General features: G+C 35.8%; 74 protein-coding genes (2 of these 74 only partly in view). 9 read left to right on the forward strand and 65 right to left on the reverse strand.

Annotated elements, in window-relative coordinates; genetic code table 11:
• The 40 genes from FOT98_RS33255 to FOT98_RS02995 form a co-directional block, all read right to left on the reverse strand.
• Positions 1–420, reverse strand: partial view of a phage tail spike protein gene (locus FOT98_RS33255; protein WP_144290937.1) — the 5' end (the start) only. It extends 1506 nt beyond the left edge of the window; only the first 420 of its 1926 coding nucleotides appear in the window; it begins with the start codon at positions 418–420; the stop codon falls past the left edge of the window.
• Positions 417–1910, reverse strand: coding sequence for a distal tail protein Dit (locus FOT98_RS02825; RefSeq protein ID WP_186292090.1), 1494 nt, complete (start codon positions 1908–1910; stop codon positions 417–419). The genes FOT98_RS33255 and FOT98_RS02825 overlap by 4 nt, the downstream gene beginning before the upstream one ends.
• A gap of 37 nt (positions 1911–1947) precedes the next feature.
• Positions 1948–6930 carry a phage tail tape measure protein gene (locus tag FOT98_RS02830; protein WP_144290939.1) on the reverse strand — a complete coding sequence of 1661 codons (4983 nt, stop codon included), beginning with the start codon at positions 6928–6930 and terminating at the stop codon, positions 1948–1950.
• A 162-nt stretch (positions 6931–7092) separates the two neighbouring features.
• Complete coding sequence (gene gpG, locus FOT98_RS02835) at positions 7093–7467, reverse strand: phage tail assembly chaperone G (protein ID WP_144290940.1); 375 nt, start codon at positions 7465–7467, stop codon at positions 7093–7095.
• A 60-nt stretch (positions 7468–7527) separates the two neighbouring features.
• Positions 7528–8097 carry a major tail protein gene (locus tag FOT98_RS02840; protein WP_001251820.1) on the reverse strand — a complete coding sequence of 190 codons (570 nt, stop codon included), beginning with the start codon at positions 8095–8097 and terminating at the stop codon, positions 7528–7530.
• Positions 8098–8112: 15 nt separating this feature from the next.
• Positions 8113–8475, reverse strand: coding sequence for a tail completion protein gp17 (gene gp17, locus FOT98_RS02845; protein WP_144290941.1), 363 nt, complete (start codon positions 8473–8475; stop codon positions 8113–8115).
• Complete coding sequence (locus FOT98_RS02850; RefSeq protein ID WP_144290942.1) at positions 8472–8909, reverse strand: HK97-gp10 family putative phage morphogenesis protein; 438 nt, start codon at positions 8907–8909, stop codon at positions 8472–8474. Before FOT98_RS02850 ends, gp17 begins: the two co-directional genes overlap by 4 nt.
• Positions 8897–9271 carry a phage head closure protein gene (locus FOT98_RS02855; protein ID WP_144290943.1) on the reverse strand — a complete coding sequence of 125 codons (375 nt, stop codon included), beginning with the start codon at positions 9269–9271 and terminating at the stop codon, positions 8897–8899. The genes FOT98_RS02850 and FOT98_RS02855 overlap by 13 nt, the downstream gene beginning before the upstream one ends.
• Position 9272: 1 nt before the next feature.
• Positions 9273–9569, reverse strand: coding sequence for a hypothetical protein (locus FOT98_RS02860; RefSeq protein ID WP_144290944.1), 297 nt, complete (start codon positions 9567–9569; stop codon positions 9273–9275).
• Positions 9570–9574: 5 nt separating this feature from the next.
• Positions 9575–9757: a hypothetical protein gene (locus FOT98_RS02865; protein ID WP_000122841.1), complete on the reverse strand. Its 183-nt coding sequence runs from the start codon at positions 9755–9757 to the stop codon at positions 9575–9577.
• 19 nt (positions 9758–9776) lie between these two features.
• A complete protein-coding gene (locus tag FOT98_RS02870; RefSeq protein ID WP_000234861.1) occupies positions 9777–10934 on the reverse strand; it encodes a phage major capsid protein in 1158 nt (385 codons plus the stop codon).
• Between the two features lie 19 nt (positions 10935–10953).
• Entirely contained in the window at positions 10954–11709 is a 756-nt protein-coding gene (locus tag FOT98_RS02875) for a head maturation protease, ClpP-related (protein ID WP_000812149.1), read from the reverse strand.
• The gene (locus FOT98_RS02880; protein ID WP_144290945.1) at positions 11690–12856 is read right to left on the reverse strand and encodes a phage portal protein; all 1167 of its coding nucleotides are present in this window, start codon (positions 12854–12856) and stop codon (positions 11690–11692) included. The genes FOT98_RS02875 and FOT98_RS02880 overlap by 20 nt, the downstream gene beginning before the upstream one ends.
• A gap of 8 nt (positions 12857–12864) precedes the next feature.
• Positions 12865–14523 carry a terminase TerL endonuclease subunit gene (locus FOT98_RS02885; protein ID WP_144290946.1) on the reverse strand — a complete coding sequence of 553 codons (1659 nt, stop codon included), beginning with the start codon at positions 14521–14523 and terminating at the stop codon, positions 12865–12867.
• Positions 14520–14855, reverse strand: coding sequence for a P27 family phage terminase small subunit (locus tag FOT98_RS02890; RefSeq protein WP_144290947.1), 336 nt, complete (start codon positions 14853–14855; stop codon positions 14520–14522). The genes FOT98_RS02885 and FOT98_RS02890 overlap by 4 nt, the downstream gene beginning before the upstream one ends.
• Positions 14856–15005: 150 nt before the next feature.
• Positions 15006–15341: an HNH endonuclease gene (locus tag FOT98_RS02895; protein ID WP_144290948.1), complete on the reverse strand. Its 336-nt coding sequence runs from the start codon at positions 15339–15341 to the stop codon at positions 15006–15008.
• Positions 15338–15598: a hypothetical protein gene (locus tag FOT98_RS02900; protein WP_260850904.1), complete on the reverse strand. Its 261-nt coding sequence runs from the start codon at positions 15596–15598 to the stop codon at positions 15338–15340. The genes FOT98_RS02895 and FOT98_RS02900 overlap by 4 nt, the downstream gene beginning before the upstream one ends.
• A 1-nt stretch (position 15599) precedes the next feature.
• Positions 15600–15767 (reverse strand): hypothetical protein, encoded by a 168-nt coding sequence (locus tag FOT98_RS32205; RefSeq protein ID WP_186292091.1) that lies wholly within the window; start codon positions 15765–15767, stop codon positions 15600–15602.
• Positions 15768–16179: 412 nt separating this feature from the next.
• Positions 16180–16473 carry a hypothetical protein gene (locus tag FOT98_RS02905; RefSeq protein ID WP_144290949.1) on the reverse strand — a complete coding sequence of 98 codons (294 nt, stop codon included), beginning with the start codon at positions 16471–16473 and terminating at the stop codon, positions 16180–16182.
• A 200-nt stretch (positions 16474–16673) separates the two neighbouring features.
• Complete coding sequence (locus tag FOT98_RS02910) at positions 16674–17216, reverse strand: site-specific integrase (protein WP_144290950.1); 543 nt, start codon at positions 17214–17216, stop codon at positions 16674–16676.
• A 2-nt stretch (positions 17217–17218) separates the two neighbouring features.
• Positions 17219–17698, reverse strand: a complete 480-nt coding sequence (locus tag FOT98_RS02915; RefSeq protein WP_144290951.1) for an ArpU family phage packaging/lysis transcriptional regulator — start codon at positions 17696–17698, stop codon at positions 17219–17221.
• A 27-nt stretch (positions 17699–17725) separates the two neighbouring features.
• Positions 17726–17896, reverse strand: coding sequence for a hypothetical protein (locus FOT98_RS32210; RefSeq protein ID WP_097952076.1), 171 nt, complete (start codon positions 17894–17896; stop codon positions 17726–17728).
• A 108-nt stretch (positions 17897–18004) separates the two neighbouring features.
• Positions 18005–18202 carry a hypothetical protein gene (locus tag FOT98_RS02920; protein WP_260850906.1) on the reverse strand — a complete coding sequence of 66 codons (198 nt, stop codon included), beginning with the start codon at positions 18200–18202 and terminating at the stop codon, positions 18005–18007.
• A gap of 20 nt (positions 18203–18222) precedes the next feature.
• Positions 18223–18345: a DUF3983 domain-containing protein gene (locus FOT98_RS02925; protein ID WP_144290952.1), complete on the reverse strand. Its 123-nt coding sequence runs from the start codon at positions 18343–18345 to the stop codon at positions 18223–18225.
• 24 nt (positions 18346–18369) lie between these two features.
• Complete coding sequence (locus FOT98_RS02930) at positions 18370–18735, reverse strand: YopX family protein (RefSeq protein WP_260850907.1); 366 nt, start codon at positions 18733–18735, stop codon at positions 18370–18372.
• A 139-nt stretch (positions 18736–18874) separates the two neighbouring features.
• Positions 18875–19087, reverse strand: coding sequence for a hypothetical protein (locus FOT98_RS02935; RefSeq protein WP_144290953.1), 213 nt, complete (start codon positions 19085–19087; stop codon positions 18875–18877).
• A 36-nt stretch (positions 19088–19123) separates the two neighbouring features.
• Entirely contained in the window at positions 19124–19324 is a 201-nt protein-coding gene (locus tag FOT98_RS02940; RefSeq protein WP_260850908.1) for a cupin domain-containing protein, read from the reverse strand.
• Positions 19325–19351: 27 nt separating this feature from the next.
• Positions 19352–20023, reverse strand: a complete 672-nt coding sequence (locus tag FOT98_RS02945; RefSeq protein ID WP_144290955.1) for a ferredoxin — start codon at positions 20021–20023, stop codon at positions 19352–19354.
• Positions 20024–20453: 430 nt separating this feature from the next.
• Positions 20454–20861, reverse strand: coding sequence for a hypothetical protein (locus FOT98_RS02950; protein ID WP_144290956.1), 408 nt, complete (start codon positions 20859–20861; stop codon positions 20454–20456).
• Between the two features lie 39 nt (positions 20862–20900).
• The gene (locus FOT98_RS02955; RefSeq protein WP_144290957.1) at positions 20901–21383 is read right to left on the reverse strand and encodes a nucleoside triphosphate pyrophosphohydrolase family protein; all 483 of its coding nucleotides are present in this window, start codon (positions 21381–21383) and stop codon (positions 20901–20903) included.
• Positions 21384–21398: 15 nt separating this feature from the next.
• The gene (locus FOT98_RS02960) at positions 21399–21818 is read right to left on the reverse strand and encodes a hypothetical protein (protein ID WP_144290958.1); all 420 of its coding nucleotides are present in this window, start codon (positions 21816–21818) and stop codon (positions 21399–21401) included.
• A gap of 11 nt (positions 21819–21829) precedes the next feature.
• Entirely contained in the window at positions 21830–22084 is a 255-nt protein-coding gene (locus FOT98_RS02965; protein WP_144290959.1) for a hypothetical protein, read from the reverse strand.
• A gap of 14 nt (positions 22085–22098) precedes the next feature.
• The gene (locus FOT98_RS02970) at positions 22099–22272 is read right to left on the reverse strand and encodes a DUF3954 domain-containing protein (protein WP_000805172.1); all 174 of its coding nucleotides are present in this window, start codon (positions 22270–22272) and stop codon (positions 22099–22101) included.
• Between the two features lie 24 nt (positions 22273–22296).
• Positions 22297–22491 carry a hypothetical protein gene (locus FOT98_RS02975; RefSeq protein WP_144290960.1) on the reverse strand — a complete coding sequence of 65 codons (195 nt, stop codon included), beginning with the start codon at positions 22489–22491 and terminating at the stop codon, positions 22297–22299.
• 12 nt (positions 22492–22503) lie between these two features.
• Positions 22504–23418, reverse strand: coding sequence for a P-loop NTPase family protein (locus FOT98_RS02980; RefSeq protein ID WP_144290961.1), 915 nt, complete (start codon positions 23416–23418; stop codon positions 22504–22506).
• Between the two features lie 14 nt (positions 23419–23432).
• Positions 23433–24299 (reverse strand): phage replisome organizer N-terminal domain-containing protein, encoded by an 867-nt coding sequence (locus tag FOT98_RS02985; RefSeq protein ID WP_144290962.1) that lies wholly within the window; start codon positions 24297–24299, stop codon positions 23433–23435.
• A gap of 5 nt (positions 24300–24304) precedes the next feature.
• Positions 24305–24481, reverse strand: a complete 177-nt coding sequence (locus FOT98_RS32215) for a hypothetical protein (protein ID WP_103102561.1) — start codon at positions 24479–24481, stop codon at positions 24305–24307.
• A 29-nt stretch (positions 24482–24510) separates the two neighbouring features.
• Positions 24511–24675, reverse strand: coding sequence for a hypothetical protein (locus FOT98_RS32220; protein ID WP_163258083.1), 165 nt, complete (start codon positions 24673–24675; stop codon positions 24511–24513).
• 56 nt (positions 24676–24731) lie between these two features.
• Positions 24732–24932: a helix-turn-helix domain-containing protein gene (locus FOT98_RS02990; RefSeq protein ID WP_098498842.1), complete on the reverse strand. Its 201-nt coding sequence runs from the start codon at positions 24930–24932 to the stop codon at positions 24732–24734.
• Positions 24933–25042: 110 nt separating this feature from the next.
• Positions 25043–25237, reverse strand: coding sequence for a helix-turn-helix domain-containing protein (locus tag FOT98_RS02995; RefSeq protein ID WP_000935434.1), 195 nt, complete (start codon positions 25235–25237; stop codon positions 25043–25045).
• A gap of 168 nt (positions 25238–25405) precedes the next feature.
• Here FOT98_RS02995 and FOT98_RS03000 point away from each other — a divergent pair, with 168 nt between their 5' ends.
• Positions 25406–25762, forward strand: a complete 357-nt coding sequence (locus tag FOT98_RS03000; RefSeq protein ID WP_144290963.1) for a helix-turn-helix domain-containing protein — start codon at positions 25406–25408, stop codon at positions 25760–25762.
• Here the strand turns inward: FOT98_RS03000 and FOT98_RS03005 are convergent.
• From FOT98_RS03005 to FOT98_RS03015, 3 genes are all read right to left on the reverse strand, one after another.
• A complete protein-coding gene (locus FOT98_RS03005) occupies positions 25759–25941 on the reverse strand; it encodes a hypothetical protein (RefSeq protein WP_000908626.1) in 183 nt (60 codons plus the stop codon). The two genes, FOT98_RS03000 and FOT98_RS03005, sit on opposite strands and share 4 nt — an antisense overlap.
• Before the next feature lie 148 nt (positions 25942–26089).
• Positions 26090–26224 carry an ABC transporter ATP-binding protein gene (locus FOT98_RS03010; RefSeq protein ID WP_144290964.1) on the reverse strand — a complete coding sequence of 45 codons (135 nt, stop codon included), beginning with the start codon at positions 26222–26224 and terminating at the stop codon, positions 26090–26092.
• A 1-nt stretch (position 26225) separates the two neighbouring features.
• A complete protein-coding gene (locus tag FOT98_RS03015; RefSeq protein WP_144290965.1) occupies positions 26226–27371 on the reverse strand; it encodes an AimR family lysis-lysogeny pheromone receptor in 1146 nt (381 codons plus the stop codon).
• 427 nt (positions 27372–27798) lie between these two features.
• Between FOT98_RS03015 and FOT98_RS03020 the strand changes: the two genes are divergently transcribed.
• Positions 27799–28143, forward strand: coding sequence for a helix-turn-helix domain-containing protein (locus FOT98_RS03020; RefSeq protein WP_144290966.1), 345 nt, complete (start codon positions 27799–27801; stop codon positions 28141–28143).
• Between the two features lie 90 nt (positions 28144–28233).
• Here the strand turns inward: FOT98_RS03020 and FOT98_RS03025 are convergent, their stop codons facing one another.
• Both FOT98_RS03025 and FOT98_RS32225 read right to left on the reverse strand, forming a co-directional pair.
• A complete protein-coding gene (locus FOT98_RS03025; RefSeq protein ID WP_144290967.1) occupies positions 28234–28413 on the reverse strand; it encodes a hypothetical protein in 180 nt (59 codons plus the stop codon).
• Between the two features lie 21 nt (positions 28414–28434).
• On the reverse strand, positions 28435–28584 hold the full coding sequence (locus FOT98_RS32225) for a hypothetical protein (RefSeq protein ID WP_163258082.1): 150 nt from the start codon (positions 28582–28584) through the stop codon (positions 28435–28437).
• A gap of 161 nt (positions 28585–28745) precedes the next feature.
• Between FOT98_RS32225 and FOT98_RS03030 the strand changes: the two genes are divergently transcribed.
• On the forward strand, positions 28746–29876 hold the full coding sequence (locus tag FOT98_RS03030) for a site-specific integrase (RefSeq protein WP_098946785.1): 1131 nt from the start codon (positions 28746–28748) through the stop codon (positions 29874–29876).
• Positions 29877–30010: 134 nt separating this feature from the next.
• Complete coding sequence (locus FOT98_RS03035; protein ID WP_169833822.1) at positions 30011–31252, forward strand: nucleotidyltransferase; 1242 nt, start codon at positions 30011–30013, stop codon at positions 31250–31252.
• Positions 31253–31277: 25 nt separating this feature from the next.
• Here FOT98_RS03035 and FOT98_RS03040 read toward each other — a convergent pair whose 3' ends face one another.
• Both FOT98_RS03040 and FOT98_RS03045 read right to left on the reverse strand, forming a co-directional pair.
• Positions 31278–32303: a SepM family pheromone-processing serine protease gene (locus tag FOT98_RS03040; protein ID WP_061678257.1), complete on the reverse strand. Its 1026-nt coding sequence runs from the start codon at positions 32301–32303 to the stop codon at positions 31278–31280.
• Positions 32296–33087 carry a patatin-like phospholipase family protein gene (locus FOT98_RS03045; protein WP_061678258.1) on the reverse strand — a complete coding sequence of 264 codons (792 nt, stop codon included), beginning with the start codon at positions 33085–33087 and terminating at the stop codon, positions 32296–32298. Before FOT98_RS03045 ends, FOT98_RS03040 begins: the two co-directional genes overlap by 8 nt.
• A gap of 113 nt (positions 33088–33200) precedes the next feature.
• On the opposite strand from FOT98_RS03045, the gene ylbJ reads away from it, so the two are divergent.
• The gene (gene ylbJ, locus FOT98_RS03050; RefSeq protein ID WP_063260455.1) at positions 33201–34430 is read left to right on the forward strand and encodes a sporulation integral membrane protein YlbJ; all 1230 of its coding nucleotides are present in this window, start codon (positions 33201–33203) and stop codon (positions 34428–34430) included.
• Here the strand turns inward: ylbJ and coaD are convergent.
• Together coaD and rsmD are read right to left on the reverse strand one after the other, a co-directional pair.
• Positions 34422–34913 (reverse strand): pantetheine-phosphate adenylyltransferase, encoded by a 492-nt coding sequence (gene coaD / locus FOT98_RS03055; RefSeq protein ID WP_000200598.1) that lies wholly within the window; start codon positions 34911–34913, stop codon positions 34422–34424. The genes ylbJ and coaD overlap by 9 nt on opposite strands.
• On the reverse strand, positions 34910–35476 hold the full coding sequence (gene rsmD / locus FOT98_RS03060) for a 16S rRNA (guanine(966)-N(2))-methyltransferase RsmD (RefSeq protein WP_001266982.1): 567 nt from the start codon (positions 35474–35476) through the stop codon (positions 34910–34912). The genes coaD and rsmD overlap by 4 nt, the downstream gene beginning before the upstream one ends.
• Before the next feature lie 507 nt (positions 35477–35983).
• Between rsmD and FOT98_RS03065 the strand changes: the two genes are divergently transcribed.
• Positions 35984–36373, forward strand: a complete 390-nt coding sequence (locus tag FOT98_RS03065) for a DUF7147 family protein (protein WP_000616014.1) — start codon at positions 35984–35986, stop codon at positions 36371–36373.
• Positions 36374–36426: 53 nt separating this feature from the next.
• On the opposite strand, the gene FOT98_RS03070 is transcribed toward FOT98_RS03065, so the two are convergent.
• From FOT98_RS03070 to FOT98_RS03095, 6 genes are all read right to left on the reverse strand, one after another.
• Complete coding sequence (locus FOT98_RS03070; protein ID WP_061678315.1) at positions 36427–36693, reverse strand: YlbG family protein; 267 nt, start codon at positions 36691–36693, stop codon at positions 36427–36429.
• A gap of 126 nt (positions 36694–36819) precedes the next feature.
• Positions 36820–37269, reverse strand: coding sequence for a YlbF/YmcA family competence regulator (locus FOT98_RS03075; protein WP_061678260.1), 450 nt, complete (start codon positions 37267–37269; stop codon positions 36820–36822).
• Between the two features lie 116 nt (positions 37270–37385).
• Positions 37386–37958 (reverse strand): histidine phosphatase family protein, encoded by a 573-nt coding sequence (locus tag FOT98_RS03080; protein ID WP_063260489.1) that lies wholly within the window; start codon positions 37956–37958, stop codon positions 37386–37388.
• Between the two features lie 82 nt (positions 37959–38040).
• Positions 38041–38286 carry a YlbE-like family protein gene (locus FOT98_RS03085; RefSeq protein WP_001200991.1) on the reverse strand — a complete coding sequence of 82 codons (246 nt, stop codon included), beginning with the start codon at positions 38284–38286 and terminating at the stop codon, positions 38041–38043.
• Between the two features lie 11 nt (positions 38287–38297).
• Positions 38298–38741 carry a YlbD family protein gene (ylbD, locus tag FOT98_RS03090; RefSeq protein ID WP_063260456.1) on the reverse strand — a complete coding sequence of 148 codons (444 nt, stop codon included), beginning with the start codon at positions 38739–38741 and terminating at the stop codon, positions 38298–38300.
• A 186-nt stretch (positions 38742–38927) separates the two neighbouring features.
• Complete coding sequence (locus FOT98_RS03095; protein WP_061678262.1) at positions 38928–39962, reverse strand: CAP domain-containing protein; 1035 nt, start codon at positions 39960–39962, stop codon at positions 38928–38930.
• A 206-nt stretch (positions 39963–40168) separates the two neighbouring features.
• Here FOT98_RS03095 and FOT98_RS03100 point away from each other — a divergent pair, with 206 nt between their 5' ends.
• Positions 40169–40534 (forward strand): YugN family protein, encoded by a 366-nt coding sequence (locus FOT98_RS03100; protein ID WP_061678263.1) that lies wholly within the window; start codon positions 40169–40171, stop codon positions 40532–40534.
• A 36-nt stretch (positions 40535–40570) separates the two neighbouring features.
• Here FOT98_RS03100 and ctaG read toward each other — a convergent pair whose 3' ends face one another.
• The 6 genes from ctaG to ctaB all read right to left on the reverse strand — a co-directional run bounded on the left by ctaG (position 40571) and on the right by ctaB (position 46483).
• The gene (gene ctaG / locus FOT98_RS03105) at positions 40571–41476 is read right to left on the reverse strand and encodes a cytochrome c oxidase assembly factor CtaG (protein ID WP_061678264.1); all 906 of its coding nucleotides are present in this window, start codon (positions 41474–41476) and stop codon (positions 40571–40573) included.
• A gap of 85 nt (positions 41477–41561) precedes the next feature.
• On the reverse strand, positions 41562–41894 hold the full coding sequence (ctaF, locus tag FOT98_RS03110) for a cytochrome c oxidase subunit IVB (protein ID WP_061678265.1): 333 nt from the start codon (positions 41892–41894) through the stop codon (positions 41562–41564).
• A 3-nt stretch (positions 41895–41897) separates the two neighbouring features.
• Complete coding sequence (gene ctaE, locus FOT98_RS03115) at positions 41898–42521, reverse strand: cytochrome c oxidase subunit III (RefSeq protein ID WP_000557861.1); 624 nt, start codon at positions 42519–42521, stop codon at positions 41898–41900.
• Entirely contained in the window at positions 42521–44356 is a 1836-nt protein-coding gene (ctaD, locus tag FOT98_RS03120; RefSeq protein WP_170955056.1) for a cytochrome c oxidase subunit I, read from the reverse strand. The genes ctaE and ctaD overlap by 1 nt, the downstream gene beginning before the upstream one ends.
• Before the next feature lie 60 nt (positions 44357–44416).
• Complete coding sequence (gene coxB / locus FOT98_RS03125; protein ID WP_000745278.1) at positions 44417–45466, reverse strand: cytochrome c oxidase subunit II; 1050 nt, start codon at positions 45464–45466, stop codon at positions 44417–44419.
• Between the two features lie 93 nt (positions 45467–45559).
• The gene (ctaB, locus tag FOT98_RS03130) at positions 45560–46483 is read right to left on the reverse strand and encodes a protoheme IX farnesyltransferase (protein WP_001015058.1); all 924 of its coding nucleotides are present in this window, start codon (positions 46481–46483) and stop codon (positions 45560–45562) included.
• Positions 46484–46980: 497 nt separating this feature from the next.
• Between ctaB and ctaA the strand changes: the two genes are divergently transcribed.
• Positions 46981–47916, forward strand: a complete 936-nt coding sequence (ctaA, locus tag FOT98_RS03135; protein ID WP_061678266.1) for a heme A synthase — start codon at positions 46981–46983, stop codon at positions 47914–47916.
• Positions 47917–48028: 112 nt separating this feature from the next.
• On the opposite strand, the gene pyc is transcribed toward ctaA, so the two are convergent.
• The 3 genes from pyc to FOT98_RS03155 form a co-directional block, all read right to left on the reverse strand.
• A complete protein-coding gene (pyc, locus tag FOT98_RS03140; protein WP_063260457.1) occupies positions 48029–51475 on the reverse strand; it encodes a pyruvate carboxylase in 3447 nt (1148 codons plus the stop codon).
• 332 nt (positions 51476–51807) lie between these two features.
• Positions 51808–52989: a putative lipid II flippase FtsW gene (gene ftsW, locus FOT98_RS03150; protein ID WP_061678268.1), complete on the reverse strand. Its 1182-nt coding sequence runs from the start codon at positions 52987–52989 to the stop codon at positions 51808–51810.
• A gap of 125 nt (positions 52990–53114) precedes the next feature.
• The gene (locus FOT98_RS03155; protein ID WP_000135698.1) at positions 53115–53402 is read right to left on the reverse strand and encodes an Fpa/YlaN family protein; all 288 of its coding nucleotides are present in this window, start codon (positions 53400–53402) and stop codon (positions 53115–53117) included.
• A gap of 150 nt (positions 53403–53552) precedes the next feature.
• Here FOT98_RS03155 and FOT98_RS03160 point away from each other — a divergent pair, with 150 nt between their 5' ends.
• Complete coding sequence (locus tag FOT98_RS03160; RefSeq protein WP_061678269.1) at positions 53553–54050, forward strand: molybdopterin-binding protein; 498 nt, start codon at positions 53553–53555, stop codon at positions 54048–54050.
• A gap of 45 nt (positions 54051–54095) precedes the next feature.
• Here the strand turns inward: FOT98_RS03160 and FOT98_RS03165 are convergent, their stop codons facing one another.
• Positions 54096–55252, reverse strand: the 3' portion of a protein-coding gene (locus FOT98_RS03165; RefSeq protein WP_000358079.1) for a PhoH family protein. The gene runs 172 nt beyond the window's last position; 1157 of the gene's 1329 nt are visible here — the last part of the coding sequence; its start codon lies off the right edge, out of view; it ends in the stop codon at positions 54096–54098.

Below are 55252 nucleotides of genomic sequence, written 5' to 3' on the forward strand. Positions count from 1 at the left end.
ACGAAAACTCGAATATACCGTTTTCCCCCGTTTCCATTTCGTACCTGCAAGAGCTATGTCTACCATTTCAATTACTGTCTTGACTTCTATTTTTTGTGGAGGAATATATGCCGCTTTTGCAAGTTGAATCCATTCACCGGATGCATAAGCTGTAAGTGATCTACCTTCAGAATCCTTTTCTACTTCTGTGATTACATATGGAACAATACGCCCATCACGAACCTCTTTTAACACTAGGTTTTGTTGCATAAGCGAGATTGCATTTTTTGTCTTATCAAATACTTTAAATTCTAAAGTATCAATATTATCTTTGATTTCCCAATGTCGTTTGTCATCCCAATAGTCTTTTGGTTGAATGGCTGCGATAATCTGATTGGTTTTAAAATCAACAACATGAAGTGTCCCGCTTGGTCCTCTCATCGATATCTCTCCCTGAAACTAATCGTTGCTGTAACATCTGGTGGCATAATATCGATTCGATTATATCCTCTGATAATAGTGGGGAATTCACTAAATATATCTTTAATATTAATAGCGTTTTTCCCGTTAATCGTAACAAGGCTTCTTTCTGTATCAATTACAACTTTGTCGCCAGTATCTACCAAGTATGGCTTACTTCCATCAGTTACCTTATTAATTTTCCAAATCTTTAAATCATCAATTCTCATTAAGTTAGTAGGGTCACTAGTAGACCATCGCTGAATACCAATAGCTATTTGGGCGACCCTTCTACCTGTTACTGTCATTGGATTTGTTTCATCGTCTGTAAAGAATTCAACCGCTTTATAGTCGTCTATCTCTGTTCCGTCTCGGAATCTAGCAAAGTAAACAGACCATTTTTTCCCACGGCGAGCGATTGCCATCCGACCATAGAAATCATTAAATGCTGTATTACCACTACCTCCAGAGTCAAACATCTTTCTTGTATTGTTTGGTTGTGAAACATCTCCGATGCGCGCAAAAGCGTGTGTTTGTTTGGCCGTCCAATACAGATCATTCATGTTAACATCGGCTACTATACCGCCTTGTTCATCCAATAAGAACATACTGACTCGACCCATTTCCCAATAATTTTTAGCTATCAAAGTAACGCATATTTCAGCTTTAAAATCAGTAAGGGGTCCACCAGGTATCGAGCGTTTCCATATAGGTCCTGTGAATTCTAAGTTTTTTTGATCCCCCCATTCCCCAACTTCAAATGCGAATCTACCATCATTAACCTTAAATCTACCAGTACTTTTCATACTTCCGATTTGACTAGCGTCAGTCCAACCGACAATATTATTCATTTCATCCCATAACAAACGCTCTTCTTCTTGTACAGGTTTATCATCGATAGATATAGGTAATCCAATGCGGAAATATTCACGAGCGTTAGGATATTCACCGAACCACACATCTAAAACAGTGCTTGGTTTCTTTACTGTCATTTCAATTATTGGCGGCGCTTCTACACTGCCTTGATTATTTAAGTATGCTGTTGTTTCAGTAGACCAATTTTGAACAAATTCAGCCGTTTTAGTTTCGCCTAACTTGTATGGCATCGGGCATATGAATTTAATAGCACCTATTCCTAAGGTGACAAACTCATCTAAATCAAAACTATCATCCACAATAGCTAAGTATGTTCTATTTGGCATTGCATCAAAAATAAGTTCAACTGGTTGTTCAGTAATGAGCCAGTTCGCTATTTCTTCCTTTAATGTTTCTAAATTCTGTCCATCTGGAACAATAATCCCTACAGGTACAAGTAGCGGCCGAAGGTCAGTATCTGTACTTAATATCCTTGCACCTGGATACCCAGGAACTCTTAACAAATTTCGCCTCAAAGGTGACCATGTTGGCGGACTCCATCCTTTTTCTATTTGAATATAATTCTTTCGTTCGCCATTGAATGTAAATGAACGCATTTTCATCTTCACCTCTCATTAATAAAAAACCCTAACCTTAAAAGGCAGAGTTTCTTATTTTTTCTCTATTTTGAAATTCGGTTACATACTGATGACTCACGCGAGCTACTTCTCGTCCCTCTATCATCACAGGAATTTCAATATAAATCGGTTCGACCTTTTCGCGTGATGTTCTAGCTGTATTATCATTACTAGCCCTATACTGAATAGTATTTGGATTATCAGACAATACCTTTTGCCACCTGGAGAGATTCCCAACATCAGTTACTGAAAGACCTTCAAAACGTTCCATTTGACGACCAATTTCCATCACCGTATTGCGCATATCCTTTGGAATATGTGTTATCCAATCATTTTGCCAGTCCCCATCTTCAAAGATCGCATTAAAATACTTTGTTAATGGATCATCACCTTTAAAACTAAATATTTCTTCTGGTTTAATAGAACGAATACCATCCATAGCGACTGATACTGTATCTTGTAATGCATCACGAACCACGGAATATTGACTCTTAATACCTGCAGCGATTCCTTTTGCCATACGAACTCCTGCAAACGTATGTTTATTTTTATCCAGTTCATTCACTAAAGAATCATTTGCTTGCAATGCCAGTGCGCGACTTTCCTTTTCAGCCATAGGAGCTGATTTTTGAATACCTAATGCAAAGCCTTCACCGAATGGTTTACCACCTTGATCTCTTGTAAGCTTCGATGGTGAGTTTACATCAAGTGTGGCTTTCAATGCTGCAAAAGCCCCTTGCGCAAGACCAGACGCAACTTTTGATACCATGGAACCTTTACTTGACATTCCATCTATAAACCCTTGCGCAAAACTTGTACCTACACTGTTGGAACTTACACTTCCTAAACCAGATTTACCCTTTTCTGCAACATTTGAACCACTGGAACGTGCACTATCACCTTGTGAAGAAATCCCTTTAGAAAACTCAGCGCCACCTTTTTGACCAGCCGGGGTCCCGTTTATTGTATTAAATCCGGATTGAGCCGCTCCTGCATTACCTTGAGCGTTCCCTTGAGCGTTCCCACGTTGAGATCCAATTCCTTGAGCGAATTGATTGCCACCCTTCTGTCCCATCGGTGTACCATTTACCGTATTAAATCCGGATTGAGCCGCTCCTGCATTACCTTGCGCATTACCTTGAGCGTTCCCGCGTTGAGATCCAATTCCTTGTGCAAACTCAACTCCACCTCGTTGACCAGCCGGGGTCCCATTTATCGTATTAAATCCGCTATGAGCATTAAATACGGCTTCAAGAGCACTTCCCCTAATGTAACCATTTTGATTAACGATACCTTGACCTAGTTGGTTACCACTCTTACTACCACCGCCACCATCGGTTGTACTGCCTAAAATCCCTTCCACAGATTGTTTCTTTTCTGTCGCTGCATTCTCAGGAGCTGTATTACTAATGATTCCGTTTGCGGTTGTTTGTGAGATATTTGATCCTTGTTGAGTTGTATCAACATTTGTCTTTTGTACAACCATTTGCCTAATAACTTCAAGCGCTGTATCTATGTTAATTTCTCCGTTTTGCAACCCTTGTGCAAGAGAACTAGCTGTAAACTGTCCATTGGGACCTAAATCATATTTCGTTTGATCGTCAAGTGTTATCCCTAACTTGTTAAATACATCTTGTACACCGATAAATCCCATTTCCATGCCTGTTTTTAAAGTAGCCATGATTTTTGTTCCATCTTGAGATAAATCAGTTGCTGTTAATTTAGATAAATTCTGTTGAAAAAAAATAAACACAGCGTCAATACCAACTGTGCCTTCTTTCAAACCATTTACAAATTGTGTGGATGTCATTTTACCAAGCGGACCCAAATCAATTTCTAAATTCTTTTTAAGATCAAGATTTAACTTTGTGGCAATATCAGTAACGTTCATTTGCTTTAATCCATCGGCAAATGTCGTCATTACTTTAATACCCTCTTGCGTTAAAGGTTCGTTTCCCATTTCTAAACGCATTGTATTTATTAAAGCAATTGCTACATCGTTTACCTTGTATTTTCCAGATTTAATTCCTTCAACAAATTCTTCTACTGCAACTCGACCCTGATCTCCTAAATCGATTGCTTTACTTCCATCTTCAAAGGTAACTGCAATATCATTCGCAACTTCTACTGCCTTTTCACGTGTTGATTGGAAAAGACTATCATAAACCGCATTAGAATTAGCAATTAGCGATTCGCCGTATCTTTTTACTTCTTCAGCACTTTTCGCACGTAAATCAGATTCCTTCGCCGCTCTATCTTTAAGCCGTTTAAATAAATTTTCATTCGTACTCTCGATTATTTCTGAATTCTTTACGTATTCGCCAAACCCTCGACCTTGAATTTTAATTTTTTCTGTTTCGGCTTTCGTGATACCGGTTGTTAAATCCATCTCGACGCCTTTGGATTTCAACACTTCTTGCGCTTGTTGGATTTGCTGTTTATACCCTTCCGTTAGAAGAATGGATTGTTCCGAGTATTTTTTATTTATTTGAGCAATGGCGATCTTTTGTCCTTCTGTATCAGCTATCTTAGTTTTTGCAAACTCAATTTCCTTATTTCTTGCTTTATCTAAGTCGTTACTTAAGTTTGTATATTCTTTTCCTAATTCTTTAACTTTAGTTTGAATTGTTTCAACAGAAGTATTTTTGTTGAAGTTATCCATCGCTTTCCCAATTTTTTGGATCTCATCTACACTTTTAGCTGCAGATTTTCCCACTTCAGCATCAATAGATTTTATAGCTGCCAGGAATACAGATTTATCTGCTGCAGTCATCTTGTGAATCTGCCCATTATACTGAGTTAGTAAGCTTTGGATTTTTTCATTCGCTTTAATTACAGCTTCTTCTTGCGCTCGAAATACTTCCATTTGATCATTAACTATTTTATCTTTCGCTCTTAATACAGCTGAATCTGTTTCTCCAGCAAACCAACTATCTAAATGAGCCTGGAACTTACCTTTATCTTTATTGATCGCTTGAATTGCTTCATCTGCTAACTTACCAAATTCATCATGTGCTCGTTGTACTGCTTCCTTTGCCTTTTCGCCCGTCATAATTGGTATTTCATCTAAGGTTTTAAAAGCTTTCTCTTTTAAATCTACATAACCTTCAAGAGCTTTTTTCGTCCCTTCGCTTACACCATCCCCGAATCTGCGACTATCTTCTTCTGCTTTTTGTGCTTTTTTACCAGCATCAACAAAAGCGAAACCTAGTGCACCAAGCCCAATTACAACTCCACCAATTGTCGCAACAATTGGATTAGCTATGATTGCACCCACAGCAAAAGAAAGAAAGCCGAGCGCACCAACTACGCCCATAATTGCTGGAGCAAGGAGTAATGACGTCCCATAAACCTTTTGGGAACTTTCATCCAACCCATTAAACCAATCCGCTACCCCCTTAATAGATTCTTTAAGTTCTGGTATAGCTTGCTTGGCAATATCTAAAATAACCTTACCAAGTGGCTCTAATGCAATTTGTAGTTCCCTAGTTACAGATTTCCATTGCTTTGCACTTGTATCATAACCGTCAACCATTTTATTCATTGCACCACTATAGTTTCCTAAACCAGTTTCCATGTTGTTCAGAGATAACATAGTAGTAGCTTCAAGATCTTCCCATTTCACGCCAAAAAGGGCTACACCCAATTGGTTTACTTTGATTTGGTCATCAGTTGTTCGTAACTCATTTAAAACTGCATTGAAAACATCTTTTGAAGTTGCTTTCCCTTCTAACATCGCTTTCCAAACTTTTTGCGTTTCTTTACTCATTTGTCCCATTGCTTCTGTTGTGGACTTACTACCGTCTTTTACACGAATTCCAAATTCTTTTACAACGTCATTCACATAATCCAAGTTATATGCGCCATTTTTCGAACCATTAATGAGAATTGTAAACATTTCATCAGCACTGAATCCCATCTCATGGAACAAAGGACCGTATTCACTTAAATTATCAAATAACTCATTAGAATAATTTAACCCTTTGGCAGAACCTTGTGCTAACAAATCAAAGGCTTGTTGACCAGATAAACCGAACCGACCCATTAATTGAGCCGCACCACGAGTTACCTCGTTTACATCAGACTCCATTGTTTCCGCTAAAATCTCACTATCACGAGTTACTTGTTTTAGTGTATCGTCATCGTTAATATCTTTGATATTACGCTTTACTTTAACTAAAGAATCGCTGACACTAGCTAAATCTTCACCATACCCTTCACGCCACACTTCTTTTGCTACAGCACTAACTTTTAAACTTTCTTCTCTCGTTAACCCTAATCCAGCTTGTACTTTTTTATTTGCTTCTTCAAATTGACCTGCATTAACTACTAAAGCCCCGACCCCTGCTGCTACACCAACCGCTGCTGCTCCGAATCCTTGACTAATTCTTGAACCAGTATCTTGCATTGTGTTTCCAACTTCGTTCATGCGTTCTCGTAATCTTCCAGAAACGTTGCCTAACTGCTCCATTCTTTCTTCTGTATCACCTAATTCATTACGATAACGATGTAGTGCTGCTGAAGCATTATTAAAGGCTGTATCATTCCGCGAAACTTGTGCTGTCAATCGCCCTAAAGCCTGTGTACCTTGCTTGTATTCTTGTTGCAATTGATTATATTGAGCTTGTAAAGCTTTTGTTTCTTGAGCATTCTTTCCGTACGCTTGGGTGCTTTGCTGTATCTCTTGTTCCAGCTGTTGCATAGATGTAGCTAATTGCTCACATTTTTGGCGCATTTCTTGCTGTTTTTGCTGCGAATTTCTCAAAGCTTGCTCATAATGCTTCATTTTTTGCGTTTGCGCATCGATCTTTTGGTTTAAATGATTCGCCTTATTCTCCAATTGATCCATCTCAGAGCCAACGCCACGTAGTTGTTCTGAAGTGTTTCGGAATTCCGCATCGATTCTTTTTAAACTTCGATTAATACCTGCAATTCCGTTTTCGAATTGATCAGTGTCCAAACGGACGCGACCACCAATCGTATTATCTCCTAGTGCCATTCAATTCTCACCTACCTTATAACCATGCCGGCGCTTGGTTTGCTGTTGTCACTCGATTTGCTTTTTCCTTTTTCGCTAAACAGGTAAAGTAAAACGCAATATCCATTTCATTGATTTGATTTTGTGTCATTCCTGCATCCATAAGTAAGTTATAAATGTTGATTACGATGTCTTGATACTTGACCGTTTTTCCTTCTGATTCATTTCTAGTTGTTTCATTAACTTTTTTTTAGCATCATCAATCGTTTCCATTACTTTAATTGCATCATTTAAACGTCCCATAATTGTTAAACAAATAGAATGAATCGTAAGACTTAAAAACCATACATGAGTGCCGTCCACAAACTCTTGCGCTGTAAACTGATTCCCATATACACGAGATACGAAATGAGCCGCTCTTTCAATTGTTTCTTTCGGTACAAGATCCGCTTGTAATTCATCCGCTAACGTAGATGCTTCAAAAGTAGTTGAGCCAGGAATGAATTGTGGTAAGAAATAATCTTTTTGACCTTCTGCATTCTGTAAAGTGATTTTCATTCGTTTTTCCTCCTAAATTAAAATGGGGATGGCATCAACCACCCCATTATTCTTATTTTATTAAGGTGTTACTACAGGTGGTGTTGGCACTGCTTTAAACCAGTTTGCCGCAACTGCTGCATCAAATCCAACTTCTTCTTCATCCAAACGGTGCCTCCAGTTTCCATCAGCACGTTGGATTGCTTTACCTTTAATTTTTGCACTTTGGAATGTCGGTTTGTCTTCTGCCGTTTTATGCTCATCACTTGGAAGTTCAAACTTCATTTTGTAATAACATACATATAGGTTTTTTCCGTTGTCGTATGGTAAACGATATAATAATGCCACATAAGGAGCTACATCTTTTGTATTGTCAACCACTTGACCTTTTACAACCTTTTTACCTAGCAACTCCGCATAAATAGATAAAGGTAATGTATCAACTTCTAATTCAATTTCTGTTCCGCCAAATGCACTAGCTGTTGCTGCTGGCCCACCTTCAGCATAAAAAGTTACTGATTCTGCTTTAGGTGCAGCTTTACCACTAACTGTTTTCCCGATTCGTTTCGGTGTAGTGTAATTAAATTTACCATCTGGTGTTTCTGTTAAAACTGCATAATGCAAATCTCTAAAATCGATTGTCATTGCCATATTTCATTTTCCTCCTCAGTTCATAATTTCCGTTACAAAACGAAAACCATATCTATAAATTTTTGTATCCATTTCATAATCTGGAAATGTGCTAACACGCTGAAAAGACAGCTTTTTCATAGCTGCCTGAACTGCGTTTTTTAGTTGTGTTTTGATTGGTGACATTGACCATATATCTACTTGATATATAACATTTGTGGTTTTCTCTTCATTCTCCGCATACACTCCGGGAGAACTATTTAATTCAGAAAATGTAATCCATATATCCGTTTTGCCATTACCTTTGACAAATTGATATATAAATTCTCCACCCAATTCAGAAAGAATAACTATGTCTGTACGTAAAACGTCAAATACTTCTTTATTTAAATTTCTCATCGCCCTGTAATCCAACGCATAAATTCTCGCTCCATCTCTTGCAATGCTTCTTTTTCACTTTGAATTAATGTTTTTTCTGCGAATCCTTTATGTGGTGGGTTTGGATTTTTACTTGTTCCCCAGTTTTGGAATTTCATATAAAAATGTGGAGAATTGTCAGCTTTATCCCACCCAACCTCAATAGAATATGAATTCCCTTTTTTTACAACTTTCCCTAATTTAATAGCATATTTTGCATGTTTTCCATCTCGCCACGGTTGCTTTTGTGTTGGTTTTTGAACCTCTGGACCAACAGGGGCATTTCTCTCAAGATTCTTTTCAAACACCTTTGCACCAGCTTGTAAAGATTTCCTTGTAATCTTTGGCACATCTTGTCCTAACTGTTCCAAGTCACGAATCCATTCTTCTATACCGAAAACTTCTAATTCTGCCAATTCGATCGCTCCTCACAAATAAGGCACATTTCCTTATGTTGTTCGTCGATATCAATAACTGACTTAATCTCGTATAACTTCCCATCATACCTTACACGCATCGCTGAATTAACGCCTTCTTGATATCGAATTGTAAAGTTTATTAGTTTAATAACAAACTCTGCATTCCCTTGAAATATCTCTGATTTAAAGCCGGAACCAAATGGTGTTTTAGGGTCTGCCCATACTGCAGCAAACTCTTTCCATTCAGCCGGGAGTGTATTACCTTCTCCATCCTTAGTTTCGGATGTTTTATACTCAAGAATGATACGTTTGTTCAACCTTGCTGCGTTTAATGGTCGCTTGTATCTGAAAGGTTGCATATTACTCACCACTCAATACAATTTCTTCTAATGCTTTTTCGATACTAAGACTATTAATTTGACTTAAAAAGTTCTCATTAAAATACTCAAGTGCATCGTTATAGACATAACGAGAGCGCTCAAAAACTAATTCTTTGAACGCTTCATCATTATTTATGTCATATGATCCACATATTCTTGTTAATTCTTGATTAGATGCAGAAAGGATACGTTTTAGGTTCTCATCTTCATCGTCCCCTAAGCGCATCCTTTCCTTAAATTGAATTAAAATTTCAGGTGAAATAGTTGTGATGCTCATTTACATCACTCCTCTTTTTCTTTCTCTTCTTGAATAAAAACACATTTGTGTGTTTGATGTTCTTTCGACAATTCATTTAATCTTTTTTTAGGTGGTTTATAATCACTTTTGGGATATTTTTCGCCTATTTGATATAGTAGATCATTATCCTCTTTATCTCTAAATGCATTAATTACTACATAGGACATAGTTTATTCACCTTCCTAATTAAACTGTTGGAGCTTTAGGGACGAAAGAAATATTTAAATCATAAACAAGTGCCGCTTTATTATCCTTTGGCTTACCATTAGCAAATTGTTTAATTGTGTAAAGTGTAGCATCTTCAATCGCTAGAGTTTGATCAAACTTTTTAAGTTTGTATCCACCAGCAATTGCTGCAAGATATTGACCTTTCACAAAGAATAATGCTTTACCAACTGGTACTTCCTCAGATTCCGCAGTTTGAATGTTATAAGGTAATGCCATCACCCATTGACCATTAGCAGTTTGGATTGTATTACGCGCTTGCACACCGATAGCATCCACAGGATTGACAACCATTACAATATTATTTAATACTTTTCGTGACTTCCCTTTTGCATCAGTGGATAAAGATTTTACTACTCCATAAAGCTCTCCAGCCACCACTTCGCCAAATTCAGAAGGAGCAAATGTTAATGTGCCAGATGATGTTTTATTAGTAACCGCGCCTGTAGATGGATTTACATCTTTCATTAAACCAACAGGTTGATGCGCAACAGCACCACCACCATTTACAAAACCAAACTCTAAGCCGACAGAATAAGATTCTACTAATAAAGTTCGAACATAACGTTCAACCCATTCTGGACCAAGCTCTAACATGTCGTTTGGAATAGCTGCAAATGCAGTTAATTTAAGTTGGCCAATTTGTTCTGATCTAAATGCCGCATTAATTTGTCCTTTGATCTCGCCAAATAATTCGCCCCATGCATACGCTTTTGTTGCATCAGAGTAGATGAACTTCGTTACCGCGCCTAAATCTTGTAGACCTAAAGCATCAAGTAATGGATGTTCTTTAACTAAATCTTCAAATACACGTTCTTGTGTAGTTACTGGAAGAATAGAACCGTCTTTGAATCCACCGTCTTGTACAACTGCATTAAAGAATTTCGTTTCTGCTGCCGTTAATACATTTTGACCGCGTTGTTGAAGAATAGAACGATCTAGCATTTCATCATTTACTTGATTACGAACTGTATTAATTACGTCCGTTTGCATTGCATCAAAGAAATTTTCAAAAGCAGTTGATTGTTCCTGTTCTGTACTTTCAGCGTTTGTTAAAGCATCCGTTAATTTTGCTTTGGCCGTATTAAATGCTTCAGATTTATTAAATTTAATAACCATTCTGTATTTCCCCCAATTTTTATAATTTTAAAAAGAGCCCTTTAATCCCACTGTTTTTTACAGGTGTAGGACTAGGCTCTTTTGGTTGATTCTTATACTGATTTAATTCATTTTGCATTGATTGCATTTGAGCTTTTAATTGTGCAAGCTCCTCATTTGTGTTATCTTCCACAGTTGTCGCGGTAGAAGTAGCAAAACCGATTTCTACTGATTCGTTTGCACTAAACCATGTCTCTTCATTTACCATATTACGAATTTCTTCTCGCTCAACATTTGCACGAGTCATGTAAATGTCAATGATTCCATCTTCTAATTTCTCAAGCATATCAGCTTCTTTTCGCATAAGTGTTTTACTGCCCCACACAATCGTCGAAGCCTCATGAATCATCATCATTGAACCTGCTCCCATGATTAACTCATCTGCTGCCATAGCAATAATAGAAGCCGCAGAACAAGCCCATCCATCTACATGAATTGTAACCTTTCCTTTGTGTGACTTTAGACGATTATAGATAGCAATTCCGTCAAAGGCACTACCTCCTGGAGAGTTAAGATGAATAATTACATTATTATTTCCAGCTTCTTTTAAAGCACTGTCGACATCTGTTGCCGAAGTAGAATCCCACCACCATGATTCACCAATGTCGCCATAAATGGTTAATTCACTTATTCCACTTTCATCATCGTGAACAACAGCAAAATTATGTGGGATGTTCGCTAACTGCTCATTATACTTTTGATTTTTAAATCCGAATTTACGTTTCATCTGCTTCATTTTTATTCTCACCTCCTTCAGTTCCATCTAATTTTGTATAGTTTTTCGTAATATGATGTGTATTTAAGTTAGGATCATCCGAAACTTCATATCCTACTTCTAATCGAACCTCATTCCCTGTAAATGCACTTGAAGAAATGAGTTTATCAATACTTGTCGCAAGATCAAATATACTTTGATACGAAACAGCTTTAACTTCAACTTTTTTTCCTTCAAGGTACTCATTCATTTCAAAGAATTTAACGTTTGTTTCATCTGAAATCTTTTTTAATAAAGGTTTCACTGTGAAAAGCATGTAATTCTTCGTTTGCTTCTCTACATCAGCCATTTCTCCATACAACAAAGCTGTAGGGATTCCGATTGCCATTGCGACTTGATTTAGAAAACCATTCGTTACTTTATTGATTTCATCCACACTTTGACCAGAGTTTCCACCGCCCGATGTTTCGGCATATTTGAATCCTGGTTGTTGTGGAATGATAGCAATGTCTTTTTCTCCAATCGCTTTATACATGTTATCAATGAATTCTTGCAATTTTGATTGGTGTTCTTTACTCTTTGCAGCAAGCATGTCCATATCAACTGTTCCGCGAATTTGATTTTTACGCTTTTGAGAACTTAATATCCTTCCGAATAAGTCGCCATAATCAGCAAAAAGACCATCGATAAGTGGTGATAATTTATCATTCCGATATCTTAAATGAATGACCTCACTTTGTTTAAAGATTCTCTTAAACTGATAATCTTTTACTGTGACATTTGTAAAAGTATCTTCAAACACAGCGTATTCATTATGTTCAAAGTCATCCGCAATAAGTAGATCACCATCATCAGCTTGTATAATTAAAGCTTCATTATCATAAATGAGCTTGTAAATATACTTTTCCCAAAAGGTACTTGCTGTCATATTCTTATTCGGCCTAACGTTTAATCGGTAATAAAGCTCGTCCTTTTCAAATGTTCCACCGTTTTTCACTCTAAATTCTGATTGGCTAATTGTTCTTCCTAAAAAGGATATACACGTATCAATCACTAGCCGTTTCATGTGAACTCTATTTGCTTTTTCAATAAACGTTTCTACATCAAACATAAATCCTAGTTCACTATTTCTTTTAAAAACTGCATCTAACCATCCAATGGTTATCACCCCCTTTATTAAAACTTAATGCTATCTAGCATAAAGTCGAATTCATCCACAAGAATGTTATCCGCTTGCCATAATGCATGTATGAAAGCTTGAAATCCATCCGTTTTTCTTTTGAATTCATCTTTTTTCAAATACTCCTTGTTGCCGTCTTTCTTGATGTGGACGTAAACGTTATTGGTGTACCAACGCATTAATGGATTATTACCATAGATAATGTGACTGTTTGCAAATAAAGTTTCAACTCGTGGAGCTAATAAAGAATGAATGGCTTTTGGATTACGAATATATAGCAAAGTGAATCCTTCAGCTTCAAGAGCTGTTTTAACCAGATCCAGACGGAATGTATCAGCTACTATTGTATTAACCCCGTATAACTCACGCATTCTTACAAACCAATTTACAATATGAGAAATATTAATAACCGGTTCATCTAAAATAGTTAGCAACCCTTGTTCTTCCCATTCTTTAATAGGTACTTTTAATGTCACTTTATCTAAAAATCCTTTCCGTACAAAGGAATGCGATTTCCAAATATAATCATCACCATGTTTAAACAGTAGACCGACCGATGCAAAATCTTTGATACTAGCGAAGTCGAGTCCGCCCACAGCTGTTTTATGTCTTAAATCTGGAATTTCTCTAATTGTTACTCCATCTTCTTCAAAACCAGTACGCATAATTTCTTCCCATGGAGCAACAGACTTTGTTAGATCTGTTTCAGGATAATTCATACGTTTTGTCATGAATTCTTCTCGGTTTGATGGATTATTCGCCAACTGTTTATATTGAGTTAATACCTTTTTAAATAACCCTTTAGCATATGGGCTTCTTGGCTCGCTAAACATTGGATTGGCTTTTTCCCACATATCAGGATTATTTACTTCTTCTGGATCATCAATCTTGCAAATGAACGGAAATAAAGGATCGTCTAATTCTTCACCTTTCAGAATGTTCATTGCTCGTTCTTTCATCTTGTCCAAGAATCCATCACGTACAAATCCATCTGTTCCAATAAAAAATTCTCTAGCATTCGGTACTTTTCCAAGTCCACTAGAGAATACATTTACAACATCAAAATTTTCATATTGATGTATTTCATCATAAATAACACAACCGTCGCGAAGTCCATCTTTTGAACTAGCGTTAGATGTATGATATTGCATAATGCTTTTCGTATCATTACCTGCTATTTCAACTTTAGTGCGGTAAAACATATCTTCTAATATTTCATCACTTTCAATAGCATCATAGACTTCACGGAATGATACTTTTGCTTGCTTTTCATTATTGGCTACAATCGAAACATTATATCGATTTATTCCATGTAATGGGCTAATAAAGAAATGGCACAACGATGAAATTAGACCGTTTTTACCACCACCACGAGACATCATATATAGAAATTGTTCATAAAAAATCGAATCATCTGCTTTATAAAACAGAAATACAAATGCGGTAGCAAACTTCTGAAAAAGTTGTAATTTAAAATAAAATTTCTCTGTGAATTTTATATAATCTTCGTGCATTTCAGTATCAAAATATAAATCATCACGAGTTAATATATATTTCTCCAGGTACTCAATTAGCATTATGCGCTCTTTATTTAGCTTAATTTTCCCTGTACGATACATTTCAATATATTCACTGACATATTTATTTTGAATCATGTCAAGTCTTTCGCAGAGCGCTTAGGTTTTGAAGATGTTTTCTGTTCTTCAGCCGATGCTTCCAAGCCAAGTGCATCTAAAACCTTTATCATTCGGTCATTAGTTTTATGTAAATCAGTAATAGAAGGATTGGATTTTGGACCATGCATGCCAGATACTTTTATTCCTATTTCTTCAATGTCATCAAAAAGAACACACTTTAAATCCCACAATGATAAATAGTCTTGAATCAAGTCTACATAATGATTACCTACAATCTTTTTTTCTTTTAATTGATTTATTAAATCCTTTTCAATTCTTTTTCTCATTGTTTCACGCTTAACTTTAGCCACAACATCCCCTCCCTTCTGATTTACTCTATTTTCCAATTTAATATAACGCGCGAATTTGCTTATGAATTTAGAAAATCGACCCCCTCCCCGGTGCTGAGTTCCCCAGATTTCTTTAAAATATTTTAAGGGGGGGTATTATTTCAAATTGTTTTACCACTTTTCATCGTTTTCCCATTTATTCGGTTTCTTTTCAAAGAATCTTCCGTGTTCTTTGTTGTGGCAATCCACACAGACTGTTTCTAAGTTATCTTTTTCTAATGCAAGTTTTGGATGATGTTCGAGTTCTTTTATATGATGGACTACGAGTTGAATCTTCTTACGTTTTGCCTTCTCACTGTACTCATCGGTATCTGTTTGCACTCGGCCATTGCGCTTACACTCTTGACATTCATAGTTGTCACGCTTCTTTACTTGCTCGCGTATACTCTTCCACTCACCACTATCATAGAACTTACGCTTTTGTTGTTTGGTTTTATATTCTTTCATAGCCGATGAAGTTCTTCCCGTTCTTCCACAATAGGATGATTATGCTGAATGACCTTGGTGTTACCACGCACTTCGTCTGGCTCTACATGTTCGATATGAATGTATGTCATATCTGTACGCTTATCTGTGTTCGTAGCCCAATCAACACTCACACGAATCTTATTGTCTATCGGCTTACCCTTGTACTGAACTACTGGAACTGAATCTATATCTGACAATGTAATGGCTAATAATGGTTTCTCCTTCTCCATCCTCATCTCACTCCTTGTTTTCTCTAATTGCTTTCAGCTGTTCCATTTCTTTTAATACTAACTTATCTATGTCACTCGCCTCGTGGACTTCCTTAGCTTCCATACAAGCTTTCATGATACATAAAGCAATCATCATTCCCGTACTGTATCCAATAAAGAAGCTTAACCAAGTCATCCTTCATCCTCCTCTAAAATAAAAAGCACCCGAATGGATGCTTTACTATGGATTGCTTATTTGTTTTTTCATTACGGTATGTGAAGTTTTATCTTTCTTTCAGCTAACAACCACGACAGACACTATTGGCAAACTTATCAGGTTTCCCTCATTCCATCTACCTAGGATGTTGTTAGCTCAAAGAAGAGCAAAAACTCTCCTCTTTATTAACGGTACATTCAATCTTTGCCATCTGCTGGTTTCGGATTTTATTATGCCGCTAATACGGATCGTTTAGAAATTTAGAAATTCGGAAACAACATAGTGAGTTGTGTTTTCCGCCACTTCTCACAATACAAATATATCACGTTAACTCCAAAACAACCGGCACATTTCCTGCCAAAAAGCGGTCACGACTCTGCCACTATTTTTATTAATTATTAAATCCTTCTAATTTACCTGATCCCTTTAATTCAACTGAATCATTCACTACCCTTTTAACCATTACACTACCTGATAGCCCATTCATATACTCAGCAGAAAAAGAAATGTTCAAATGCTCTTTGTTTCTGATTGCTCGAACGAATACATTAATTTGTTCTACCTCATCTACTTCTAAGCTCCAACTTACAGATCCACCACTATGTACATATAAGTAAGCTCTATCAAAATGAATCTCTTCATCTAATCCTTGAACTAATATTTTTTTTACAATATAGGTTGTCATCTTTTCACCTCCTTATTAATTAATTCTAACAAATCATACTATTAGATTAATAGTATGACTTACCCATATCTTATATTGTGTGTAACTGACCCCTTCGCCAAATCCCTTGCTATCATTGACTTTATAACACTTTCCCTTTTGAGTTACACAGTACGAAATTTATGAGTAACTGTATGTCTGTAAAAAGAAAAAAGCAATGATTAGATTTTAAACCTAGTCATTGCTTTATCCATTGCATCTTGATTTACCCCTATATAACGTAATGTGACCTTCTCTGACGAGTGATTGAATATCTCCATGAGTAATGCTATGTTTTTAGTTTGCATGTACATATGATACCCGTACGTCTTTCTAAGCGTATGTGTGCCTATTTCATCTAATCCAAACTCTTCCGCTGCACCACTTAATATCTTATATGCCATGCTACGACCAATAGGACGATTCCTACCTTGTCTACTTTGTAATAGGTACTCATTATCTTCTCTTTCTTCAATAAACCATTTAAGTTCTCTTTTCAGTGCTGCAGTAATTTGTATTCGTTTCTGTTTCCCTGTTTTCTTTTCCCTCATAGATATATGACTGCCCTTGACATCCACTACTTTCAATTTTAAAATATCCGAGATTCTCAGGCCTGTATTGATTCCCATAATAAAGAGAATGTAATTACGTAAGCTCTTTTCCTTAAAATAGTCTTTCAACTGCTGTATTTCTTCTGGATTACGTATAGGTTGAACAAAATTCATTATTAATTCCCTCCAGTTTCTTCAGTTTCATAAACTTCTAATCTAAGAGCAAAAGCCAGTTTATAAAATACTCTAGCTTTAACACGTCGATACGTACGCTCACTCATGCCAATTTCGTTATATACCATATAGTCACATACATCTTCATCTTCTAAATAACGCTTAATGATGATGTTTCTTTGATCCTTTCCTGCACGTCCATTACCCAAACGACTAAGAAACTGGTCAATACGAAATGAATTTTGCTTAATCAACTCTTCTCGTTCACTTTGCTGTATATTAGCCATCGCTACATCTTCTAATGGATTTCCTACATCATTTGTAGGTCCGTGATATCTAATTTCATAAGAAGGAGTGACTTTCATTTCTTCACGCATCATTCCAAACTGTCTATATAAACGTACACTTTCAAGAACACCTTCTAATTTTTTCTGCGTTGCTGCTCTATCGATTTTTGGTAAAAATGATAATTGTTCAGTCATGTAAGACCACTCCTTTTTATTTTTAGATTACTTTTGTCTTAGTGCTCCACGCCTACGTTCATAACGTGGTCCATGAATCCCCATTAAACCTTCAATGTCACGAGTACTTAACTTCTCTTTTCGTTTTTTCTTAGTTTTCTTTTTTGCTTGATTCGATTGCTTTTTCCACTCACGTAACTGATCCTTTAGCCCCTTCATTTCCCCATCTCCCTTTTCAAAATAAAAAAGGACACCTATTCCTAAAACAGCTTTAATTGCCGCTTTAATGAATTGGTGTCCTCTAGTTTTCTAGCCGGACGATATCTTTTATTTCTTGGATTCCTCAATCATCTTTATAATCTGTTCATTTCTTTCGAATTCCCATTCTGCTAAACCTTCATGTACAAATCCACATGCATCGCAAACTTCGCGTCTTCCGAAAGTTATATCATCAATTTCAATCTTAACTGACTCATCCTCACCACAAATATCACAATTATAAGGTTCTAAATCAATCACAGTCATAATCCCCTTTATTTAAGTTTTTATTTTAAAATACCAGCTTGTACAAAGATGTTTCTCCAAGCCTTTGCAACTTGATATTTATCAACATCCTTTGCACGTCGAGCAATGGCTTTTCTAATTTTTCTTTTCTTCAAAGCTTTCATTCTGCTAACCTCGCTTTAAAAGGATTATTTTGTTGAGTTTTCATCTTCGTAAATGTTCCCGATTATTTCAAGGCTACGACTCATATTTTGATACCACTCTGAACCATCTTCAATCGTTGTAACTGCAATGAATTGGCATCTTTTTCCGTCCCAAATGACTTTATATTCTTCTCCAAAGGCATTCTTTACAATGTCTCCCTCATAAATTTCATTTGCCCTAGAATCTAGTACACCTGTATATTGACCTACAGATTCAGGAATTACTTCTTCTTCACAATAGAAACACTCTCTGTCTTCGTAAATAATCCTATGCATATCATTTGTAAAAACATAATATCCATAATGCCATTGTCCTTCTTCATCTTTTCCTCGACACTTAATTTCTCTCATTTCACTTACCCCCTGAATAAAACTCAATATTCCGTCAATAATATAGATAGGCGATAGCCAAAACCCATTTAATGAAGTCCCTAGTCTTTCTCCTAGTTCCCCCTTGGAGAACCGAGCAGTTAGCTTTTGCTGGCTGCTCTTATTTATTGTTTGGTTTAAACCATCCTTTTTCTTTTGCTTCATCCATTAACTTTCCTATCGTGATATCTGTTTTCCCTAATATATTTTCTATAGTTTTATTAACTGTCCATATCTGTGATTCGCTTAATCCACGTAATGGCGCATCGATCATAGACATTGATAAACTCAAAATATTCTTTTTAAGTTGTTCAAGCTGCTCTCTTTCTTCCATATCCATTCCTCTTTTCTACAAAATGAAATTTTTGTATTAATCTTCATCATCCAAAAGAATTAATCTGAGGCAGTTTACGCTGTTCAAACGCTTTTTATCGTAAGAAGGTGTAAGCATATATCTAAGCCAAGCTAAGCTTTTATTCGTCCCTTTACTGATTTCTAAAATAGTTCCATCTACCAAAAACTGTTCCCCTTTATAAAGAGCATATATACGTTCATTCCACGGAATTTTCATATCCATCCCCCTATGTTTTTTCAGTTTTTACGCATCATCTAAGCTCTTATCACGTTGCATATTCATTTTTAATAACTCTTTGTACTCTATCCGTTCTTTCCTTGCATACTCTCTCATATCGTAATATTCCGGACTAAAACCACACTCTTCACAAATACAATCTACAATACTTTCAAACTCTTCTTCCGCATCACAAAAGTTACCCTCACTCATATTAAGAAGAATATCTACTCTATTTTTCTTCTCTAAATTTAAAGGTGATGATAACCATTCATCTGCACCGCAGCAAGGACAAGTAACAACATATTTCTTTTCTATAACCTCATTTTCTAAAAGGAACTGTTCAAGCTTGTCTACTTCTTTGGTATATCGTCCTAAATAAGGTAAATAGTTACCTACTCTAAAACGAACTAGCTCTTTGTCGAGTTCAATCTTCTTTTCTTCTGTCATAAAATCAATATTCTTCAATATAGGAAAACGGTGTACCCCTAACAGTTGTGGAAATTCTTCTACTTTCATTTCTTCTGTCAACTTTCCGATTTCATAAGCTACGCTACGTAATTCCACATCATACAAATCACTTTTAAATTCATTTAGTTCATGACGGTTAAACTGTTTTCGCAGATCATCTAATGAAATGCTATTTAGAAATTCATTAAACTCCTTGTATTTCGCTAATACCTGTTCTCTTATATCCATCTATAACTCTCCCTTTCTCCCAAATAGCGTTTTTGTTAAACATTTTTTCACTCTTTATGAAAAAATACATATACTATTTGAGTGCACATGTATTCAGCTTACAAATTAGGCCTTGTGAGCTGACACCTATTTAAAGGGCGCATTTATATATGTGCTCTTTTACTTAAATTTGTTTTCACATTTAAACCGGACAAGCATATATTATTGTATGGAAATCCTCCAGGCATAGAGATCTACCTTTCAAGGAGCATACTTATTAGTGTGCTCTTTTCATTTGCTACTAAATAACTATTTTGTTTTAAAACAAAACTGCTCCGCCCCATAATCCTAAAATAAAGAACAAAACTGCTACGGTAGCTATTAATCCACAAATGGTGTTAAATGTTTTCAAATCCAATCTTTTTCCTCGCTTTCCGCCAAAATAACGCTTTTAATAAAAACCAGTTGAAACAACAACTGTCGGTTCTACAGCTACTTTTATTATCTTTCTATAATATCTTTCTCCGTCGATCTCAATCGATGTTCTTCTTGCTCCCTTATATAGTGTATTTAAACGTTTAAAATCACTTTCAGAAATTAATTTCCATACAAGTACGTCCTCCATCGAATCTTCAAGATTCCTAGTATCATGACGCTCCCATTGCCAAAACATTTCCGATAGCCATTCATCTAAATCAGAATGTGTTGTAAAAATGTACGCTTCATCACCGCATGTATCTTTTGTAAAAACAAAATAATAATCGATTAATGATGAACTACCCTTTCCTTCACGTTTGACGAATTCTTTAAAGGCTTCCCAATTACTTTTTAGTCCGCCCGTATCTAAATTTCTCACCATTCTATTCCCCTCCGTTTTATACAAAATTCAAATTCGGTCTTACTTCACATCGACACGTGCTTGACTTGCTTCTCGACTAAACCCATCCGGATATCTTTTAGCTAATTTTGCAATATTCATTTCAGCAATATCTTGTAACGTATATCCCAGTTCGTGCGCCATAATTGATACATAATACATAATGTCCCCTAGCTCTAAAGCTAATTTATGAGTATTTCCATCCTCTTCTCCTGGGCCATGCGATGGTTGAAATCCATGACCATGATAAATTGCTTTTTTTACAATATCGGCAACTTCACCAGCTTCTCCTGTAAGCCCTAAAGCTGCATTTGAAACGCGTCCTCCAAAATCAGTTTTGTTATTCCAAGTACGTAATGTTGCTTCCTGATAATCATTTAATTCACCGATCGACAAGATACTTGCAATCTGCAAAACTGTAGCTTCTTTTATAACCTGCTCACCTTTTCTTGCTTCACTAATTAATTTTGTTGCTTCCAATACACCGTTTTCCATAACTTTCATTTTCATCTACTCCTCTTAACTAATATTTTTATTTTTAGACTTAGCTGGTGTTGTAGCTGCTTTCATCGGGTCCCATCCATAACTCAATCTAGATCTGAAAGTACTTACACTTATGCCATTAGATTCAGCAATCTTAACAAGTTCCTTCCTGTCAATTTGTTCACGCGTCGGAATACTTGCTGCATCTTTAGGGTCCCAACCATTATTTACCCTGCTATAAAAAGTACTTGAATTAACTCCATTTTCTTCAGCTAATTTTAGCCATTTATTGTGTTTTCCCTCGCCCATATGCCAATATGTTCTTGGTGGTGTAGTTAATGCTTCTTGTAATTCCCAACCGTATCTGTACATCCTCATGTAAAGGACTCTTCTACTAATACCGTTTAATTCAGCTTGCTGATATTCCTCATCAGTTAACCAACGATTGAAATCCATCACTTTTCCTCCTAATCCAGTGCCAGAAATTCAGCTCTGGTACGATTCGAATGAATTACCCTAATCTTCTGAATACCTTTTCCATGCTCTTCTATTGTTGCGTTCCAAGCTTCGGTTTCAGTCTTAGCATCAAAGCAATCCATCTTTTGCCGTTCCTCTTTATCATAGAAATGTACTTCATAGCTTGGATTCAAAAACTTTTCACTGGTACTTATCGCATTGTAGTCGAAACTACCTACAACATCATCAATAGTTAATTGTTTCATAATCGCATCCCCAGTTATTTAATTTTTTCAGTGATTGTAGTTGATACACGATCAACTTTCCCGCCTTGCCAAGTAATTATTTGTTCTCCAAATCCAGTTGCTGGAGGATTCAGCGGAGTAACCTCACCATTTTTAACCACATAAATTTTATTATCCGTAACATCGATTTCAACTTTCGTAGGCTTCATACGACTGAAATCCTCCTTTTCTTGTTAACTAGCTTTTTGTTGTTTGCTTCTTTCTAACTCTTGTTTCATTGATTCAAATTTGATTAACCATGCTTGCCAACGCTTATCGTTGTCTTCTTGCTGCTGTATTGCCACTTCACAATTACAACCTTTTGTTTCAATCACACCTGGATAAGTTTCTTTACGAATAATTCCTGTATCATGACATAATACACACATGCTTATTCCTCCTTAGAAACCAATATCTAAATTTAAAATTCTTTTATCTGTTGTTGTTTTAAACACGATTGTTTCATCTTTTGATACTCCATTTAACAACCTACTCGCTAATTTCGGATCATACTTTTGAAATAGCTGTTTGCTTGATAAATTTGATGTAGTAATTGTTGTTTTGTTTGCTCCTTGCCGCCCATTAGCAACACCGTAAAGTATTTTATGAACAAAATCGCTCGCTTCTCCGTTTCTATTCATAGAGCCACTTTCAGCTCCTAAATCATCAATAACCAGAAAATCTGCATCGACCATCAAACTAATACAATAATCCATCGTGTATTTTGATTCCTTATTTCGAAATGAGTCTTGTATTAAACGAATTAGTTTCTCTATCTCTACAAACAAGCAACTTTTCATTTCCTTAAATGCGTATTCATCGTTAAGTGCTTCCCCATCAGAGATTGTCCAATAGTGTCTTACTAATTCGTATAGCATCGCATAAGCTAAATGGCTTTTCCCTACACCTTGAATCCCTGCAATATAAACATTTAAGGTTTCACCTTTTTTGATACGCTCTAAAATCGCTAGAGCTTTTTTCTTATTTGCTTTAGTTTCCAGGCAATCTGTTTCGTATGATTCTAGCCTTGATTCTGTAATTGATTGATTTTCAATAACACTATGTTTAAAAAGAAGATTCTTCTGCCGTTCTCTATTTATCTTCTTATAGTAATTGTTAGCTTGTTGAAATAAGATTGAATCTTGTTGCTCCACTTTGCATCTCGGGCAATAAATTGAACCATCATTTTTATCAATCATCTTTCTTACTGGCTTTACAGTTACTTGTCCACCTTTACTAAATGTATGGCTTTCGCAATATTCATCTGCAAATTCTAATACCGCTATCTTTTCAAATGATTTCTGCATTTTTTGCATTTCCGTTCACCTCGTTAAAATGGCATGTTTCCTTTAAACCCTGGAATATCTATGTGATTACCGTATTGTTGTTGATTTGATTGAGATTTGCTAACTGTTTCATTCAAATAATTATCAAAATGTTTTTGAGCGAATAATGTACTTGGTCTCAAATACCGATCAAGTGGTTTATTATCTCTATCAAACTTCCCAAGCCATTGTGATACTTTGTTATTAATAACGGTTTTAAAATTATCAACTGTATATCCTTCATTCCATCTGGCTCTGATTAGTTTTCTATGTGCTTCTGCTTTATGGTTAAAGTTCTTTTCTGCTTTTTCATTCAAGTATTCTAAGATTTCTTGATAAGGAATTGGAACTTTTGTATCTGATTCGTCAGAAGAAGATGTATTAATTATTTCTAATTCTTTTTCTTTATCTAATTCTTTATCTTCTTCTATATCTGTTGCGTGACCTCGCGTGATTGTCTCGTGACCGTCACGTGACATCTCTAATTTAAGTTTTTCTCTCTGTTTTTGTTTGCGTAATCGATTTTGTTCACGGATTTTTTCTAATCCATCAACGTTTTGGTGTTTTTCCCAATTTGAAATACAAATGTACTGGTCCTCTGTTATCTCAATCATTCCGAATTGCTGAAATGTTTGAAGTGCTAACCTTACTGTCGCAATCGGTCTATTGAATAGAGTTGCGAGCATTTCATCCGAATAAGGAATGTTTTTACTAAGAAAAATGTACCCACTTGCATTTGTTTTCCCAGCCTGTGCCAATAATCTAATCCATATAATTAATAAGGTGTCAGCTTCAGGCATGCTCTCAATTAAACGTATTTTTTCATCCTCAAACATACTTGTTGAAAGTTTTATCCATTTAACTTCTGCCATTATATTTACCTCCTCGTACAAACTGCCACATATGCTTGTCCACTTTTGGTAATTCGTTGAATTTCATAATACGGATACCCAACCTTGAAATACTGTTCAATCATTTGATTTAAATCTTCTTTGCTTTTTGCTAAATCCCAAAACTTATTAGGTAATAGCACTTGATATTCAATTAAATCCATGTACTATTTCCCTACTTTCCGTGATATACTTATAACAGCTTATTTTTTTCAAAGGACCCACTGCCATGGGTCTTTTTATTTTGTTTTACGTCACTCCAAGCCCATCGCTTTATTGGTTCGTAAGTAATGTAAAGTAGCAATATACTAAATGCGATAAAAATTGCGAATGCTACTAACGATTTTGTATCTTCCACTAAATCACCTCCTTATTTATCAAACGGTAATTTTATCGAAAATCCGAAATTAAATTTTAACTAGCATTTGCCCCCACCTTTTGTGCTTCCACCCATTTAAGAAAATCTTCCGCTTTAACACGTTTGCTTTTTCCGATTACGATTGTGGGAAAATCTTTTCTCTTCATAAGTGCATATGCAGCTGATCGAGAAATGTTTAAGAATTCTTGTACATCCTCCGCTTTCATCGAGAATGGTAGTTGCTTGATTTGGTACATGCTTTTCACTCTAATCATTTTTTAAAAATATAAATATGGATACACTATCATGTAGTGTCGCCCTTAACTTGTAGTCTCCAGGGCGACTTTAATTGTAAAAAAAAACTCAATCACTTTATTAAATCACTAATTGGTACACCATAAAGCTCTGAAAGTTTTTTTAATTTCTCTACTGATAAACCTGATTCGCCTTTTTCTACATTATGATATGAACGTTTAAATTTTAGACCTAAAGCTTTTGAAACATAGTCTAAAGAGTGTCCATTTTCTTGTCGTAAAGATTTAATTCTTTGTGTATTTAGCATTTTAAGTCACCACCTTCAACTTCTAAACTTAGTATAACCAAAAGTAGCCCTTAAGGCAACATTTTATTTTTAAAAATTTATTTTTTATTTTTGCGTTGCCAATAGGGCTACTGATTGATACATTTAAACTAGATACTTTTTTACAAGTAGCGGGAAAGGATGTTATAGATGAATATCATAGGGGAGAGAATATTTGAGTTAAGAAAAGAAAAGAAGCTAACTCAAGAAAAAATTGGCGAAAACATTGGTGTTAGCAAGCAAACTGTTTCTAAATATGAAAAAGGGACGAAAATCCCTTCACGTGAGAACATTGAAAAATTAGCTGATTTCTTCAATGTACCCACTGACTTTTTGTTAGGGAAAAGTGATAGCACCATTAAAAGCAGCAATAATATAAAAGAAATATTTGGAAGTGACGAATTACATTGGGATGGAAGAAAACTGTCTCCTGACGAGATCGAAAGTGTCAAAGCACTTTTAGAAGTAGCTATCCAAAGAATGTTAAAACAAGAAAAAAAGGATTAGCATGAGGCTAGTCCTTTTTTTGGTTCCATTAACTGTATGACTTCACTTAATTCATTATCAGTAATGAATCCTTGTTTATGTATTTCTTCTAAAGCATGAAGAGTATCATTTTCTGAGACTTTATCCCCCAATAAATATTTAATCATGGATTTTATTTTATCTTCGCCACTTATTAACAATACGAACTCCTCCATCCCAATAACTATGTGATTCTTTTAACAAACTGTGCATTTTTGTAACATATTTCAAAAATGCATATCCCCTAAAAAGCACTCAAGACGCTACTTTTTAGTAGCGTCTTGAAAAATATTTTTTAATTTTTATTTTCTAATGAGTTCCTGGATCAACCATGAAATATGTTGTTTCTGCATTACTTGAATGCACTTGTGAAGTATCTTTATTTTGTTCAACTGCTCCTAGTAACCCTAAAACACATACCATTGTAAGAATAATTTTTTTCAACCTACTTCACTCCCTCTTTAATTAAAACACGTGTAATTAAATTTGAATAGAATACATTTCCATTATTCGCAAATTTTTCTAAGGCCTCTTTAAGAATCATTATATCATTTCTATCTACAAAAAATAAATAATATAATTTAAATGCCGACAAAGTTTTTCCTTGTTTTTTTAAATCTTCAAAATAAGCTCTAGCTTTAACACCGGACCCAAATTTAGCATCAAAGAAAGCTTTTTCTGCTTCACCTACAAAATCCCAATCTATATCATCTAAATTTATTCCGTATTCGATTCGTAAAAAAGCTAATGTGCCATGTACTGCACGATACAATTTACTATAAGCAGTAATTCCTAATCTTTTTATTAACTTTAAACTTTCCAAAAAGTACATTTCCGCCTGCAAAGGGTTTTCAAATATAAAAGACTCACCTAAGCAACTCAACGCTTTGGCCTTTATAACTGAATCTTCCGGAGCCGATTTTATAATGCTATTACAAATGTCCCTGCATTCTTTTATTTTATTGCTAAACAAATTAATATGAGCTTTTCGATCATCATGTTGCAAATCCAAATGTTTTTTTATAAATGCATTTTCTACTAGAGGTAAGTTTTGATCAATTTTTTTAGAATACGGGACCATAGCCATGAAATTACTACTGTCATATAGAGCAAATCCATGTAACATGTCTACTATTATTTGATAGTCAACATTTTTAGAGTAGGATAATTCATCTAATTTTCGTTGCAATCCTTCTCCTTCTAACTTACTTAAATTTCTTTGATTGTATAAATCATACAAATGTAGATGTTTGTTTATTTTTCCTTTTTTATCACTGTTAATATGTTTTTTTATTAACTTTTTCATTAATTGATACTCACCGACTGTTTGACAATAGGACAGTGCCTTTTTTATGTTTAAATCACTCTCACAAACCAATATAAATTCTCTAATTTTCTTTCTACGTTCTGTCCAGTTTGGGTACAAGTCGGGAGCAATTAATAAGAATGACTCTAACTTCATTTCTTTAATTTTCCCATTTAATATCCTATTAAGATTAGTTCTATCAATTTCTGCTTTTTTAGCTAATGTACCAACGTCCAACTTAAGATAATTGATATGTTCTTGTAAGTTCATGATAAAGCTCTTCATTCTAAAATTCCCTCCTATATCAGAACCCAAAACACATCCCTTATTTCTCAATAGGAAAATGAACCACAATTCTCTTTACGCTTACGAAGTATGATATACTATGTACTGACTCATGGAAACTTTTCCCTATCTAGGCTAGGGTGAAATGTTATAGATGTGTGGCCTCACATCTATAACACCGTGGGTCTTTTTTTATTAAATTTAGTTTATCATAAGATTTAGAATGTTCGTTCTGATTATGGTCAAATCATGTTGAGAAAGTTTTTTAAAAAAAGTCTATTTTTTCATTAAGAATATTTTACCACCGAAAGAACATTTGTTCTATATGTTTTTAAGTTAGTTGTCAATTTATGTGATATTTATTATTATACGGTCAAATTTCATGACATGTATAGTCTAAAAATTCTCATGTATTTATACTAAAACTATGAATACATTTGGAGAAAATTTAAAAAAGTTTAGAGCAAGTCGTTCCCTTACTCAATCCGAGTTCGGTGAAAAAGTGCAATTAAGTCGTAGTCAGGTTGGCAATTTAGAAATTAACTATAATCAGCCTGATCTCGACACTTTGGATCGTATTGCATCATATCTAGGTGTATCTGTTGATGCTTTAATGGGTAGAACAACTACACCAAACGAGAAAAATATAGCAAATGCCCTCGATGAAATTCAAACGGTTTTCGCAGGCCTGGATGAATCTCAACGAGAGCAATTCTGTAAACAACTCGTTTTATATGCAAAGTTCCTTAAAACTCATAACGAGCTGTTATGAGTCGATTGTAGTAGAAAACATTTCCAATCGCAACGGTAAAAATTAACAAATTTTTATCAGCAAAAAAAGAGAGCGCTTAGCTCTCTTTTTTTATATTCCTGTGCCTGGATCTTTTGTGTATCCTCCACCTGCTCCAGGATCATACATACCCATTCCGCCACCTGGATCAGTTGTATACCCGCCACCAGGTCCTGGGTCGAAAATCCCCATTCCTGTACCTGGATCGGTAAGCACCTTTGAACCACCAGGGTCTTTTATGTAGCATTTCATAATCTCATTCTCCCCTTTCTTTTATATCCCTGTCCCCGGACCAGAAATCAGTTTCCATCCTGTCCCAGGATCTTCATTGCATTTCCAGCCACCACCGCCTGGTTCATTGTGCCAACCTACACCAGGGTCAGTAACTTTATGCCCACCAGGTTCTTTTGTGAATTCTCCCATTTTTATCCCCCTTTCTTTTTGTATATAAATATTGTAGCTCACTTGTTCTATATCTGTAAATTTCCTTTTACAGAAATTAGGCTTACATGCTATCATTTCTTATACCACTACCACATATCACAGCTTGTATCTAGAAAACGATTATGACGAGGTGAAAAATCATGGCATACTTTCGTAAACGTGGTGAGAAGTGGTCTTTTACCATGGATGTCGGCAAAGACCCTATCACAGGTAAACGGAAACAAATCACTAAAGGTGGTTTTAAAACAAAGAAAGCTGCTCAAGAAGAAGTGGCTAGAGTCACAAATGATTTAGCAAATGGAGAATATGAGAATAGTGATATTCGCTTTTCTCAGCTTGTAGAAATCTGGATGCAAGAGAAAGAATCATCATGTAGACCATCAACATTGTATCAATACAAACGCATTCTACGCTCACGTGTTATGCCTGAATTTAGTGAGAAGAGGTTATCGGATATAAAACCTCTAACTGTTCATAATTTTCATCAGAAGCTACTTAAAGAGGGTCTAACTACGAAATACATTTCATCCGTTGATGTTATGTTAAAGCAAATCCTTGATAAAGGCGTAGAACTAGAAATGATTAACTCTAATCCTGCTAAGAAAGCTAAACGGCCTAAAGTTAAAAAGAAGTCGCAAGCTAGTTGGACAGTTGAACAAGCCATGAAGTTTATGGAGTATGCAAGAATACAAGGAAGCTACTATATTGCGTTTGTTTTAGCTTTGCATACAGGTATGCGGATCGGAGAAGTATTAGCTTTACAGTGGGACGATATTAATTTCAAAAACAAGACTATTCATGTACAAAGAACATTAACGCTTGTGGATGGTAAGTATGAATTAGGTGAGACAAAAACTGAAGCATCTAATCGTATAATCCCGATGACGGAAGAATTAATGGAAGAGTTGTTAGAATATCAAAGTCATAAGAAGGAGAATTCTTTCGACTTATTAATTTGCACAAGAAATAGAAAAATCGTGCATCCATATACGATACGCTACCAAATGAAAGCTTTGTGCGAAGCAATTGACGTACCGTATATTAGATTCCACGATATCCGAAGAACGTTTACAACTATTTTAATCGATTCTGGCGCAAATGCAAAGGTTGTTTCAAAATTGCTTGGTCATACAAATGTTTCTACAACTTTAAATATTTATACTGATGTTTATGAAGAGCGTCAAATTGAAGTAACTGAAATGCTAGGAAATGTACTGAAAAGTGGTCAACGTGGTCAAAAAGTGGTCAATGAGGAAAAACAAGATGGTTAAACCCTGCGGTATAAGTGATATAATGCATTTATAGTGTAAGTTTTTTCTTTACACTATAATGAAGTCATCATAGTAAATAATATATAGAGTATCACGTTTTTCAAAAAGATGCTACATCGAAAGGAGAGATTACCATAAAAGCCAGTGGTATTGTTGTTGAATATAACCCTTTTCATAACGGTCATGATTATCATGTGCAACAAACAAAAAAGTTAACACACGCTGATATTACAATCGCTGTTATGAGTGGCCCTTTTTTACAGCGTGGTGAGCCAGCGCTCCTATCCAAATGGTATCGTACCAAAATGGCCTTATCATGCGGTGTAGACCTTGTTGTAGAGCTTCCATATGCCTTTTCAACACAAAAGGCTGAAACCTTTGCAAATGGTGCTATTTCCATTTTAAACGCTCTACACGTTTCTGAAATTTGTTTCGGTAGTGAAGATGGACAGATCGAAAATTTTCATAACACCATCTCTGTGCAAAAAAATGAAGAAGAGACTTTTAATCGTCTTGTAAAGCAATTTATGAATGCGGGTAACAGTTACGCAAAAGCTACATCTGACGCCTTCCTACACATTTTACCATCCGAAAAAAACATAGACATGTCACAACCGAATAACATATTAGGATTCCAATACATGAAATCAATTTTCTTACAAAATAGTTCTATACAAGCACAAACGATAAAAAGATTCGCATCTCATTATCATGATGAAACATTTAGCGATCAACATATTGCAAGCGCAACTAGTATTCGCAAGCAACTTTTTAGCGAAAATAGTTCTTTTGCAGAAATTAAACCTTTTATCCCAAAAGCGACTGCTTCTCTTTTAGCAAGTTACAAACAAAACTACGGGATTTTACATAATTGGGAACAATACTTTCCATTTTTTAAATACAAACTCATGACGATGTCTCCGGAAGACTTACGACATATATATGAAATAGAAGAAGGTTTAGAGCATCGTATTTTATCAAAAATACAAACCAGCTCCTCCTTCCATTCATTCATGGAAGCATTAAAAACGAAGCGTTATACGTGGACTAGATTACAAAGAGCTTGTACACACATTTTAACAAATACAACAAAAGAAGAAATACATAGCGCAAATATAGAGCAGCATGCACCGTACATTCGTCTACTAGGCATGTCACAAAAAGGACAAACTTACCTTTCAAAAAACAAGAAAAAAATAGAACTTCCCATCCTTACCCATACAAAAACATTTGACCATCCTATTTTACATATAGAGAGAAAAGCCAATTCTGTATATTTCTCCATCATGCAAGAACCATTACGAACACAACTACTAAAACAAGATGCAACACACCACCCAATTCGTTATGATGAATCAACTGCAAAATTTCTATAAAAAAACCTCTCTTTTTCAGAGAGGTTTATTTTTTCTCGCCCATTTTTTCCAAATACAGTAATGCATCATCCAGCGTATCTACTGGCACAACTTTCATTTTTGTTTTAATATCTTTCGCAGCCTCAAGTGCATCTTTATAATTCGATTTCTCCGCACCTTTTTCATTTGGCGCAAAGAACACTTCAGCACCAGCATCACTTGCAGCGACCACTTTTTGCTGAATACCACCAATCGGTCCAATTTCTCCCTTTTCATTAATCGTCCCTGTTCCAGCTATTTCATGCCCTCTTGTTAAATCATCTTCCACAAGTTGATTATATATTTCTAATGTAAACATTAGGCCTGCCGATGGTCCGCCTATTTCATGAGAATCAATTTTCACTTTCGGATCTACCACTAATTCTCTTTCCGTAACGATAGAAACCCCTATGCCAACGCGTCCATTTCCATTTGGGATGGTCTTTGCATTTAGATCTTCTTTTAACTGTTTTCCATTCCTCTTGTACTCAATATTTACTGTATCTCCTTCTTTTTTCCCTGTCATATATTCAATAAATTGCTCCGTCTTTTCAAAAGTTTTTCCGTCGACAGCTACGATAACATCTCCAAGTTTAAGCTTTCCTTCTGACGGCATCCCTTTCGCTACACCAGCAACCAATACACCTTTATTTTCAAAAGAAACAGTACGATTTGCACGTTTATAAGCATTATAGATGGCTGCATTTTGCGAATCTTTCATCGCATAATTTTGGCGAAATTGATATTCTTCATCACTTTCACCTTTTTGCAATATTTCTTCCGCTTTCGAAATATGTGTATATTTATTAAACTGTGCCGCTATTAAATTCACCACATTTGCTGGTCCCATTGAAACCGTAACAAGCATAAAATCACCAGATTCTTTCGTTCCACCCTCCACTTGAACGTAAGGCTCTAATTTGGCCGCCATTCCTGGTTTTGTTACATAATACGGTAAACGTACGTAAACAAGTAACATCGCCAATATAACCCCTATTAAAATTGCATATATAAACCGAAAACGCTTAAACATTATGTTTCTCCTTCCATTGCTCAATTAATAAAAAAATATTTGCAACATGTTTTTCAGCTTCTACTTCTCCAACTCGAATAATGTCTTCAATATTTGTAAAAGCACGTGAACTAAATTGTTCTACAGCTGGTCGCATCATTAAATCCGATGCAATTTGCCGATTCATCACAAGCTCATGTTGCATAATTTCAATACTCTGCATAATTACATCATAAATAGACGTAACCTCTCCATTCACTTTAATCGGGGATACATCAACAGCAATAACAATATCGGCACCTAACTCTTTCACAACCGATACTGGAATGCGATCAATCACTCCGCCATCCACCAATAATCGTCCATCTATTTTTTCTGGCACAAACACTCCAGGTACAGATATGCTAGCTCTCACCGCCTCTGCAACAGGACCACTTGTAAAAACTACTTTTTCCCCCTTCAAGATGTCAGTAGCCACAACAGCCGTCGGGATATCTAACTCTTCTAAATTTTTATTATATGTAAACATTTTAATCATATCTTTGACACGTTTTCCAGCAATAAATCCCATTTTCGGAACCGTAAAATCTAAATAATATTTCCTCTTAAAAACATTTGCCAGTTTATACAGCCTTTCAACGTTTGAGCTAGCTGCATAAAATGTACCTACTAATGCCCCCATACTACTTCCTGCAATCATATGAATCGGTATTCCATTTTCCCTTAAAACTTTTATAACACCAATATGAGCAAATCCTTTTGCCCCCCCAGACCCAAGAGCTAAACCAATTTTCGGTTCTTTCATTTTTCTCACCCTTTATTTTTTTTCATTCCTTTTTTCATACTTATGGTCTAAATTCACCACGTATCCACGTATACTGAAATGAACGTTTTTGGGACAAAGGGGGATTTACTTACATGTATGAAAAATGGAAAACGGCTTTCCTTACCATATCAACATTGTTTTTAACCTTTTCTCTTGTACTCCACCCCCAAGCTGCTTTGCAAGCTTCCATTCGAGGGTTAAATATATGGTGGGAAGTTGTATTCCCTTCACTTTTACCGTTTTTCATCATTGCGGAACTTCTAATTAGTATTGGTGTTGTAAAATTTATAGGTGTTATATTAGAACCACTCATGCGACCACTTTTTCGCGTTCCAGGGATAGGCGGATTTGTCTGGGCAATGGGAATGGCTTCAGGATTCCCTGCTGGCGCCAAATTAAGCGCTAGACTGCGTAAAAGTAATCAGCTAACACAAATCGAAGCAGAGCGCCTCGTATCTTTTACAAACTCATCTAATCCACTCTTTATTTTTGGAGCTGTTTCTATCGGTTTTTTCAATAATCCGAAATTAGGAATCGTATTAGCTGCTGCACATTATTTAAGTAACTTTGCCGTCGGGTTATTGATGCGTTTTTACGGCAATAACAACGTTTCCACAAATGATAAACATACTACTAAAAAACGTCCTTTTCAAAACCCTTTTTCAATCCTACACGAGACACGCATGCAAGAAAAAAGACCAATAGGAAAATTACTTGGGGACGCTATCGTTTCTTCTATTCAAACGTTACTTATGATTGGTGGATTTATTATTTTATTCTCTGTTTTAAATAAAATGATTACTGTATTCCATATTACAGCAGCACTTTCTTTTATTATGCAACATATTTTATCATTCTTCCAACTAACTACAGAATTTAGCCTTCCGATATTATCAGGCATTTTTGAAATGACACTCGGAAGCCAAATGATTAGTCAAGTAAATGAAACACCCCTCCTGCAGCAAGCTATGGTAACAAGCTTTATTTTAGCATTTAGCGGCCTTTCTATTCAGGCACAAGTTGCTAGCATATTAGCTGAAACAGACATCCGATTTAAGCCCTATTTTTTCGCGCGAATTATTCAAAGTATTCTTGCTCCTATTTTCACTCTTATATTTTGGAAACCATTTTATGAAAAAGTAACCTCTTTTTCACCTATGCAAAAAGATATCCCCGTATTTTTACCAAATCATTCTTCTATATTGCATGAAATTTGGACATCTTTTGTGCATTATGGACCGATATTCACATTATTTTGTTTATATGTATATGTTATCTTATTATTTTTTCGTAGCAACAAAGAAAAACCCCGTTCACTTTAACGGGGTTTGAAACTTTTCTTTTAAAGCACGTTCTACAACAGGAGGTACAAGATCTACTACGCTTCCGCCATATCTCGCAACTTCTTTCACAATGCTCGAGCTTAAAAATGAATATTGATTGTTTGTCATAATAAAAAATGTTTCAATATTTTCATCTAATTTTCGATTCATAGAAGTAATTTGCATCTCATATTCAAAATCAGAAACCGCTCGTAACCCACGTAAAATCGCGTTTGCATTACGCATTTTCGCATACTCCACTAATAGTCCACTATGTGAATCTACCTTTACATTCGGGATATCCTTTGTTGCTTCTCGAATTAAATCTAAGCGCTCTTCAACTGAAAAGAACGGTTTTTTTGACGAGTTGTTTAAAACTACTACGTATACCTCATCAAATACTTTTGCTCCCCTTTTAATAATATCCAGATGCCCAAGGGTAATTGGATCAAAACTTCCCGAAGAAATAGCTATACTAGTCATTCCGTCCCCTCACCTTCATACTTATAAATCGATATTGCTGTAATCCCATAATTTTCAGCTCTTACTTTTACAAGTCTCCCTATAGACTCAGGTAAAACCACATCATTACCATGCTCTGACATAATTAATCCATCTCTATGTAACAATCCATGTTGATCCATCACACTAATTAAAGATACAATTTTTTGATCTTTATATGGAGGATCAATTAATATAAGATCGAATGATATTTCACGTTTTATAAGAGCCTTTACCGCACGTTCTGCATCATTTCGATATACTTCAGCTTGTTCCTGTATGCGACAACTTTCTAAATTTTGATGGATTACCTTTATCGCTTTATTATCTCGATCAACAAAGATTGCTTTATCAATCCCTCTACTTATAGCCTCAATTCCAAGACCACCACTACCGCCAAATAAATCAAGAGCGGTACCACCATCAAAATAAGGGCCTATCATATTAAAAATTGATTCTTTTACTTTATCTGTCGTTGGACGTGTTGTATTACCTGGCACCGCTTTAAGTGGATGCCCTTTACATTTTCCTGAAACTACTCTCATCTGTTGTCACTACCTTTATTTCAATCTATCGAGCAATTATAGAAAGCCCTTCTCCATTCAGTAACCGCTACCAAACTATACGATTCCATTCATCTTTCAACGAACACTAGAAGAACTTAGCTTAAAATAACCGCTCTGCATTTTTATGTATTCATTTCACTATTCGCTAACACGAACTATTCATTTCACTTTACCTTTTTTATCCTATCATAAAATAAAAAAAAGAAAAATAAAAAGCCAAACATAAAATTTAATTTCATGATGTATATCTTCATTTAGATTGGACATAAATAATTATAACAACATCACCTTCGATGTTGTTGCCAACCGCGGAGAAGACTTACGTTTCCCCATAAGTTCTTCCTCCGGTTTCTCCTCTCCCTTTGCCTTCTTACTAGTACAAGCTAGTATAAGAAGGGCCCTGCTTTGCAGGGTTTTTTTTCTTTGTCTACTTTTCATTTAAAAAATGAGATGGTACAGTAAGTAAAAGAAAGAGGAGGAAAAAATATGATTCAACGCTTTATAGAACTCGGAGAAGGCTACTCTGATTTATATGAATTACTTGAAATTGCCAAATCAAATCAAGAACGTATAACACATATGTTACAATTTGAAACGATTAAAAATGAAAAAAAAGTGTGCTCACTTGTTGTAATATTAAAACCAACTACTACTGGTGATTTCCAACCATTATACATATGTCGTGAAGGCATTCCTGTACTTGAAAATAAAAAAAGTAAACGCGTCATTTTATTTGAAGAAACAGCTGAACAACTAGGAAAAAAAGTAACTACCTTTACGGTAAAACCATCCACAACTTTCCCAGAAAAAGAACTATTCTTCAATCATTTAATTGGTATTTTACGAATGAATAATTTCATTCCTCCAATGAAATAACACTTTATTTCAAATAAAAAATCCCCCGCTAAAATTAGCAAGGGATTTTTTTATTAGCTATAATCGTATTCTTTTGCCCGATCAGGACGTGAATTTTCAAATTCCGTTTTTAAATACGGGCGGTACGACGGTTCTATCTTTTTCACAAAAGGAAGTTTGTTCAACTTTTGCATCATATGCTCAATTTGTTCCATATCACAATATACTACTGCGTATTTTAAGCGTTTTGATATGTAATGTATGTTACCATATTTCCTTAAAATCTTGGCATGTTTCAATGAATGTAAATAAACAATCATACTTTGTCGTTGCCCGAACATAATCTTCTCCATCTTCTCCTTTTAAAAACATATATTTTATATTTTATGAAAACCAATCAGAAATTTATGACATTACAGGACAAACTCTGTATACGTTTTCTTCTACCTTCTAAAAAACGGGGTGATTTACCCCGTTTTACAGCCACAACCTCCGCCGGTACCACAACCGCCACCACAGCCACCAGCATCAAAAAATGGATTTCCTGTTGGAACTTTGATGGAAGAAGACACCTCCGAACCGATTGCTACACTAACTTCATCTAACAACTTTTGCAAAGCTGTTTCTACTCGTTTAAAAGCTGCAATCTTATCGTGTAAGTCTATAGAACGCTTTAACTCCCTCATTTTCGTCGAAACAAAAGTATAATCAGGATGGTATTTACCGAAACGTTGCACTTCTTCATATCGTTCTTTCATCGCTGTAAATTGCTGAATTAACGTCTGAACTTCCACATCTTCATGCAATTCTTTATAACACTTACGATAATCTTCTGCTATATCTGAACAGATGATCGCTTTTGCAAGCTGCTCTGCCTTATCTAATATCAATACGCTTTCCAGCGTCGCTACAATCATGAGAGACACCTCCGAGTATCCATCATACCACATTTAGAATAGAACTACTAATTGAAGTGCCTCACTAAACAGAAAGATATCACTCTAACTATTTTCCATATAATTCTAGCACATACTTATACATTAATATGTTCCGCAATATTATATTTCAGAACATCCCATTTCCCACTATTTTCTTTCACGTAACTAATACATGCATTTTTTAATGGTGTCTTAAACGAAATATCTTCCGGTGCAATTGCATGTAAAATTGCTTTTATCGCATGTGAATGAGCTACAATGATAATACGTTTGCCAGAATGAGTTTCTGCAACATCTTTTACAGCAGCAAAGCAACGAGTTACAATCTCTTCATCTTGCTCCATACCTTCTACTTTACCTTCTGCAATTAGCTCCCTAACAGTCGCAACCGGCTTCCCAGAAGCTTCACCAAAATTACGTTCAACAAATCGCTCATCTAATAAAATCGATTCCAGTCCTGTAGCCCCTGCGATTTCCTTAGCTGTTTCGTGCGCTCTAATTAATGGGCTACTTATAATTACATCCCATGCTTCCGCTTGCAAAGCAGCCGCACTTTGACTTGCTTGCTTCTTTCCCACTTCATTAAGTGGAATATCTTCACGTCCCTGAATAATCTCTTGAAAATTCCAATCAGTTTGTCCATGTCGTACTAAACAAATTTCCGTCATGCTCATGCTGCAACTCCTTTTTAAATAATCCGCTTCTATTGTATCAAAAGTTCTGCATGACGGACATAGTTTTCCCTTCCAATTATGTTGTATTTTGCTGCTTCATATACTGAAACATATCGATCATAATGGAAGCCACTGCCAATTGATTTTGAAATTTCTCAACTTTATCTGGTATCGTTTTTTTGAAATGTTGCATAGCCGCTAACTCAAATGCCTCTTTTTCTTCAGGGTTTCGCGTTAATTTTCTATACCAGTACGGTTGCTCCCTAATATAGCGAGATAAATCCTCATCCGCCTTTATAAACTCCATAATTTCTGCTCTCATCCGCTTTCCCCCTAATCCTTCTGAAAGAAAAATGGATTATTTTCGGAAGTACTTTCTTCTTGCCGCACGGGCTTCCCTTGAAATTGTTGAAACACTTGTTGCACACTACCAATAGCACTCGTCACATTCGCTAAATGGTGTTGCATCTGTTCCACATCTAGCTTTTTAAAGAAAGAAAGCATTTGCCCCACCACATCAGCAGTTTTTTCCTCTTCAGTTCGATTATCTTTTTCTTTTTCTTGTTTATTTTCTTTTACCGAAGAAAAAGCTGGCGCTCCATCCGGTCTGAAAGTTGCCCATATCGGATCTTCTTCACCAAGTAAGTACCATTCTTCATAAAACTGTTGCCAAGTTTTGTGACCACTTCTAACCTCATGAACCATTTTAGGGTGATGGTTTACAAACTCTTTAAACTGTTGAACCGATGGATGTAACGGTCCTTTTGTTGTTGGCATAATCCTCACCTCTTCATGTATATCTACTATATAGTAAGAAAAAAAAGGCACATGGTTCGCCTATTTTTAGACGATTCATGCACCTTTTTATCCTGCTATTTGTATACGATAAGATTCCCACCTACAATTCAGTAAATACGAAGTACTGAAACGCCAGGTGTCCCCTACACAACTTAAAGTTTCACTTTATTTTCGAATAAAGTTTTGTGTATAAAACTTATCGTATACCCCAACACCTAACCCTGTAAATTGTTCATTTAATACATTCTTTCTATGCCCTTCGCTATTTAACCAACCTTGCACCGCCGCAATTCCATCACTATGTTGCGCCGCTATGTTCTCACCAGCAAGTTGAAACCCTACTTTCCCGCGCTGTAAACGATCTCCTAACGTACCTTGTGTAGGTGAATCGTGTGCAAAGTAATTATTATCCTTCATATCTTTACTATGCCCTATAGCCACATCTGCTGTTTCTTGATCCCAAGCTAACAACGGTAACTTATGGCGACTTCGAATAATATTTGTTAAATCAAAAATTTGTTGCATATTCCCATTCTCTATTTGTTTCATTTTATCTGGAGTCAATGGTTGTTCCGCTAGTAATTCACCTGAATAAACAAGCTGATACGGTTTTTGGCGTAATAATGTTTCATCATCCATATAACGAACACCAACAAGCTCATGTGTAAAATGATCAAAATATAATTGTGCCCAACCATCTTCTACAGGTATTAATGGTTGTTCCATCACTTCCGTGTCAGATAACTCAAATTGATAACTATTTTTCCCTCTTTTTAACGAAATCTCATGCGAGAGTGGATTCTTTTTATACACTTCTTCATACTTTTCATTTATATAATAAGGCGGCACCTTAACTTGCTCTCCAGCAACATACGCTGTTACAACTTTTCGTTCTGCAACCCCAAATTGCACATACTGAGTTAAATCTTGATTGTATACCCACCATTCATATCCGTAAGCAGATGGCTCTATTCGAGATGGTTCGCCCCATTTTGCTAATAAATTTTCAGAGTCCCCACCAATTATACTTAAAACAGTATCGGACGAGTCTTCATTTACTTGTTTTTTCTTTTTCACAATTTTATTTTCTTGCTTTGATTGAGATGGGGTTAATATATATTGTGAAACGAGTAATTTCCCGTATAAATCAATAGCTAAAATTAAAAATGTAATCATTACGATACGCAATAATTTCTTCACTCGATATACCTCCTGCATAAAACATAAAATTGAGATATACACAAATCCTTTTCTTTCCTTTTTTGTGTGTACCGTACTCTTTTCACTATATCATATTTTCGCAAAAAAAGTCTGGATTATCCCTTTTCTCTCAATATGAATTGCACTTTCTTATTATTCATACTATTATAAAAACAATGACATAACATGAAAAGAGGAGGTATTATATGCAATTTACAAATACGAAATTTAATGGGGCAGTCGTTGATTTAACACTATTAACAGAAATTATGGAAAAGAACCATTTTGTACTTGCTGGACAATGGGATTATGAGCGGGTTACATACGATTATAAATTCGAAATATTAGACGATGTTTATTATTTGCGTGTACAAGGTTTTGCTGTTGAAGGTGACATTGGTAGCAGACACGCTGAAGTAAAGTTACTTCCTCCCTTATTAGGAAAACATTATTATCCTCATGGCGTTGAATATGGTGATGGTGAAACTTTCCCAACGAATGTACTTCAAAAAAGCGAACAACTCCTACAAAATGTCGAAAAAGAGTTAAAAGAGTTCCAAATCATTGAATAAAATAAAAGTGAGTGCATCAATATGATGCACTCACTTTTATTTCGTTTGTAAATACGGCGGCAATTGTTGCAACTGCTCTTTATCCTTTTCACGTTCTCGACGCGCCCATCGAAAGAATACATAGCCGATAATTGTACCATACACTATTTCCTGGACAATTTTCATAATGATGCCACCTGTTTGTTGGTCTTGTACGACTGGCATCCAGTGTAAAAATTCTGGTCCTGTTATATTTAAATCTGATAAAGTTCCCGCCGGTACACATAGTTCCATCGCCTTCATCCAAGCAGCTGAATCCGTATACGTTGCAAATAACGGTGCAGTCGCAAAAATGATTAACGCGCAAGCTGGCGTTAATAATATACCGTTAGCAAACATATAACCAAGTTTCTTTATATCACTTAACGTTTGATATTCGGGTAATGGATTTAGCATCGGCCACCACATCATGATTGCCGTAAAGAACAATATAGCAAGACAAATAGGATGTGCAATTTGACTTTGTTTTACTGTATCGAAAACAACTGGTAAATGATAAAAAGAAAACAGGCCATTAAATACAAACAATGCAATTAGCGGCTTAGCAAATACCTTTAATATAATTTGAACGAACTTAAAAGAAGTAATATAACGATATAACCAAACTGGTATACCAAGCAACAATAACGGCGGAACTGCAATATACATAACTGCCATTTCAAACATATGTGCACTAAATATAATATGACCAATTAAATCAATAGGCCCTCCCTTTACAAAGTACAAAAGAACAATCCCGGTCGTAAAATAAAAAATTTGCTTCTTACTTACCTTCGTCGCATTTTCAAATCGCGTTCTATATGGCCCAATAATTAAAAAGTACCCAATAAGAATCGAAAGCATAAATAATAAAAAAATCGGACTCCATAAAGCTTGAAAACCAAATATCCACAAGTTGCTCATTGCCACACCCACCTTCTGAAGGTTACCCTTTCACATAATATGAAGAGGGAGCTGTGACAACACAAGCTCCCTTATTTTTCACTTTTCAAATCCACACAATTGTCATAAAAGCTAAAATTGTAATTAACCCGATTAACAGACCAGAATAAAGAAAGAAACTCGCCGCTTCATGTCCTTTATGACTCATATGCATAAAATAATACAATTGAAAAATTACTTGTACCACTGCTAATAGTAAAATAAACGGTACTGAGAAAGTCGGACTAAAAGTTTTCGGATATGCTACTGCTGCAAATGCAACTAATGTTAAAAAAATCATTAATGTAAATGTAATAACTTGATGCTTCATTTCCTCCGCACTTTTTCTCTTCCGATAAACAAGATCAACTTTAGGATTATTCGTTTGCTTTATCGCCATTGTTTATCCCACCATTCCCATCAAATATACTACAGTGAAAATAAACACCCAAACTACGTCAATAAAGTGCCAATAAATCGATGCAACATAAAACTTCGGTGCATTGTATAAATTTAGCCCTCTCTTCGCATTTCTAAAGATTAATGTTAAAATCCAACACAATCCAAACAATACGTGGAGTCCATGCGTACCAACAAGAGCATAAAACGCGGAACCAAACGCACTACTTCTCATAGTATGCTTAAATTCATGCGTATAATGATAAAACTCATATATCTCAAACCCTAAAAATCCTAAACCTAGCAACACTGTTACTAGTAGCCAAAGTTGCATTTTCTTAAAGTTAAAGTTTTTCATATGATACATCGCATATACGCTCGTTAAACTACTCGTTAATAAAAGCATCGTCATAATGAAAACGAGTGGCATTTGGAACATCTCTTGAGATGTTGGTCCACCATTTGTAGAATTTTTTAACGCTAAATATGTGCCAAACAAGGAAGCGAACAATACTGTTTCGCCTCCAAGAAATAACCAAAAACCGACAAACTTATTTTTTCCCTCAAGGGTTGCTTTTTCAGGCTCTGCTGGAAATGTTTCATTCGTTAATTTTTCATCTACATGCATTATGCCTTGCCCCCCTTATCTTCTAAATCTTCCTTATGAATATGATATCCATGATCATCGATTACTGAACGTAGGAACATCGTTCCAAAGGTAATGATTAAACCAATAATTGCTACTAATAACCAAAACTTATCTTTTCCGCCCTGCATATACATTGCACCGAATGCCGCTATAAACAATCCTAACGAAATGATAAATGGTGAAAACGATGGATTTGGCATATGAATATCGCCAACTGGTTCCGCCGCTGTCATCTCTTTATTCCCTTCACGTTTTTCAATCCAAAACGGATCTAATCCACGCACAAATGGTAATTGTTTAAAGTTATATTCCGGTGTAGGTGCTGGCATTGTCCATTCTAATGTACGTGCATCCCATGGATCACGACCAGCCTTTTCTTTTGATACCGTTGTTTTAATTACATTGAATAGAAGAACAATCGTTCCAAGAGCCATAAACACCGCTCCAATAGAACTAATCATATTCCCCATTTCCAATCCTTGACCTTCAAGATATGTGTAGTAACGACGAGGCATACCAATTAACCCTAGGAAATGCTGAATAAAGAACGTTAAATGGAAACCGATAAAGAATAGCCAAAACGTTATCTTCCCTAACGTTTCATTCAATACTTTATTAAACATCAGTGGCCAATAATAATGAGCTCCTGCTAGTAAACCAAATACAACACCGCCGACAATTACATAATGAAAGTGTGCTACTACGAAATAGTTATCATGAAATTGATAATCAGCTGGTGCAGATGCTAGCATAACACCTGTAACTCCACCCATTACGAATGATGGAATGAAAGCTACTGCCCACATCATCGGTGTCGTAAAACGAATACTTCCGCCCCACATTGTAAAGAGCCAGTTGAATATTTTGATACCGGTCGGAACCGCAATCGCCATTGTTGCAACTGAGAAAATAGCATTTGCAACTGGACCAAGCCCAACAGTAAACATATGATGCGCCCATACCATAAATCCTAAGAATCCAATTAATACCGTCGCAAACACCATCGATGAATAACCAAATAATCGCTTTTTCGAAAATGTCGCGAAGATTTCTGAGAATATTCCGAAAGCTGGGAGTATAAGAATGTATACTTCCGGATGACCGAAAATCCAGAATAAATGCTCCCATATAATTGTATTCCCGCCCAATGCTGGATTAAAGAAACTTGTTCCAAATAAACGATCTAACATTAAAAGTCCTAATCCTACAGTTAACGGCGGAAAAGCGAATAATATTAGCGAAGATGTTACAAATGTCGTCCATGTAAACATCGGCATACGCATATACGTCATCCCTGGCGCACGCATATTAATAATGGTTACAAGGAAGTTAATACCTCCAATTAATGTACCAATACCAGAGATTTGCAAACCGAGTACATAAAAATCAACACCATGGCCTTTAGAGGCTAAAGCTAAAGATGCATAAGACGTCCATCCTGCATCAGGTGCTCCACCTAAAAACCAACTTAAATTTAAAAATACTCCACCAAAGAAAAACAACCAAAATCCGAGTGAATTCAAAAACGGGAACGCTACATCGCGTGCACCAATTTGAAGTGGTACAGCGGCGTTCATAAATGCGAACACGAGTGGCATAGCTGCGAGGAAAATCATTGTTGTACCGTGCATCGTTAATACTTGATTATAAGCATCCCCAACAAGAAAAGCGTTGTTAGGAATCGCTAATTGAAGGCGAATAAATAGAGCTTCTATTCCGCCTATTACAAAAAACAATCCACCTGCAATTAAATAGAGAATGGCAATCTTTTTATGGTCTACTGTCGTTAAATAATCCCATATGACAGCACCCATCCCCTGTTTTTTTGCTACAGAACTCACGTTTTCAACCTCCCCTTCGCGAATAATCCCTCTTTACTTTTCAACTTTTAACGTTTGTAAGTATGCATTTAATGCATCAATTTGATCATCCGTTAAGTTGCCATATTTACCAGTCATTTTATTTCCTGGTTTCATATTTTCAGGATCTTTCAGCCATTTTTTTAAGTTTTCTTCATTGTTTTCGGCAATACCGGCAACCATATCGCGATCCGCAAAGTTTGCTAAGTTTGGTGCGATACGAGCGGAAGGTGGTCTACTATCATTAGATCCAACTGCGTGACAACCAATACAGCTTTTATTAAATATTTCTTGGCCCTCTTGCGCCTTTGTTGAAGCTACTTCTTTCTTCCCATCAATCTTCTTCATATCAGCAAGCCATTTTTTGTACTCGCTTTCATCTAAAGCTTTCACTTTGAATTGCATTAAAGAATGTGATGGGCCGCAAAATTCTGTACAAAAACCATTATAAGTGCCCGATTTATCTGCCTTTAACCACATTTTGTTCACATTATCTGTATTTGTATCCATTTTCCCAGCTAAAGATGGAACCCAAAACGAATGTTTAATATCGGCACCCTTCAAATTCAAATACACTTTCTTACCTGTGGGGATGACTAAATCTTGAGAAGTTACTATTTTTTCTGATTTATAAGAAAATTCCCACCAATAAAGATTCGCTGTTACATCAACAACGATAGTATCTTTATCAATATTCTTTTTCTCCATCGCACTTACATCAGCAAGTTTGAATGTATATGTAACCGTTGGAACAGCTAAGATTAACAAAAGAATAATCGGAATAACTGTCCATATAATTTCTAGTTTGTGATTCCCTTCAACTTGCTCCGGAATATAATCTTCCTGACCCTTCTTTTGTCGGAAACGCACAATTACATATAAGAAAATAATAGTAACTACTAGTACTACTCCTACCATAATCGCAGTTGCTAGTAAGAGCAAATCATATTGCATTTTTGCTACTTCTCCTTGCGGAATTAAAGTAGATTGAAAGGCTTTACCGCATCCCCCTAACAGTAAAGCCAGCAGTGAAACGAACGAAAGCAGTCGCCACTGTTTCTTCATACAAACAACCCCCACTTTCCTTGTGAATTAGATTGTACTTTATAGTTAAGTAAAGTAAATCTCAACGTAAAGAAATCCAATTATGTCGTTGTCTTAGAAGAATGTAACTACAATCATTGATACAAATAAGATTGTTAAATAATTTAGGGAATAAACAAACATTTGTACGGACCATTTGATGTCATCTTTCTTACGGAAGCCATAAAATCCTAAAACGATCCATCCGATGTTTAACAATGTTGCAATTACCATAAATGTTATCCCTAGACCACTCATATAAAATGGTAGTGGTAATAAACATACTGTCCAAATCATAATTTGGCGTTTCGTAATTTCAAATCCATGAACTACAGGAAGCATTGGAATTCCTGCATTTCGATATTCATCAACACGTTTCATTGCTAATGCAAGGAAATGTGGGATTTGCCAAATAAACATAATCAAAAATAGCATCCAAGCAATTGGATGGCCTAAAGATGGATCGATTGCTGCCCATCCAATTAAAGGTGGAACTGCACCAGAGATACTACCTACAACAGTATTTAGTGTATACTTTCTCTTTGTCCATAAACTATATAGAACAACATATGTGAAAGCACCAATAAAGCCCATTAATACTGCCATTGGTGTTGTTAATAATAAAAATACAAACCCAAGAAGTAATATAACTAATCCAAATGTAAGTGCAAATCCTGGTTTATACTTTCCAGTAACCGTTGGACGGGTCTTTGTTCTTTCCATTAATGGATCGATGTCTCGATCAATGTAGTTGTTTAAACAACATACCCCTGCCATAACTAATCCAGAACCAACGATTGTAAAAAATAACTTATCAAGATTGTCCATCACACTTAATCCATTAAAGTGTAACGCCAACCAAAATCCTGTAAATACAGTAAGTGTATTTGAGTTTACAATCCCCATTTTAACGAGCGCTTTTAAATCTTGTAACCGAGTTGTTTCCGGTACACTTGTAACAGCAGACTCATCATGCAGCTCACTTGTTGCATGGTTCATCACTTTAACCCCCTCTTAAAACTTTCATCTTTCTTTTTGCGCCTATTTCGAATGAAATATTCCGCTTCTATATAGCAATATTATTACAGTAGAAACATTGTTAACCCATTCTACTACTAATCTACGCCCATACTCCAATATATTAAATCATATTTCCCGAACATTTTGTGAAGAAAACATGAACTTTTTGTGTCGAACATAAAAAACTTAATTCTTACTTGTCCTTATCATAACATGATGTTACCTTCTATCATAAACTTTTTTGTCATATTTAACACGTATTCTCCCCATTTCTTTTCAAAATAGCCTATTTTCCCCCTGTTTTTTTCCTTATATATCCTATTTCTACACCCATTTTCTCTCCCCTGTCTTCCCCCGCCATTTCTTTGCTATTTTATTATTTTTTATATATCATAGGAACTAGCGCGTTTTATTCTATACATAATGGAATGAAAATATTTCGCAATAACTTCATAGCAGAAAGATGGTGAAAGAGATTGCAACGCTTTATTAAATGGTTAGCAGTCATTACAAGTCTTGATTTATTAATAGTTTTACTAGGAGGCGCCTTAGTTACAAAAACGGGTTCTGGCCAAGGCTGCGGTAAATCATGGCCACTTTGTAACGGTGAATTTGTTCCATCTAATTTATCAATGGAAACTATTATTGAACTGAGTCACCGCCTTACATCAGGATCCGCAGGAATTCTTGTCACTCTCCTTTGTATTTTGTCCTGGAAATATTATAAACATGTGCGCGAAACAAAAACGTTAGCAATTTTATCCTTCGTATTTTTAGTTGCACAAGCATTAATGGGGGCTGCAGCAGTTGTTTGGGGACAAATGCCAGCTGTACTTGCTATCCATTTCGGTATTTCCTTAATTTCATTTGCTTCTGTTATTTTATTAACGTGTCTCATCTTTGAAATTGACCAAAAATTTGATGCACGTTCACTTATTATGGACAAAAAAATGAAATTTCATATTTATGGTGTAACAATTTACTGTTATCTCGTTGTCTACACAGGAGCTTTAGTACGCCACGAACGAGCTAGCTTAGCCTGTCCAGACTTCCCTTTATGTAGCAAAAATAGACCTATGCCAACTCAACTCCATGAATGGGTTCAAATGGGACATAGAGTTGCAGCGATGTTAATTTTCGCTTGGATACTATACGCGATGATTCTCGCTATTCGCCATTACAAACAGCAGCCTGTCGTATACTGGGGATGGATCATTTCATTTATCCTTGTTACACTTCAAGCTATCGTAGGAATTTTAGTCGTATTTACAAATGCTAGTTTAGCAATGGCATTATTACATTCACTATTCATTTCTTGCTTGTTTGCTGTACTATGCTATTTAGTTATGTTAGGTACAAGAAGTAAAGCGAATGCAAAAGAAGCTGAATCAACTTCTAAACAAACAAAATAAATTCAAATTAAAATACCTTGCCGAATTGGCAAGGTATTTTTTGCGATAAAATGAAACTTTAATCAATGGGGATAAAGAAAAAGAGCTGCATGTACACAGCTCTTTTTCTATTTTAGTGATCTAATTCAATCAGTAAATCACCCGTTTGAATTGCATCTCCATCGTTAACATATACTTTTTTCACTTTACCATTGAACGGCGCTTGAACTGTCGTTTCCATTTTCATCGCTTCTGTAATTGCCATAGAATCGCCTTTTTTCACTTCATCGCCTTCTTTAACAACTACTTTAATAACCGTTCCTGGCATTGTTGCACTAATGTGGTTTGGATTTTCACGGTTTCCTTTCACACGTTGTGCCACTGTTGCTTTCACACTTTCATCTTTCACAACAATCTCACGTGGTTGACCGTTAAACTCCAAGTAAAGAACACGATTTCCATCTGGCTGAGGCTCTCCGATTGATACTAGTTTTACCATCAATGTTTTACCTTGTTCGATTTCCACATTGATTTCTTCACCAAGTCTCATACCATAGAAGAATGTCGGTGTATCAAGCACAGATACACTTCCATAAAGCTCAGCAACTTTTTCGTAATCCATAAATACTTTTGGATATAATGCATATGCAACGACATCAAAAATCGTCACTTCGCGTCCAAGTTTATGGAATAGCTCTTCTTTTAACGCATCGAAATCTACTGGCTCTAATAATTCACCCGGTCTTACTGTTAATGGCTCTTTCCCTTTTAAAATAATTTCTTGTAATTGTTTCGGGAAACCACCGTATGGTTGTCCTAAATCTCCTGAGAACATTTCAACAACAGATCCTGGGAAGTCCATAGAATGCCCACGTTCTAAAACATCTTGTTCTGTTAAGTGGTTTTGAACCATAAATAATGCCATATCACCGACAACTTTAGATGATGGTGTTACTTTAACAATATCGCCAAACATGTCATTCACACGGCGATACATTACTTTCACTTCATCGAAGCGATCTCCTAAGCCAACCGCTTTCGCCTGTTGTTGTAGATTACTATACTGTCCGCCTGGCATTTCGTGCATATATACCTCTGTATGGGGTGCATTCATACCACTTTCAAACGGTGCGTAGTATTTACGTACATCTTCCCAGTAATGAGATAATTTTTCTAATGAATCTATATTAACGTCTGGCTGTCTTTCGTTTCCACCTAATGCATAGTATAGCGTGTTCGCACTTGGTTGTGACGTTTGACCAGCCATAGAACTTACTGCTACATCGACAATGTCAACACCTGCTTCAATTGCCTTTGTATACGTTAATATACCATTTCCACTCGTATCGTGTGTATGCAAGTGAATCGGAATCGATACCGTCTCTTTTAATGCAGAAACTAAATCATATGCCGCATTAGGTTTTAATAAGCCTGCCATATCTTTAATTCCTAATATATGTGCTCCTGATGCTTCTAACTCTTTTGCTAAATTTTTATAGTAATTTAAATCATATTTACTACGTAACGGATCATGAATATCTCCTGTGTAGCACATTGTTGCTTCTGCAATTTTACCAGTATCTCGCACAGCATCAATCGCAACTCTCATACCTTCTACCCAGTTTAAGCTATCAAAAATACGGAACACATCAATTCCAGCTTGAGCAGAACATTCCACAAATTTTTGAATTAAATTATCTGGATAGTTTTTGTAACCAACTGCGTTTGAAGAACGCAGTAACATTTGGAATAAAACGTTTGGCATTTTTTCACGAAGATCTAGTAATCGTTCCCATGGATCTTCCTTTAAGAAACGATATGCAACATCAAACGTTGCACCGCCCCACATTTCCGCTGAGAATAGGTTCGGTAACATTCTCGCTGTCGGCTCTGCAATTTGATGTAAATCTTTTGTACGAATACGCGTCGCAAGTAATGACTGATGCGCATCACGGAATGTTGTATCCGTTAAAAGTACACGATTTTGATCTTGTACCCACTTTACTAATCCGTCTGCTCCACGCGCATCCAAAATTTGTTTCGTTCCATTTTGGATCGGCTCTGAGTGTAATACATTCGGTATACGAGCATCCGGGAAAATTGGTTTCTCTTTTTTTCCTACTCCTGGGAAGCCATTGACCGTTACTGTCCCAATGTAATTTAACATTTTCGTTCCGCGGTCTTTACGTTTCGGGAACAAGAATAGTTCAGGTGACGCATCAATAAATGAAGTGTCATATTCTCCTGATAAGAAGTTCTTATGTTTTACTACATTCTCTAGGAATGGAATATTTGTTTTAATACCACGAATACGGAATTCTTTTAAGTTACGTTCCATTTTCGCAGCAGCTTGTTCAAAAGTAAGTGCCCATGTTGTAACTTTTACAAGTAAAGAATCGTAGTACGGTGTAATAACAGCACCTTGGAAACTATTACCTGTATCAAGACGAACACCGAAACCACCACCTGAGCGGTATGCCATAATTTTCCCTGTATCCGGCATAAAATTATTTAATGGGTCTTCAGTCGTTACACGAGATTGTATTGCAAATCCATGTACAACTACTTCCTCTTGCTTCGGAACACCCACTATTTTACTATGTAATGCATGTCCATCAGCTATTAAAATTTGCGATTGAACGATGTCCACTCCTGTAATCATTTCTGTAATCGTATGTTCAACTTGAACACGTGGATTTACTTCTATGAAGTAAAACTCATCACCTTTTACAAGAAATTCTACTGTTCCTGCGTTTAAATAATTTACATTTTTCGTTAACTTAACAGCAGCATCACAAATACGCTGGCGCAAATCATCTGAAAGTGACACACTAGGTGCAATTTCTACAACTTTTTGATGACGACGTTGTACAGAACAGTCACGCTCGTATAAATGAACAACATTGCCCTCTTCATCTGCTAAAATTTGAACTTCTATATGTTTAGGTTTTTCAACGAATTTTTCTACGTATACTTCATCATTACCAAAGGCTGCTTTTGCTTCTGACTTCGCTCGATTATACGACTCTCTTAATTCTTCACTAGTACGTACAATACGCATACCACGACCGCCACCACCAAGGGAAGCTTTAATAATAATCGGGTAATCATACTTTTCAGCAAATTCTTTGACTTCTTCTATTGAATTTACTGGCCCATCACTACCAGGAATAACTGGAATTTGTGCTAGCTGCGCTTGTGTTCTTGCTTTCACTTTATCTCCAAACATATCTAAATGCTTACTCTTTGGACCGATAAAGATAATTCCTTCTTCTTCACAACGTTTTGCGAATTGAATATTTTCTGACAAGAAACCATATCCAGGGTGGATTGCATCTACATGATTACTTTTCGCAATCTCAATAATGCCCTCAATATCTAGATAAGCATCAATTGGCTTTTTCCCTTCCCCAACTAAATAGGACTCATCGGCTTTATAACGATGATAAGAACCACTATCCTCTTTAGAATAGATTGCAACTGTTTTTAATCCAAGTTCCGAACAAGCTCGAAACACACGAATTGCAATCTCTCCACGGTTAGCTACCAATACTTTTTGAATACGTTGCAGCTTTGTCATGATTTTCCCCCTCTACTTTCCTACCACTCTAGAGATAAAATATATACACACCATAAAGAGCGTGAAGTTCTTCACTTTCTACATTATATTATACTTAGAAAGCTTCACTTTATTTTTATCCATCATACCTTATTTTTTAACAAATGATAAGTTTTCTGATCAATTTGTTTCACAAAAATAGTATAGCATACCTCTTCCTTTTCTAACAACTTAATTGTATATCACATTAATTCGAATGTGATATATTTTTTATTATGAATACCGATTAATGTATCCTATTTAATATTTTTTAAAAATAAAAAACACATCGCGCTCTAAAGCACAATGTGTTTTTATTTTACAACAACAAGACGTGGTCCATCTTGTTCTCTTTCTTTCATTTCCTCATTTTGCTGCTTCTCTTGTCGTTTTACATGACTAGCAATATTTAACAATATACCCATCGAGATTAGATTAGCCAACAAGGAACTACCACCATAACTAATAAACGGTAAAGGTACCCCTGTAAGCGGTATTAATCCAGACATACCACCAACATTAACAAAGGTTTGTATCCCAAGTAAACTTGCAATTCCAATCGCAACTAAACTTCCAAATGGATCCTTACATTTTTGTGCCACTCTAAACGAACGAATAATAATAAGTAATAAACAGATTAAAATGATAGCTACTCCTATAAACCCGAGTTCTTCAGATATAATCGCCATAATAAAATCCGTTTGCGGCTCTGGCAAGTAGCCATACTTTTGTATACTATTTCCTAATCCTCTACCATTTAGCCCACCTGAAGCAATTCCAATAAAAGAATTAACTAATTGAAATCCATCATTTTGAGGATCACTAAACGGATCAAGAAAAACTGAAAATCGAGCTTTTTGGTAGTCACTTAATTTGTAGTTTCCAATAAAATACAACGCTGGAATCCACACGACAGATGTTAATAAAAATCTTTTTATCCACAAGTTCACATTAACCCCTGAACAAAAGAACATGATTAACACTGTTCCACCTATTAAAATGTCAGTCCCTAAGTCATTTTGTAATAAAATTAATACCATCGATCCACCGACAATAACCAGGGGAGGTATTATCCCTTGGAAAAAAGGGGTTTGCCTCTCTTGTTTCTTAGCAAAAAAGGTTGCTAGCGTAATAATAACCGTTATTTTTACAAACTCAGCCGGTTGTATACCTAATATCCATCCTTTTGCACCATTTATAACCTGCCCGAAAACTAAGGCTGCTGTTAGTAAGGCTAGACTCCCGAACCCAATTGCTGCTAGAACTATTTGTTCTCTCCAAAATTTATAAGGGATTATAACGACAATCACCAGTATTACCGTTCCAATAGCAAGAGCAACTAATTGTTTTTTAAAAAAGTGATCTGCTGGCCAGTTATTTTTCGACGAAATCGCGACAATGGAACTAGAACTATATACCATTATAACTCCCAAAACACATAAGATAACAAGAGGAAGTAATAATGAATAATCCATTGATTTCCATACTCTTTTCATTTCATTTCCTCTTTCTGTTTCAATTTAATTATTGTTGTATTCCATATGTACATTGATTCTTCCTGCTTTATTATACAAATAAAAAGCCCAAACTATTTCAGTTTGAGCTCCCCTATTTGAACCCGTTATTGTTGTTTGTTTGTAAATGCTTCATGAAGTGCAGATAACTCACGTTCAAGCTCTCCTAACATTGCTTTCCCTTGTTCTTCTGCAATAAGACCAAGGCGAACTGCAAAATCGACCTCGCGGGATAGTCCAAACATTTGTGTGTCTAACACTTCTTCATATAATGGACATTGCGGCATTGTAAGATTGTCCATTTGCACCTTAATAAGTCTTAAAATCTTCTCCGCATCCGCTTGTAGAAGGGCTAGTGCCTTTTCCTGATGATTTGATACTGTCTCAGACGCCAAATTGATTCCCTCCGTTTCCGTCCTACTCTCTCCTATCTATTAATATTAGCGATAGTTTTAGTAAATTGCAATAGAAACATTTTTTGTGACAACCGTGTCTAATGCTATTATACTGAAAAGTGGGAGTATAATACAAATGGGGGAACAACAATGAGCGAAATTTTATTTATTAATGGAAAAGTTCGTTTTCCAATCACTATCGATCCAACTGTTTGGATCTTTGATGATCGAAAAGTAGATTTGACAACTTACTTTAATGAAACAAGAGAAAACACATCAGAACTAGAAACTTATTTAAAAAACACTTCAGAACATTGGGATCGCGAAATTCGTGATGGTGCTGCGTTTCCACCGATACAACAAAGTGTAAAAAAATATAAAAAAGAACAACTAATTACTGGAACGTTCGGTATACCATTTCATCCATTCCTTGCTAACGCCGAAATTTCAGATGACGCTACGCAAGTCGAAATTGAAACAGTAGATCAAACGATAATACTTCCATTAGAAACTGTAGAAAATGCTATTCTTGGTTTTTCAAAAGAAGGAAAGCCATTAAAAGAGGATGGACCTGTTCATCTATATTACAATGATGGATCTAATAGACAAAATCCAATTCGTAACATCCGTAAATTCACAATTATTTAAAGTGTATAATTGGAAGAAAAAGGAGTGAGCCTCAGCTCACTCCTTTTATAATAAATCTGCTGCTAGTTGAGCTAAATTCGATCGCTCCCCTTTAACAAACTTTACATGACCACTAATACGCTGCTCTTTAAACTTCTCTACAACATATGTTAAACCGTTATTATACTCATCCAAATACGGATGATCAATTTGCTGAGGATCTCCCATTAATACGATTTTACTTTTTTCTCCTACTCTCGTTAGTATCGTTTTCACTTCATGTTTCGTTAAATTTTGTGCTTCGTCAATTATAATGAACTGATCCGGAATACTTCTCCCACGTATATAGGTAAGAGCTTCTACTTCAATCGAACCCATTCCAGCTAAAATAGCATCTAACTCTCCTGGCTTTTTCGTATTAAATAAATACTCTAGATTATCAAAAATCGGTTGCATCCACGGTCTTAACTTTTCTTCTTTTTCTCCTGGTAAATAACCGATATCTTTTCCGACTGGAACAATTGGTCTTGCGACGAGTAATTTTTTATATAACCCTAAATCTTCAGTTTGCATGAGCCCCGAAGCTAAAGCTAGTAATGTTTTTCCTGTACCAGCTTTCCCTGTTAACGTTACTAGCGGAATATCTTCACGAAGCAACAATTCTAATCCCATAATTTGCTGCACATTTCGTGGTCGTATCCCCCATACTTGTTCATTGTGAAAAATAAGTTTCTTTACCTTCTTACCTAAGTGATCCACAATACCAAGTGCTGAACTAGATCCCCCTAATGCATCTTTCATTACTACAAATTGATTTGGATAAAAAGGGTGATTTGCAATTTCGGATAAAGGTAATTCACCTTTTTCATAAAAATAATCCAATTGCTCTTTTGATATATACCCTTCTAAAAATCCTGAATATATATTATCTACTTCAATTACACGATCACTTAAATAATCTTCCGCCTTCAAACCAATTGCATCAGCTTTTACCCTTACGAGCACGTCTTTACTTACTAAAATAACAGACTTCCCATCCTCTTTTTCTTGCTCTTCTAAAGATAAATTTTTTGCTACAGCTAAAATTCGATTATCATTTGTTTTTTCTACAAAAATATCTTGTAGTTGAACAAATGAACGATGATTTAATTCTATACGAAATGTACCGCCGTTTTCTAGCGGAATACTTTCATGCAGCTTTCCTATTTCACGAAATTTGTCTA

It is taken from the genome of Bacillus sp. HY001, from assembly GCF_007558965.1.
Lineage (GTDB): Bacteria > Bacillota > Bacilli > Bacillales > Bacillaceae_G > Bacillus_A > Bacillus_A mobilis.

Excerpts from the sequence above, each read along its gene's own strand:
- FOT98_RS02870 (WP_000234861.1), bottom strand. The coding sequence starts at position 10,934 with ATGGTTATTAAATTTAATAAATCTGAAGCATTTAATACGGCCAAAGCA.
- FOT98_RS02855 (WP_144290943.1), bottom strand. The coding sequence starts at position 9,271 with ATGCAACCTTTCAGATACAAGCGACCATTAAACGCAGCAAGGTTGAAC.
- FOT98_RS02980 (WP_144290961.1), bottom strand. The coding sequence starts at position 23,418 with ATGCAAAAAATGCAGAAATCATTTGAAAAGATAGCGGTATTAGAATTT.
- FOT98_RS02970 (WP_000805172.1), bottom strand. The coding sequence starts at position 22,272 with ATGAAGCCTACGAAAGTTGAAATCGATGTTACGGATAATAAAATTTAT.
- FOT98_RS03100 (WP_061678263.1), top strand. The coding sequence starts at position 40,169 with ATGCAATTTACAAATACGAAATTTAATGGGGCAGTCGTTGATTTAACA.
- FOT98_RS02955 (WP_144290957.1), bottom strand. The coding sequence starts at position 21,383 with ATGAAAGTTATGGAAAACGGTGTATTGGAAGCAACAAAATTAATTAGT.
- ylbD (WP_063260456.1), bottom strand. The coding sequence starts at position 38,741 with ATGCCAACAACAAAAGGACCGTTACATCCATCGGTTCAACAGTTTAAA.
- FOT98_RS03045 (WP_061678258.1), bottom strand. The coding sequence starts at position 33,087 with ATGAAAGAACCGAAAATTGGTTTAGCTCTTGGGTCTGGGGGGGCAAAA.
- FOT98_RS03025 (WP_144290967.1), bottom strand. The coding sequence starts at position 28,413 with ATGAAATGCTACATAAAAGACCCTGGTGGTTCAAAGGTGCTTACCGAT.
- coxB (WP_000745278.1), bottom strand. The coding sequence starts at position 45,466 with ATGAAGAAACAGTGGCGACTGCTTTCGTTCGTTTCACTGCTGGCTTTA.
- FOT98_RS02985 (WP_144290962.1), bottom strand. The coding sequence starts at position 24,299 with ATGGCAGAAGTTAAATGGATAAAACTTTCAACAAGTATGTTTGAGGAT.
- FOT98_RS02940 (WP_260850908.1), bottom strand. The coding sequence starts at position 19,324 with ATGAAAATTCCGTGGAATGAACGTATATATGCTCTTTATAAAGGGGAA.
- FOT98_RS02910 (WP_144290950.1), bottom strand. The coding sequence starts at position 17,216 with ATGAATTTTGTTCAACCTATACGTAATCCAGAAGAAATACAGCAGTTG.
- FOT98_RS02965 (WP_144290959.1), bottom strand. The coding sequence starts at position 22,084 with ATGAAACAATTAACTATTGATGATGTTGTAGGTAGTTTCGACTACAAT.
- ctaD (WP_170955056.1), bottom strand. The coding sequence starts at position 44,356 with ATGGGTGCTGTCATATGGGATTATTTAACGACAGTAGACCATAAAAAG.
- FOT98_RS02905 (WP_144290949.1), bottom strand. The coding sequence starts at position 16,473 with ATGACAACCTATATTGTAAAAAAAATATTAGTTCAAGGATTAGATGAA.
- FOT98_RS02950 (WP_144290956.1), bottom strand. The coding sequence starts at position 20,861 with ATGGTGAGAAATTTAGATACGGGCGGACTAAAAAGTAATTGGGAAGCC.
- ftsW (WP_061678268.1), bottom strand. The coding sequence starts at position 52,989 with ATGAAAAGAGTATGGAAATCAATGGATTATTCATTATTACTTCCTCTT.
- FOT98_RS03020 (WP_144290966.1), top strand. The coding sequence starts at position 27,799 with ATGAATACATTTGGAGAAAATTTAAAAAAGTTTAGAGCAAGTCGTTCC.
- FOT98_RS03040 (WP_061678257.1), bottom strand. The coding sequence starts at position 32,303 with ATGTTTAAGCGTTTTCGGTTTATATATGCAATTTTAATAGGGGTTATA.
- rsmD (WP_001266982.1), bottom strand. The coding sequence starts at position 35,476 with ATGAGAGTAGTTTCAGGAAAATGTAAAGGGCATCCACTTAAAGCGGTG.
- FOT98_RS03085 (WP_001200991.1), bottom strand. The coding sequence starts at position 38,286 with ATGAGAGCAGAAATTATGGAGTTTATAAAGGCGGATGAGGATTTATCT.
- FOT98_RS03080 (WP_063260489.1), bottom strand. The coding sequence starts at position 37,958 with ATGACGGAAATTTGTTTAGTACGACATGGACAAACTGATTGGAATTTT.
- FOT98_RS02920 (WP_260850906.1), bottom strand. The coding sequence starts at position 18,202 with ATGACTGTGATTGATTTAGAACCTTATAATTGTGATATTTGTGGTGAG.
- FOT98_RS32210 (WP_097952076.1), bottom strand. The coding sequence starts at position 17,896 with ATGAAGGGGCTAAAGGATCAGTTACGTGAGTGGAAAAAGCAATCGAAT.
- FOT98_RS03075 (WP_061678260.1), bottom strand. The coding sequence starts at position 37,269 with ATGATTGTAGCGACGCTGGAAAGCGTATTGATATTAGATAAGGCAGAG.
- ctaB (WP_001015058.1), bottom strand. The coding sequence starts at position 46,483 with ATGAACCATGCAACAAGTGAGCTGCATGATGAGTCTGCTGTTACAAGT.
- FOT98_RS02875 (WP_000812149.1), bottom strand. The coding sequence starts at position 11,709 with ATGAAGCAGATGAAACGTAAATTCGGATTTAAAAATCAAAAGTATAAT.
- FOT98_RS02865 (WP_000122841.1), bottom strand. The coding sequence starts at position 9,757 with ATGTCCTATGTAGTAATTAATGCATTTAGAGATAAAGAGGATAATGAT.
- FOT98_RS32215 (WP_103102561.1), bottom strand. The coding sequence starts at position 24,481 with ATGGATTTAATTGAATATCAAGTGCTATTACCTAATAAGTTTTGGGAT.
- pyc (WP_063260457.1), bottom strand. The coding sequence starts at position 51,475 with ATGACAAAGCTGCAACGTATTCAAAAAGTATTGGTAGCTAACCGTGGA.
- FOT98_RS03160 (WP_061678269.1), top strand. The coding sequence starts at position 53,553 with ATGAGCGAAATTTTATTTATTAATGGAAAAGTTCGTTTTCCAATCACT.
- FOT98_RS02930 (WP_260850907.1), bottom strand. The coding sequence starts at position 18,735 with ATGAGAGAAATTAAGTGTCGAGGAAAAGATGAAGAAGGACAATGGCAT.
- FOT98_RS02935 (WP_144290953.1), bottom strand. The coding sequence starts at position 19,087 with ATGGAAGAAAGAGAGCAGCTTGAACAACTTAAAAAGAATATTTTGAGT.
- FOT98_RS03015 (WP_144290965.1), bottom strand. The coding sequence starts at position 27,371 with ATGAAGAGCTTTATCATGAACTTACAAGAACATATCAATTATCTTAAG.
- ctaG (WP_061678264.1), bottom strand. The coding sequence starts at position 41,476 with ATGAGCAACTTGTGGATATTTGGTTTTCAAGCTTTATGGAGTCCGATT.
- FOT98_RS02900 (WP_260850904.1), bottom strand. The coding sequence starts at position 15,598 with ATGAGGATGGAGAAGGAGAAACCATTATTAGCCATTACATTGTCAGAT.
- FOT98_RS02895 (WP_144290948.1), bottom strand. The coding sequence starts at position 15,341 with ATGAAAGAATATAAAACCAAACAACAAAAGCGTAAGTTCTATGATAGT.
- FOT98_RS32205 (WP_186292091.1), bottom strand. The coding sequence starts at position 15,767 with ATGACTTGGTTAAGCTTCTTTATTGGATACAGTACGGGAATGATGATT.
- FOT98_RS32225 (WP_163258082.1), bottom strand. The coding sequence starts at position 28,584 with ATGGGAGAATTCACAAAAGAACCTGGTGGGCATAAAGTTACTGACCCT.
- FOT98_RS02825 (WP_186292090.1), bottom strand. The coding sequence starts at position 1,910 with ATGCGTTCATTTACATTCAATGGCGAACGAAAGAATTATATTCAAATA.
- FOT98_RS02860 (WP_144290944.1), bottom strand. The coding sequence starts at position 9,569 with ATGAGCATCACAACTATTTCACCTGAAATTTTAATTCAATTTAAGGAA.
- FOT98_RS02915 (WP_144290951.1), bottom strand. The coding sequence starts at position 17,698 with ATGACTGAACAATTATCATTTTTACCAAAAATCGATAGAGCAGCAACG.
- FOT98_RS02990 (WP_098498842.1), bottom strand. The coding sequence starts at position 24,932 with ATGTACCAAATCAAGCAACTACCATTCTCGATGAAAGCGGAGGATGTA.
- FOT98_RS02925 (WP_144290952.1), bottom strand. The coding sequence starts at position 18,345 with ATGAAAGCTTTGAAGAAAAGAAAAATTAGAAAAGCCATTGCTCGACGT.
- ctaE (WP_000557861.1), bottom strand. The coding sequence starts at position 42,521 with ATGCATGTAGATGAAAAATTAACGAATGAAACATTTCCAGCAGAGCCT.
- FOT98_RS02995 (WP_000935434.1), bottom strand. The coding sequence starts at position 25,237 with ATGCTAAATACACAAAGAATTAAATCTTTACGACAAGAAAATGGACAC.
- FOT98_RS03070 (WP_061678315.1), bottom strand. The coding sequence starts at position 36,693 with ATGTTCGGGCAACGACAAAGTATGATTGTTTATTTACATTCATTGAAA.
- FOT98_RS03065 (WP_000616014.1), top strand. The coding sequence starts at position 35,984 with ATGATTCAACGCTTTATAGAACTCGGAGAAGGCTACTCTGATTTATAT.
- FOT98_RS02830 (WP_144290939.1), bottom strand. The coding sequence starts at position 6,930 with ATGGCACTAGGAGATAATACGATTGGTGGTCGCGTCCGTTTGGACACT.
- FOT98_RS02975 (WP_144290960.1), bottom strand. The coding sequence starts at position 22,491 with ATGTGTGTATTATGTCATGATACAGGAATTATTCGTAAAGAAACTTAT.
- gp17 (WP_144290941.1), bottom strand. The coding sequence starts at position 8,475 with ATGAGAAATTTAAATAAAGAAGTATTTGACGTTTTACGTACAGACATA.
- FOT98_RS02945 (WP_144290955.1), bottom strand. The coding sequence starts at position 20,023 with ATGGATATAAGAGAACAGGTATTAGCGAAATACAAGGAGTTTAATGAA.
- FOT98_RS03030 (WP_098946785.1), top strand. The coding sequence starts at position 28,746 with ATGGCATACTTTCGTAAACGTGGTGAGAAGTGGTCTTTTACCATGGAT.
- ylbJ (WP_063260455.1), top strand. The coding sequence starts at position 33,201 with ATGTATGAAAAATGGAAAACGGCTTTCCTTACCATATCAACATTGTTT.
- gpG (WP_144290940.1), bottom strand. The coding sequence starts at position 7,467 with ATGAAAATCACTTTACAGAATGCAGAAGGTCAAAAAGATTATTTCTTA.
- FOT98_RS02840 (WP_001251820.1), bottom strand. The coding sequence starts at position 8,097 with ATGGCAATGACAATCGATTTTAGAGATTTGCATTATGCAGTTTTAACA.
- coaD (WP_000200598.1), bottom strand. The coding sequence starts at position 34,913 with ATGACTAGTATAGCTATTTCTTCGGGAAGTTTTGATCCAATTACCCTT.
- FOT98_RS02960 (WP_144290958.1), bottom strand. The coding sequence starts at position 21,818 with ATGGATTTCAATCGTTGGTTAACTGATGAGGAATATCAGCAAGCTGAA.
- FOT98_RS03000 (WP_144290963.1), top strand. The coding sequence starts at position 25,406 with ATGAATATCATAGGGGAGAGAATATTTGAGTTAAGAAAAGAAAAGAAG.
- FOT98_RS02885 (WP_144290946.1), bottom strand. The coding sequence starts at position 14,523 with ATGATTCAAAATAAATATGTCAGTGAATATATTGAAATGTATCGTACA.
- ctaF (WP_061678265.1), bottom strand. The coding sequence starts at position 41,894 with ATGGCGATAAAGCAAACGAATAATCCTAAAGTTGATCTTGTTTATCGG.